Raw genomic sequence first — 55,572 nt, forward strand, 5'->3', positions numbered from 1 at the left:
ACTGCTCGACGCAGGCACCACAGGTGGTGCACGACCACAACACCTCGGGGTCGATGACGCCGTGCACGTCCTCGCCACCGATCAACGGACGCTCGCCTTCTCCCCGGTCCGTTTCGGACAGCTGGTCCCTGTCGCCACCGGCCAGCAGATAGGGCGCTTTGGCATACGTGTGGTCGCGCAGCGACATGATCAGCAGCTTGGGCGACAACGGTTTTCCGGTGTTCCACGCCGGGCACTGGCTCTGGCAGCGACCGCACTCGGTGCAGGTGGTGAAGTCGAGCAAGCCCTTCCAGGTGAAGTCTTCGACCTTGCCGACACCGAACGTGTCCGTGTCGGGGTCGGCATCCTCCATCAGCAGGACCGCGCCGTTGGACATCATCGGCTTGACCGCCCCGAGCGCGACGCCGCCGTCGTCCTCGCGCTTGAAGTAGATGTTGAAGAAGGCCGAAAGCCGGTGCCACGCAACGCCCCAGGTGAGTTTGCGGCCGATGAGATACAGGAATGCGGCACCGGCGAGCATCTTGACGAACGCGAAGATCGAGATCATCAGCGGGCTGGCCGGTAGCACTCGGGCGACCTGCATGGTGAACAGGTCGGTCGAGACGTGCCCGCCGCCGTAGGTGGCGATCTTGCCCGCTTTGACCAGGACATCACCGAGACCGTGGATGAGCACGATCGTCTCGATGAGATATGCGGCAAGGAAATTCGACCCACCGAATCGGGACAGCCGCTCGGGTCGCCGCGGGTGATTCAGCTGTCGGATGACGATCAGCGCCACGATTCCGATGATGGTGGCGAGGCTGAGGACTTCCTCCAGCAGGTGGTAGCCGAAGGTATCGCCGATGATCGGCCAGCCGAACTCGGGATCGAAGGTCTGGCCGTAGGACTCGAAGTAGAAGACCATCCCGAGCAGGAACCCGACCATCACCAGCCAGTGCGCCCAGCCGACGGTCCGGAACTTGTTCATCCGCGTGTGCGCGACGACCTCGACGACGACGGTCCTCGCTCGCGGCAGGAACGGGCGAAGCCGTGACCGGTCGGGCCTGCCCGTGCGGAAGACGCGAATCATCCGGGTGATCCCGGTGAAGAGCAACCCCCAGCAGAGCAGAGTGATGGTGATGCCGATGATCCCGAGTGTGATCGTGGCAGTGGTCATTGTGCAGCCCCCCGATAAGTCGGTGACCAGCAACAAGAGTCATGTTACTGGCCGGTAACTTCATGCCTGGTGTCAAAGTATCACCGAATCGGCGGATGCGGAAGCCCTGCTCGCGCCGGCATTGCCGAGGCGCGATGCCTCGGCCACCGCAGCTCGATGTTCCAGCCGCGATCCAGCCGACTGCAACGCACCTGCGAGGACGGTGCCTGCACACTGACCGTCGCCAAACACGACAGCCAGCGAGAGAAGGCCTCAGGTTCGTAGTGCCGGTGCGACCCACGTGGTGAGGTAGGTGCGGAGGTCGGCGCCATGGCGGGGTGGGCGTCCCGGGTCGAGGACGAAGGACTGCACGATGCGCAGCATGTGTTCGACGAGTTCGTCGAGACGGCGGTCGTCGATCCCCGCGGCTGCCCAGTCGACAGCGAAGCGTTCGAGGATCGAGCGGCCGAAGGCCAATGCGGTGTCGGAGGTGATGCCGGGGGAGGAGGCGCCGGCGCGGCCGGGGGTCAAGAGCAGGCCGAGATACTTGTCCGCGGTGAGGCTTTCGAGGGTGTAGGCGATGCCTTCGACCACGGCTTCGGCCGGGTCGGTCAGGTGGTCGAGGTGGGCGGCGAGGACATCGAGGAAGCGGCCGGTCTCGGTGAGGGCTGTCGCCGTCAGCAACGCGTCGGCGTTGGCGAAGTAGCGGTACACCGTTTGGCGGGTGACACCGAGGTCCCGGGCGATCTCGGCCATGGTGAAGTCGGCGCCGCTGCGCTCGATGGCGGTGCGGGCGGCGGCGATGATGCGCTCGACGGCTTCGGTGTCGTCGGCCGGCGTGGTGCCCGACCAGCCGTGTGTGCGCATCGCATGCCCTCCGGTCGTGGCGTTCTCGCCGACCCTAGCGGGGAAACCGTTCACCCGAAAAGTAGACCATACATATACGCCAATATGTATGGTCATTGTCATGACCGCCCAGATCGAGCCCGGTGCCGCCGGGCTGACCGAAGACCTGACCCGTCGCGCCCTGCGCCTGGTACTCGACCGCACCACCGACATGGCGCCCACCCCGCTGCGCGTGCCGCTGCACTACTACCGCGACCCGAAGATCACCGAGGTCGAGGAATCGCAGATCCTGCGCCGCACCCCGCTGATGATCGTGCCCTCGGCGCGCATCCCCGATCCCAACGACTACGTGGTGCGCACCGTGCTCGGCGACTCGCTGCTGGTGACCCGTGACCGCGACGGCACCGCGCACGTGCTGCTGAACTACTGCCGCCACCGCGGCGCGCAACCGGCCTGCGGTTCCGGCAACGCCACCCGCTTCACCTGCCCGTATCACGCGTGGACCTACCGCAATACCGGCGAACTGGCCGGCGTCCCCGGCGCAGAGGGCTTCACCGGGATGGATCGCGGCGACTACGGTCTGGTCGAACTGCCGAGCCAGGAACGCCACGGCTTCATCTGGGCGGTGCTCTCCGCCGACGGCACCATCGACATCGATGCGCACCTCGGCGAAATGGGACCTGAACTGGCGCAACTGGATTACGCCTCCTACGGCTATCACGACGAGCGCGAATTCACCTCCGAGGTCAGCTGGAAAGGCGCGCTCGAGGCCTTCGCCGAGAGCTACCACTTCCCGTTCGTCCACGGCCAGAGCGTGATCGGGCAGAACACGGTGGCCAACACCTCCACCCATGACGCCTTCGGTCGTCACCATCGGATGGGATTCCCGTTCAACTGGATCACCGCGCTCGACTCGGATCCGACCGGCTCGTGGGACCCGCTGATGAACATGGGCGTCATCTACTGGATCTATCCGAACCTGGTGCTCGCCAACAGTCCCGTCGGCGTGGAGATCCTGGATATGCTGCCCGCGGGCGCGCCGACCCGCTGCACCGTCCGGCACAGCTGGATGGCCAAGATCCCGGCCACCTCCGACGAGCAGCGCGCTGTCTACGACAGCATCTACGCGCAGGTGCACGCCGCGGTCCGCGACGAGGACTTCGCCATGCTGCCCCAGTGTGGCGAAGGTGTCCGGCACGGCCAGCACGACCATATGATCATCGGCCGCAACGAGATCGGCGTGCAGCACATGATCAAGACCTTCGCCACCGAACTCGGCGTCGCGCTGAGCTGACCGAAACCCCTTGCAGGAGAAGCGCATGTCCCATCCGCCCCGTCCTCGCCAGCTCGACTCGCCGCTGCTGCCGAAGCTGTTCAAGCTCGTCGGTCGCGCGCAGGTCGCGGTGTACCGGCGCACCGGTGGCCGCATCGGCGGCACGTGGCGCATCGGCGCCGGTTTCCGGAAACCGGTGCCGACATTGCTGCTCGAACATCGCGGGCGCACCACGAACCGGCAGTACATCGTTCCGCTGCTCTACCTGGTGCACGGCGAGGACATCGTCGTGGTCGCCTCGCAGGGTGGGCTGCCGAAACATCCACAGTGGTATCGCAATCTGTGCGTGCATCCCGACACGCACATCCAGATCGGTTCCGAGCGCCGGGCCGTTCGTGCCGTGGTGGCCGATGTCGCGCGGCGAGCGGAGTTGTGGCCCTTGCTTGTCGACCTCTACGCCGATTTCGCGACCTACCAGTCGTGGACAGAGCGCGAGATCCCGGTCGTCATCCTCGAGCCCCGCGCTGAATCCTGACCACGGACTACCAGGATTCGATCAGTGGGGCACCGTGGTCCTGGCGTTGCCATTCCAGGGTGAGGCGCTGCAGTCGTTCTCGGTTGGCGATGCCGCGGGTGCCTGCGACCTTGCCGTCCCTGACCTCCAGGACCACCACACCGAGAACCTGGTCGTCGAGCGTGGCGAGCACGGCGGGGCAGCCGTTGACCACGGCGGCGTGAATCGACGGTGAGCCGCCGGCCAGTCTCCGTTTGGCCTCGGAGGGCTTGAAGCCGGCGCGGATCGCGACGGCGATCCGTTCCGGGCTCGTGTACCGGATCAGTCTTCCGGCCAGCCCGGCGCCGTCGGAGACGCCGGTCGCGTCGTCGGTGAGCAGCGCGACCAGGCGTTCGGTCCGGCCGGAGGCGGCGGCGTCGACGAACGCCGCCACGATACGGTGCGCGGCGGCACGATCGATGTCGTTTCCGTTGCGCGCGGCGGTGATTCGGCGCCGGGCCCGATGGCCGTGTTGCTGACTCGCGGATTCGGTGATGCCGAGCACGCCGGCGATCTCGGCATGGCTGTAGGCGAAGGCTTCGCGCAGCACGTAGACGGCGCGTTCCACCGGCGTCAGCCGCTCCATCAGGGTCAGTACCGCCAGCGTCACCGACTCCCGTTGCTCGACCGTGTCGGCCGGGCCGAGCATCGGATCGCCGTCGAGCAACGGCTCGGGCATCCAGGCGCCGACCGCCCGTTCGCGGCGCACCGCCGCCGAACGGAGCCTATCGATCGCCAGGTTCGTGACGATCTTGGTCAGCCAGGCCTCGGGCACCTCGACATACTCCCGGTCGGCGGCCTGCCACCGCAGGAACGCATCCTGCACCGTGTCCTCGGCGTCGGCGGCCGAGCCGAGGAGACGATAGGCGAGTGAGGCCAGCCGATTCCGGCTGGCCTCGAAACGCGCCACGGTGGCAGTGTCCATGAGCACGAACTTAGCCTGCGACGACCTCGGTCGAACGGTCTCTGGATCCGGCCGCGCGGAATCGGTGACTGGGCCTTCCGAAGGTCGGATGGCTGATGGCCCAGCCGCTGGTCGCCACGATCGCCGACTTGACCAGGGCCGCCGGGCGCCCGCGCAGGGCGCCGGTCCTCGCGCGGGCGTCACCGTCGACCAGCTGGAAGATGGCGTCCTTGCGTCCGAGGCTGACGTGGTTGCCGACATAGGACAACGCGGTCGACTTGATCTTGCGCCCGGTCAGGTCACCGATGATCGTGGCGGTCGCCTGCATGCCGGTGAACCCCGCGGACGCGCAGGACATCGGCAGGGGATGCCCGTTCTCGCCGAGGACGAAGACGCTGTCACCGGCGACGTAGACACCCGGGTGCGACACCGATCGCATCTGCCGGTCGACCCTGATCCGGCCGCCGGCTTCCACTGCGAGTCCGGCATCGGCGGCGATCGGCGCCACGGCGAACCCCGCGGCCCACACGGTGGCGTCGGCGGCGAGCACGGTGCCGTCGGTACCGATCGCCGTCGACGGCTCGACCCGCCCGATCGGGGTGTGCTCGTGGACGGTGATGTCGAACCGGTCGAATGCCCGCAGCAGGTGCCTGCGAGCCTTCGGACCGAGCCAGCCACCCAGCTCGCCACCGGTGGCAAGGGCGACCTCGAGCCGTGGATGCGCTTCGGCGATCTCGGTGGCGGTCTCGATCGCGGTCAGATTGCCGCCGACGACCAGGACGTTGCCACCCTCGGCCAACGCGTCGAGACGCGCGCGCAAGCGCACCGCGGACGGACGCGCGGCCACGTGGAAGGCGTGGTCGGCGACGCCGGGAACGGACTGGTCGGCGCTGCTGCCGAGGGTGTAGAGGAGGGTGTCGTAGTCGATCCGGTCGGTGCCCGCGGTGTCGACGACCGTGACGGTGCGGTGCACGGGATCGATGTCGGCCACGCGTGCCACCCGCAGCCGGATCCCGGTGCCCGCGAACACCTCCGCCAGCGGTCGATGCCGCAGCTCGCGCCCGGCGGCGAGCTGATGCAACCGCAACCGTTCGACGAAATCGGCTTCGGCGTTGACGACGGTGATCTCGAAGTCGTCGGGGTGGAGTTGGCGGGCCAGGTAACCGGCGGCGGAGGCGCCGGCGTATCCGGCACCGAGGACGACGATGCGATGCTGCATGATTCGCTCCTGTCTGGTTCGCGTGCACTCTGAACGAGACAGCCCGCGAATTACTGACAGGAGAGGGTTGTGACGTGCGCCACTCCCCATCCGTCGCTACCGGGTGCAGAGCGCTAACCTCCGAACAGCAGATACAGGCCCGTGAATGTGAAACCGACCATGGTCAGCATCAACGCGAGCTGGCCGGTCAGCCGGTGGCGTGGCGGGAGCAGGACGAGGCAGCGGTCGTGGGCGGCGGCGACGCCGAGGATGTGACCGACGAGGACGGCGAGCACGGTGCAGGTGGCGAGCACGCTCGGATGACTCGACAGCACGTAGGCGACCTCTCGATCGGCGAGGCCGGCGATGTTCCAGCCGCGATCGAGCGGGTCGGCGAACAGCAGGACGGTCGCCTGGCCTTTTTCGATCAGAAATGTCAGGTAATGGGCGATGAGATAGCCGGCGACGAGCGGAGTGAGGCTGCAGGCCAGCTGCCGCGGCAGCAACGCGCGATCGGCGGGGGAGAGGCCGCCGGTGGCACGCGCGGCGATGGAGAACAGCCCGCCGACCACCCCGATGAAGACCAGCAGCCCGGCGGTGCGCACCAGCTCCGCGCCGACGACCGGCGCCAGATCGTCGACCAGCTCGCGCCACCGCGGGAAGGTGGAGAAACTGTCGAACGCGGTGGATCCGAGCAGCGTCGCCGCGACAGCCACGGAACCGGCCAGTGCCGAAGTGCCCGCGAGATTGTTCAGTGGCATCCGCAACACCGCTCGTCCGGCGCGGTCGCGCCCGTAGGGGCTCAGGTGCGCCAGCAGCGTGCTGTACACCTCGAGCGGATCGGCCCGTTCTGCCCAGACGGTGCCGAACAGGACGAGCCCGATCGAGGTCACGACCAGATAGCCGAGCAGCCAGGTCAGCACCGATCCCACCGATCCTGGCGCGCGCCAAGCCAATTCCAGCCAGACGAAGGAGAACAGGCCGAGCGCCGCGGGGCGGTACCCCCATTCCTCGCGGTAGCGGAGAAGTCCGCGTTCCGGCGGGCGACGCAGTAGCAGGCAACCCCATCGATGAATCGCTCTGGCGGGGGAGACGACCTTCCAGACCGGCCCGATCAGCAGGGACGCCACCATCACCCCGACCCAGACGCCGACGTACAGCACTCCGGGCACCGGATTGCGGGCCGGGTCCGAGGAACCGAACACCGCGATGGCGATCACGCAGGCGGTCACCGCCACACTCACCACGGCGATGATCGTTCGCGTCGCGCGCGCGTCGATCACCTGGCGGACCGGCGCGGGCAGTACGTATCCCGGCGAGCGGGGGTCCAATCGTGGCCTGCGCCAGGCGAAGAACAGCAGCGCGAACGAGAAGGTCAGCGCCCACGCCGCACCGACCAGCGCGTAGGTGAGCGGAATCGGCAGGTCCGCGGCACCGCCGATACCGTGGGCGAGGACACTCACTGCCGGACCAGCAGCGTCGTCACCGTCCGTCCAGCGTGATGCAGTTCGATCTCCACCTGGCCTGGCACCGTCACGGTGAAGCCGAACTCCTGTCCGGAAGTCGCGGCCACGGGAAAGGTGTGCGCGGGGTCGGAGTGGACATGCAGTTCGTCGGTGGTGTCACTGTCGACCCGCAACACGATACGTTCCCCGACCTCGGCTTCGGTGCGCGTATTGGCCGGGGAGACCGTGCCGTTCGCGATCCGGATGTCGATGGTGCGGGCCGCGGGCTCGCCGTTCGGGGTGGTCCTCGCCCCGGACCGGTCGCCGGATGCGCAGCCGACGAGCAGCGAACTCACAGCGAGGGTGAGTAGCCCGTACCGGAGCAGGCGATGGGTCACGGATGCTCCTCGGTCTGCGCGGATGGTGTTTCTGTTTCTGCGTTCTCGCGTTTCTCCGCGCGCCGGTCACGCATCGCGATGAACAGCACCAGACCGACCAGCGCGATCGCGGGCAGGAAGGCAGGAATCGCCAACAGCAGGGAGTGGTCGGCGAGAAGGTCGACGTCGTCCTGGCGAATCATGTTTGGGCCGTTGGCTTCTGGTCCTGTGTGCGGCCCGCCGCCAGATAGCGGTCGTTGATGCGGGCAGCGCCCCACGACATCGCCGCGATCAAAGCCAGGCTGCACGCCAGCACCACCAGGCCCGCCAGGCCGATCAGCCAGGACGGATGGTCGAAGGATCGCTCGCGCTGCAAGACCGTGATCTCCTCGACGAACGGCCGTGTGAAGCTCGCGGGTGCGGGCACCTCCGCGGCGCCGATACCGGGATCGAGCGGCATGAAGATCGGCAGCGCGGCCTGCATGCGCCCATCCTGCAGGCGCAGCAGCGTTTTCCAGGTGCCGTGCACGGGCACCGGCCGGGTGGAAACGAAGTGGTCGTCGGCGATGCGGCGCAGTCTGTCCACGACGAGGCCGTGGCCGGGACTGTCGTCGCCGGTGCCGCCCTGCCAGGACAGGATCTCCACCCATTCGGGATCGGAACCGATCAGATCCTCGGGGGAGAGCCGGATGTCGGCGGTGACCATCCGCCCGCCCTGTTCGGGAGCAGCATCGGTGAGCGTGACGGTCGCCGACGCGCTCTCCGGTACCCGGATGATCAGGCCGTTCGTAGTCGCCGCTGCGGCGATCACCACGGCGGCGACCACGATTCCACGCCGCACCGCGGGCCTGGGCAATGCCTCGCCGCGCAATACGGTGCCGAGCATCGCGCCGATCACACCGCCCGCCACGCCGACCGGCACTGCCATGGCGAGCAGCTCCGGCCACATCCCGGCGACCCAGGGATTGACGAACATCCGCTCGATCCACAGTGATTCGAGCCAGACACCCACCGTCGCCACACAGAATCCGGTGAGCGCGCCCCACCAGAGCGGGCGGCGAACCAGCGGCACGAGGGCGAGCAGTTCGACCACGATCGCGGCACCGAGATACAGCGGAAACACGTTGCGCGGCGCCTCGAATCCGGTCCCGACGAGGACCGCGACGACATACCGCACACAGAAGGCGAAGGCAACGAGCAGCAGCGTGCTGAGTGGGCCGAGCGTCAACCGCGCCGAGATCAGGGCGATCGTCGCGGCGAAGACGATCAGCATCGGTTGCAGCACCAGCCGGAACTGCTCGACGCCGAAGTCGAACTCGACCTGGAACACCGACAGGCCGATCACCAGACCGCCGAAAGCGAACGCCTGAACCGCCCACAAGACCCGCCCGTCGATGCGTTCGGGATCGGGCCGGTTGTATCGGCCTTCGAGTTCGAGCAGCAGCACGCCGATCAACGACAGGCCCGCACCGCCGATGAGCATCAGGTGGGTCGGCCCCCAGAGGGTGACATCCTGGCCGAACAACCGATGCCAGATGTCGTCGAGCGGGAAACCGATCAGCGCGTACAAACCGGCACCCGCGATCAAGATGCCGCCGACGGGCGCGTACCAGTCGCGGGTGATGCGCACCGCGGCACTGCCCGGCTTCTCGTCGAGCGGCAGCACGATCGCCAGCATGCCGGCCATGAAGAGGAAGAACAGGCCGACCAGGATGAAGTAGTGCGCCGGGTTGGCCAGCGGTCCGGCGTCGCGACCTTTGCCGACGTGCAGGCTCACATCCCAGATGAAGCCGAGGAACGCGGTCAGGATGGTCGCGAGGAACATCACGATCGGCAGCGCCACCCAGCCGGGGCGGTTCATGACGCGACCGCTGAAGTCGGCCAGGCGCCGCAGCCAGGTGATGCGCCGTGTCCGGTGCAGGTAGGCCACCACCAGCAGCACCGCGCCGACCACCGCGGCCGCGCCGGTCATCACCGCGACTTGATCGAGGGCAGCGCCACCGCCTTCGGTGCCCTGCGCGATCAGGATTGTCGACGGATCGGTCATCGCTGTGGCCACGGCAGTCCTCCGATGGGTGGAAGCGCCCGGTCTGCGGGGTAACGAACAGTATCCCGAATTCCGCGTGGCGCCGGTACCCCGCGCGCACAGGACGCGATTCGAACCCAGTGCTCAGCCCGGCTGACTACCCGGCCTGACGGAGCTGCTCCCGGTACCGCTCGCCCCAGGTCTCCATCAGCAGGATGATCGGGACGAGACCGCGGCCGAAGTCGGTCAGCTCGTACTCGACTCGGGGCGGGACCTCCGGATACACGGTGCGGGTGAGGACGCCGTCGCGCTCGAGTTCGCGCAGCTGCGCGGTCAGCATTCGCTGGGTCACGTGCGGCATGGCGCGGCGCATCTCGTTGAACCGCGCCGTTCCCTCACTCAGATGAAAGACGATCATGCCCTTCCATTTGCCGCCGATCACATCAAGGGTGACCTCGACCGGGCAGTCGAAATCGAGATCCTGCTTACGCTTCGCCATGCCACATCCTCGTCTCACCGGCAAAGGTATGAAAAAGGGTACCGGGTAACAGAAATGTGCGTTCTTACGCAGATATTCCCCGTCGGGCAGGCTCGGTTCCGCAAGTTCCCCGCCCTGACAGGAGTATCAGAGATGGTCCAGCTGCTGCAGCTCGATGCCAGCCCGCGCCGGTCGCGCTCACACACCCGCACACTGGTCCAGGAGTTCGTCGAACGCTGGAGCGAGGGCGGACCCGGCAACACGGTGATCCGCCGCGACCTCGGCCACGAACCGCCTCCGCACCTCACCGAGGACTGGATCGCCGCCGCCTTCACCACGCCAGGGGAGCGGACCACGCAGATGCGCGAGGCCCTGGCCTACAGCGACCAGCTGGTGGACGAGCTGTTCGCCTCCGACGTGCTGGTGCTCGGCGTCCCGATGTACAACTTCGGGGTACCGGCGATGCTGAAGGCCTACATCGACCAGATCGTCCGGGTCGGGCGCACCTTCGCCTTCGACCCTGAGGCCGCGGCACCGTACACACCACTCGTCTCCGGCAAGCGCGCCTTCGTCATCGTCGGCACCGGCGACGCCGGGTATGAGATGGGTGGTCCGCTGGCGAGCGCGAATCACGTAGAGCCGTACCTGCGCACGGCTCTGGGTTTCATCGGCATCGATGAGGTCGAGTTCGTCTACACGGGCAACGACGAATTCGGCGGCGAGCGCCTGCAGCGGTCCCTCGCGCTCGCCCGGAACCGGGTAGCAGATCTGATATCTGTGGGTGCAGTGGGTTTGCGAGTCACCCGGCGGTGACCAGCAGACGACGGTGCTGGACCAGCGTCATCGCGACCGCCAACGTCTGAGCGGCCGACCACGCAATCGTGGAGGGTCGAACATTTGCCGTAGGTAGTGCTCGGCGACCGCAACTGAAGACCGCACACAAAGCCGCCGCGATAAAGGCGCTGACACCATCTGGTTCATCGCCGGGGACGTCACCCGCACGAACAAGAGCGTGCGGACTGCCGTCGCCACGCTGGCGCAACCTGGCTCAGGAGGTGGGCAGCTCAGTCTGGAAGTCACCGCGTTGAATCTTTCTGCGGGCCCGTTTGAACGCGCGCTCATTCAGTCCTGGAGCCGCTCGGTCGATGGTGGCTTTGCGTTCGGCGAACTTGCGCAGAGACTTCCGAATGCTGGTGAGGTCGCCGGCCGCTACCGATGGTAGATCAAGGTTCCGAACCTGGCGTACCTCGACTCTTAAGGCCCCAAGGTCGCGCCCGCAATCTAGGTGTCGCTGAGCGAGTTCCTTGGGGTTCACCAGCGTCAGCACGGCCGAGGTAGCGCTCGCGAGACCTGCAAGCCCTGCCGCAACTGCCGGCCACGATTGCTTCAGTACGACGATCGCCGCCGCAGCACCGGCGACTACCGCGATGATCCCCAACCACCAGTGCATGCGAAGGCTTCGCTCGCTAGCCGCGAAGTGAGACTTCTCGGTGTACTCCAGGTTGTCTAGGAGGATGTCTGCTTCTTTGCCGAGTTCAGTACAGAGGTCGCTCATAACATCACCCTTCTACCACCAGGGGTATGGAAAGTCGTCGCCGAAGACCAGGCGCATTGCTCGCTGGTAGATCGATCCGTTCTTCGCGTTCTTCGCATCGCGCGCGATCTCCAGGGCCTCCACAGCCCGTTCGGCCGCTGCCAAGGTCGACCGCCGGTTTGTGTCTGAGGAACATGCCTGGATGCGGGTGCAGACTCCGATTGGGTCGTTCATGGCCCTGAAGTCGGCGGTGATCATCTTGCGTAGCAGAATCTCCATGTCGATCTCGTACAAGATCGACGACTCTCCCGCTGAGTACTCGGCAGTGCGAAGTTCCAGATACGTTGAGGAGACCGGTACTCCGACGTGGTACTTCCACGCTTTCAGCAGGCGAACGAGCGGCTTGACACGCTTCCCTAGGCGATCATTCTGGCCAGTGACATACCGGTTGTGTGCTGCAGGTGCCGAGTACACCCACGCATTGGGGGCTGGGATTTCGTACACATGGTCATTCCCGTCGCAACGGGCGAAGACGGCGGGGGCCACCTCGAAGTTGGGTCCGTACGAGTACTGGACCTTCACAGCAGGGCTGCTGATCTTCAGGGACGAAAACAGATACGATTCGGCGGCGAGTGCGTCCTGAACCTTCCGGAGCACGGTATAGGGCTCGAGTGTGCGCCAGGAAGATGGGCCGCGGGCCATCAGGTCAACGTCGCTGTACCGGGGGATCGCGGTGCCGTGCGTGAACGAGCCGCTCTCGAAGGTCGACAGCACACCCACGCGGGACAGCAGCCGGTTAAGGTCTGCTCGGCGCCGGGACACCAACTGCTGATCAGGAGGTTGTTTGACCAGGCTGTCCACGAACCGTGCAAGTGGGTCATCCACTGGCATTCTCATTTCTGTGCACTCAAGCCGTTCCTCGGATAGTCGGACCCATAGGCCCGCAGAGTCTTTCGGGCCAGTATGCGACAGGGTTACACCCTGCTTTGCGAACACGCGTCCCGGCCGGCTCAGTTCTATTGCGTGTCTGATGCGTGGTCGGTGGTCCGCCAGATGCGAGCGGTCGAACCGGCCCATGCAGACCGTTGTCGAAGACGACGCTGGCGGCCGTGGCCCGCCCAACCGGCTTCCGAAACGCGTCGTCGACCATCACACTCCGGCTATCTGCCGGGATGCCCTGATACTGGACTAATGAGCGAACCAGACTTGAGAGGCATCGAGATTCGGGATTGTCCTCTACCCCATGCTCTGTGGGCACGGAGGCATGCTTGGGTCGTCGTGGATGACCAAGAGAATGCCGTGGCGGTGTTCGCTGTGGTTCAGGTCAGTCCGGACGATCCACTGCTGGTGAAGGACTGCGCGGTGTACACCGTTCCGGCGCGGCGGCGACAGAAGCTGGCCAAGAGTCTCTTTTTTCGAGCACGTCGAGACCTTGCCGACGAGGATCCACCGGTCGCTGTGCAGTGGAGCGGTGTCGCTACGCTGGGCGGATACAAGTTGGCCAAGTCTCTTGGGTTCAGGATCAGCGACGAACTCTCCGCGACACTTGGTGCGTCGCTCGATCGGAGACTCGCCGAAAACCCTGACAACGAACGGCTTCTAGCTATCGCGGCGTTTCGCGCCGCAAACGGCGGTCGACTACCCTGCGACACGCTCGGGCAGGAGCGCGCTGATCGCGAGGGCAAATACGCGCTCCGCGATGCCGCCCTAGTCCTGAAACTGCGGGTAGCGGAGGTGGAGTAGCGTCGGCGGTCTCGGTCAGCTGATGGGCCTGAGCTCGCTGAGGGTGATTAACTGATATGCGCCCGGCGCGGTGTTGCATCGCTGACGACCACAAGAGAGGGCCGGGTCGGGAAGGCGGTGGGTCAGGGTGTGCCTGTTGAGTTCTCGACGCAGTCGGGTGATGGGGCGCGCTTTGCTCGGCGGCGGTGGTTGCGTACTCGCCTCCGGTACTCAGCGCGCCCATGAGGCGCTGCGTCAATGCGCCAGCGCTCAGCATGGATTCGCAGTTCCAGCTGGTCGAGGCACCTTTCAAGCACGTCGAGCAGCTGTCTCATCCCCCAACAAGTCTGGAACTGGCCAGTCTCGTCTTGGATCAGAACGGGCCATTGTCCGAGGGCGGCCTCGTTCAGCACTGTCCGGCGATCCTTGACCGTCGCCAGCAAGCCGTCGATCGTTGCTTCGTCTGCAGCGGTGTCCAGCCTCGCCTGGAGAACGTGCGCCACCCATTCTTTCTCCGAGACTTTGGCGCGTTGAAGATCCGACTCCACCCTCTGGGCGATGTCAGGGATCTGCTCGAAGACAACAGCCATGACATCTTGACGAGTGGGACGGGTCTGTTGTTCCTCGGCGCGGCGAATCTGCTCATCCTTCGACAGCCCAAGTTTGTAGATGGCCTTCAGGACCTCGCCGAACTGGTCGCCGATCGTTGTCGGCTGCATTCCGTGCAATGCCATCTCTGCTGCTCGCAGCCGATGCTCTGCCTGATTCTGACGGGCACGCTGGAGATCCTCGCTGGCGGTGGAACGCAGATCTTCCAAGCTGGTGAGGGTGATGCTGCGACCAACCGCCATCTGAATCGCACCGGCTTGAAAGCCGTTCTGCGACATCAACAGCCCGCGGTCGGAACCGAGATCGTCGCATATGGCAGCGAGCGCCGCGACCTTCTCTTTGCTAATTCGACTGCGCCACAGCTTGCACTCCACCACCCATAGCACTTCAACCCCAGCGACAGTCCGGCGTGCGGACACATCTACCTCATGAGTAACCCCGCGCGCCGAAGTGAGCCGATCCTCGACCTGGACTGCAAATCCCAGCTCAGTCAGCAGATCGGCGACGTCGTCCTGATACCTTCGCCAGGGCTGTTCTCTCAATGGCATGCGTATCGTTCCCCGTCTGGCGGTAGTGAGGCCGGTGACTCCGGTATGGCGCGGCGAAGCCATCATGCTTGATGCGGGTGACACCAAGCCGTGGATCGCGGCTACGCCGAGCCGGCCCACGCAGAGTTCAATGTCGAGCCGTCGCCTCAGCGTGGGAAAGTGCGTCTGCTTCACGGCCTTCGTGTGACATATGCAACATCTGGATGACGGATAAGGCTTGTCGGCACAGAGGCCCTGGTCGAACCACCATCCAGCGGCTTCCAAGCATCGCTCATATGCTCGAGTTGGGTGATGCCACCGCCGGAGCGCGTCGGACGGTCTGACCGCGTGAGAAGCGCGGTGCGGTTCTGTATGCATCGGCGCCGAGATCCGACCTTCATCGCGGCACCGGTGCAAAGCGGCACTGGAATGACCACAAGTGGGGCAGTAGTTGGGCCCGCGTCCATACCGTGGGTAGGGCCGGACTAAGTCGGAACGTACGTTTGATCATCCATGTTCGGATTTGCCTGGTGTGGCAGGGCGGTGCGTGGCGACCAGTGGCAGTGGATCGGGAGTACTCGCTGCCAGCTCATCCTGTCACCTGGGGCGGCCAGGAGGCCGCTTCCGGAGGCTCGGGCGTGGGGCATGTGCCCCCTAGGCGGGAGTCTCTGCCCCACGTTTGCCCCACGAATCTGGCGTGGGGCAAACGTGGAAGCTTCAAAAATGCGTTCTACCTGCAACTGTCGGGTGGGCGCAGAGGGGATCGAACCCCCGACCGCTGGTGTGTAAAACCAGTGCTCTACCGCTGAGCTATACGCCCGGGCACCGCCGGTGGGAACCGGCGGTGACGGTTTATGAATCTAGCGCGGTGAGCGCTTTCTCCCAAGCCGCCTGGTCACGGGCCTCTCCGGGACCGTTCATCTCGGCGAAAGTGATGTGACCGGACTTGTCGACGACGAAGGTGCCGCGGTTGGGGTAACCGGACTTCTCGTTGAAGACGTCGTAGGCCTGGGTGACGGCGCCGTGTGGCCAGAAGTCGGACAGCAGGGGGAACAGGTAGCCCTGTTCTGCTGCCCAGATCTTGTGGGTGGGCGGTGGACCGACGGAGATCGCGATGATCTCGGCGTCGTCGTTCTGGAACTTGGGCAACTCGTCACGAACCTTGCACAGCTCGCCCTGGCAGATGCCGGTGAAGGCGAGCGGATAGAACACCAGCAGCACGTTCTTCTTGCCGCGGTAGTCCGACAGGGAGACGGGCTGGTTGTTCTGGTCCTTGAGCGTGAAGTCCGGCGCGAGAGTGCCAACCTCTAGCGGCATAGGGCGAATCCTCCGTCGTGTCGGGTCTCAGCCGAGCGTTCTCGTCCGGCTGAGACCTTAGCGAACGGCGGATTCAACGCTGTTTGGACGGTGCCTTCGGCTGGACCAGGCGCGAGCCCGTCCAGCTGCCGAGGCTGATGGTGGATGTCTGGGTCAGGCCGGCCGTGGGTGCGGCTTCGGCGATCTCGCTCGGATCGACATGGCCCGATTGACCGGTCTTGGGGGTGAGGACCCAGATGAAGCCTTCGTCGGCCAGCGGGCCGATGGCATCCATCAGCTCGTCGGCCAAGTCGCCGTCACCTTCTCGCCACCACAACAGGACGGCGTCCACGACCTCGTCGGAGTCTTCGTCGACCATCTCGCCGCCGCTGACCTCCTCGATCTCGGCGCGCAAGTCGTCGTCGGTGTCCTCGTCCCAGCCCAATTCCTGAACGACCAAGCCGTGAGAAATGCCAAGCTTCTGAGCGTAGTTCTGCGCGTCCGCCGCGGCGACCACGGTGGTGTCCTCCCTAAACTGCCGACAATAAGATAGGTGCAAGCGAACATGGTTATCGGCCGCAGCGCAAGCCGATCGGATGAATTGGGACCGTATGCCGCGTGTCGGCGGGGCGAATTCAGCGGCTCGGGCAGGCGTCGTGGACCGCGGTGCGGGCCTGGTTGATCTTGCGGCTGGCGTCGTTGAGCTTGGTCACCTGCGAGCTGTAGGTCATCTTCCTTGTCTCGGCGGACAGTTCGCGGGCGGCGACAACGTAGGCGGTGAACTTCTCCGCGAGATCGGCGGGTAGCGCGCCCGCCGCGGTGGTGACGCCGGTCTCGACCGCGAGCGCGGCGTTGTCGAGCGTGGTGGCGGCGGCCTCGCGCTTGGCGGCGTAGTCGGGGGCGTTGCTGTCGTGCGCGGTGACGAACTCGTTGAAGGCGGTCACGCCTGCGCCGGTGGTGGTGGGGAACTTGGTGCAGTTGTCGCTGGTCGCCCTGGCCTGCGCGGCGGCGGCCTTGGACGACGCGGCGGCCGATGAGGACGCGGCCGCCTCGGTCTGGTACGCGGCGACCTCGGCGGGATCGGTGGTCGGCGTGCCCGGCACCTGCTCGGCGCAGCCGGCCACCACCATGCCCGCGGTCACGGCGACAGCGGCACAGCCCAGCCCGAGCCGGCGCGCGTCCAGCAGCCTCATCGTTGTCCGATCCCTCTCGCTCACGTGGTTCCCACAGCCAAACCTAGTGGATCTGCGAATGCGCCGGCACGTCGCGGTCCAGGGAAATACCGCCCAGTACCTGCCCGGGAGGGATGACCTGCGCCACCTTTTTCGGTAAGGATGGGGGTGCGCCCGAAACGTGTGTGACGGGTGGCCCGCACACCAAGCGGGCAGGCCCGGGGATAGCGACGCCAACAAGCAGTTCAGCCCCCAGTACGAGGAGCAGATTTGACCGACCTGATCCACTCTGTATCAGCGAATTCCGCGAACGATCCCGCCGCGGCGGCACCCGCCGCAGGCGCCGAGTCCGCCACCAGACCGACCGGTGAGCGGGTCCGGGTGATCCGCGAGGGAGTGGCGTCGTATCTTCCGGATATCGACCCCGAGGAGACCAGCGAATGGCTGGAATCCTTCGACGACATGCTCGACCGCGAAGGCCCCGGCCGCGCCCGCTACCTGATGTTGCGGTTGCTCGAGCGTGCGGGCGAACGCCGCGTCTCGATTCCGGCGCTCACCTCCACCGACTACGTGAACACGATTCCCACCGAGAACGAGCCGTGGTTCCCCGGTGACGAGGAAGTCGAGCGCCGCTACCGCGCCTGGATCCGGTGGAACGCCGCGATCATGGTGCACCGCGCGCAGCGCCCCGGCATCGGCGTGGGTGGCCACATCTCGACCTACGCGTCCTCGGCCGCGCTCTACGAGGTGGGCTTCAACCACTTCTTCCGCGGCAAGGACCATCCCGGCGGTGGCGATCACATCTACATCCAGGGCCACGCCTCGCCCGGCATCTACGCCCGCGCCTTCCTCGAAGGCCGCCTCAGCACCGACCGGCTCGACGGGTTCCGGCAGGAATACAGCCACGGCGGACCCGGCCACGGCCTGCCGTCGTACCCGCACCCGCGGTTGATGCCGGACTTCTGGGAGTTCCCGACGGTATCGATGGGCCTCGGCCCGATGAACGCGATCTACCAGGCCAGGTTCAACCACTACCTGCACGATCGCGGCATCAAGGACACCTCCGACCAGCACGTCTGGGCGTTCCTCGGCGACGGCGAGATGGACGAGCCGGAGTCGCGCGGCCTGATCCAGGTGGCCGCCAACGAGGCGCTCGACAACCTGACCTTCGTGATCAACTGCAACCTGCAGCGGCTCGACGGCCCGGTGCGCGGCAACGGCAAAATCATCCAGGAGCTGGAGTCGTTCTTCCGCGGCGCGGGCTGGAATGTCATCAAGGTGGTCTGGGGTCGCGAGTGGGACGCGCTGCTCGGCGCCGACCGTGACGGCGCGCTGGTGAACCTGATGAACACCACCCCCGACGGCGACTTCCAGACCTACAAGGCCAACGACGGCGCGTACGTGCGCGACCACTTCTTCGGTCGCGACCCGCGCACCAAGGCACTGGTCCAGAACATGTCCGACAGCGACATCTGGAACCTCAAGCGCGGCGGCCACGACTACCGCAAGGTCTACGCGGCCTACGCGGCGGCGATGGCGCACAAGGGCCAGCCGACGGTGATCCTGGCCAAGACGATCAAGGGCTACACCCTCGGCAAGCACTTCGAGGGCCGCAACGCCACCCACCAGATGAAGAAGCTGGCGCTGCAGGACCTCAAGGACTTCCGCGATCTGCAGCGCATCCCGATCACCGATGCCGAGCTGGAGAAGGATCCGTACCTGCCGCCGTACTACCACCCCGGCATGGACAACCCGGCCATCCAGTACATGCTGAGCAGGCGTCAGTCGCTCGGCGGTTTCGTGCCGGAACGCCGCTCGCCCGCCAAGCCGCTGACGCTGCCCGGTGACGAGGCCTACCGCTCGGTGCGCAAGGGGTCGGGCAAGCAGAAGGTCGCCACCACGATGGCGCTGGTTCGCCTGGTCAAGGAGCTGTTGCGGGACAAGGAGATCGGCAAGCGGATCGTGCCGATCATCCCCGACGAGGCCCGCACCTTCGGCATGGACTCGTGGTTCCCGACGCTCAAGATCTACAACCGCAACGGCCAGCTCTACACCTCGGTCGACGCGGAACTGATGCTCGCCTACAAGGAGAGCACCGTCGGCCAGATCATGCACGAGGGCATCAACGAGGCCGGTTCCACCGCGACCTTCACGGCGGCGGGCACGTCCTACGCCACCCATGGCGAGCCGATGATCCCGCTCTACATCTTCTATTCGATGTTCGGGTTCCAGCGCACCGGCGACAGCTTCTGGGCCGCCGCCGACCAGCTGGCCCGCGGTTTCGTCCTCGGCGCCACCGCGGGCCGCACCACGCTCACCGGCGAGGGCCTGCAGCACAACGACGGGCAGTCGCTGCTGCTGGCCTCGACGAACCCGGCCGTGGTGACCTACGACCCGGCGTTCTCCTTCGAGATCGCGCACATCATGCGCGACGGCCTGCGCCGGATGTACGGCGGGACCACTCCGGCCGTGAGCCCGCTGCCCGGCACGAATCCGCCCGAGGACGGCGCGTTCGGCGGGGAGAACATCTTCTACTACATCACCCTGTACAACGAGCCCTACCAGCAGCCCGCCGAACCCGACGACCTCGACGTCGAAGGCCTGCTGAAGGGTCTGTACCTGTATCAGCGTGGTGGTGAGGGCAGCATCCGCGCGCAGATCCTGGTCTCCGGCGTGACCGTGCCCGACGGTCTGCGCGCCCAGGAGATCCTGGCGCAGGAGTGGGGTGTGTCGGCCGACGTATGGTCGGTGACCTCGTTCGGTGAGCTGCGCAGGGAGGCCCTCGACAAGGAGATCCAGGCGCTCAAGCACCCCGACACCGATCCGGGCGTTCCCTACGTCACCCAGGCGCTCGCGCAGACGCAGGGACCGGTCGTGGCCGCGACGGACTGGATGCGCGCGGTCTCCGACCAGATCCGGCAGTGGGTGCCTGGCGACTACATCACCCTGGGCACCGACGGGTTCGGCTTCTCCGACACCCGCCCGGCCGCCCGCCGGGTGTTCAACGTCGACGCGCAGTCGATCGTGGTCGCGGTGCTCGAGGGCCTGGTCAAGGACGGCACGCTGGACAAGGCGAAGGCGGTCGAAGCGGCGGCGAAATACCGCATCGACGACGTCTCCGCCGCGCCGAAGCCGAGTGCGGACGCAGGCGAGGAACTCGCGTAGCGGACTATTGGACTGTGGAGCGCAAACCGCCGCGGCCCCGTCGGATCACCGAGGGCACCAGCGAGCACGAGGTCTATCTGCCGACGGGGGCACTGTCCCCGAATCGGCAGACCCGTGATCCGCTGCCCGACACGCTGCTCAAGCGGGTCAAGCAGTTCTCGGGCCGGCTGTCCACCGAGGCGGTGGGGTCGATGCAGGATCGGCTGCCGTTCTTCGCCGATCTGGACGCCGCGCAGCGTGCGGGTGTTCAGATGCTGGTGCAGACGGCGGTCGTGAACTTCCTGGAGTGGTTGCAGGATCCCGACTCCGATATCCGCTTCAGCCTGGACGCGTTCCAGGTCATTCCGCAGGATCTGGCGCGGCGGCTGACGCTGCGCCAGACCGTGGACATGGTGCGGGTGGCCATGGACTTCTTCGAGCAGTGGCTGCCCGCGCTGGCGCGCAACGATCGTCAGCTGGTCGCGCTCACCGAGGCGGTGCTGCGGTACGGGCGTGAGCTCGGTTTCGCGGCCGCCTCGGTGTACGCGAGCGCGGCCGAGTCGCGCGGCGCGTGGGATACCCGCCTGGAGGCCCTGGTGGTCGACGCGGTGGTCCGCGGCGACACTGGCCCCGACATGCTCTCCAGGGCCGCCACGTTGAACTGGGACGCCACTGCGCCCGCCACCGTGCTGGTCGGTACGCCGCCGGCGGACCAGGGCGTGTCGACCGTCGGCGCGGTGCACACCATCGCGAGCAGACACGGCAGGGCCGCGCTCGCGGTGGTGCAGGGTGCGCGGCTGGTGATGGTCGTCAGCGGGCACCTGGGTGACGCCGGGATCGCCTCGCCGTTCCTGGCCGACCTGCTCGCCGACGTGTTCTCCGAGGGCCCGGTGGTGATCGGCCCGACCATGCGCACCCTTGGCGCCGCGCACGCCAGCGCGATCGAGGCATTGGCAGGCATGGAGGCCGTGGTGGGCTGGCGCGCCGCGCCAAGGCCCGTTCACGCGGCGGAGTTGTTACCGGAACGGGCCCTGCTGGGCGATAGAGCTGCAATAGAGGCGTTGAACGAGTATCTTGTGCTCCCGTTGGCTGCTGCCGGATCTTCGTTATCCGACACACTCGACGCGTACCTGGATTGTGGTGGAGCAGTAGAAACGTGCGCGCGTCAGCTGTACGTCCATCCAAATACCGTTCGGTACCGTCTCAAACGAATCGGCGAGATCACCGGACGTGATCCCATGAATCCACGAGACGCTTATGTGCTCCGGATCGCGGCCACAGTGGGCCGTTTGACACGAACGCATAACGAATCGTCACCCTCCGTCACAGAAACCCCGCCCACCCCAGTGGGCTACGAGCCCCTGTAACGAGATCGGGCAATCGGTCGATCGGGACACCCCACCTCGGATTTTGTGGGACCCCTACAAAACCCGTCCGAAAGCTTCATTCGCGCCGACATCTCGTGCGGCGGGGGTCACAGTGTTTTCTTAGGGAGTGATCGCGTTGTTCACCCCTGGACAGGGGTCCCAGACACCCGGCATGCTCGCGCCCTGGCTCGCACTTCCCGGTGCGACTGATCGCCTCGAGCTGTGGTCGAAGGCCGCCGGCCTCGACCTGGTCCGTCTCGGTACCACCGCGACGGCCGAGGAGATCGTCGACACCGCGGTGACCCAGCCGCTCGTCGTGGCCGCCGCCCTGCTCGCGTTCGCCGAAATCGCCCCCGAGACGATTCCGGCGGATACCATCGTCGCCGGACACTCGGTCGGCGAATTCGCCGCAGCCGCTGTCGCCGGCGTCATCACCGCCGACGAGGCGGTCAGCCTGGCCGCCATCCGCGGCCGGGAGATGGCCAAGGCGTGTGCGCAGGAGCCGACCGGCATGTCCGCGGTGCTCGGTGGCGACGAAGCTGTTGTGCTCGCACGGCTCGCCGAACTCGATCTCGTTCCGGCCAACCGCAACGCGGTCGGCCAGATCGTGGCAGCGGGTCGCCTGGAAGCTCTGGCGGAGCTCGCCGCGAACCCGCCGGAGAAGGCACGGGTCCGCGCGTTGCCCGTCGCCGGTGCGTTCCACACCGCTTTCATGGCCCCGGCCCAGGCTGCTGTCGCCGATGCCATCGCTCAGATCTCGCCGAGCGACCCGATCCGAACCTTGCTGTCGAACTTCGACGGCAAGCCGGTCACCTCGGGCGCCGACGCGATCGACAAGCTCGCCGCTCAGGTCACCCGCCCCGTGCGCTGGGACCTGTGCACCGAGACCGTCCGCGAGGCAGCTGTCTCGGCCGTGGCCGAACTGCCGCCGGCGGGCACCCTCGTCGGAATTGCCAAGCGGGAACTGAAGGGCACGCCCAACCTGGCCCTGAAGACCCCGGATGACCTCCCCGCGTTGGTCGAACTGACCATCTCCGGCTAGCTTTCCCCACGCGGTCGCGCACGACGAGGTGCCGGCCGTTCAAGACCCCTACCAAATGAGAACAAGAAGGGAGCCACCAAAGTGGCCGCTCTGACCCAGGAACAGATCGTCGAAGAACTCGGCAAGATCATCGAAGAGGTTACGGGTATCGAACCCTCCGAGGTGACCATCGAGAAGTCCTTCGTCGACGACCTGGACATCGATTCGCTGTCCATGGTCGAGATCGCTGTGCAGACCGAGGACAAGTACGGCGTCAAGATCCCCGACGAGGACCTTGCCAGCCTGAAGACCGTGGGTGACGCTGTCTCCTACATCCAGAAGCTCGAGGCGGAGAACTCCGACGCCGCCGCGGAGCTCAAGGCCAAGTTCGACGCCGAGTAGGGCTGAACCAGTGACCACTCCTTCCACCCTGAACGGGAATTTCCCCAACGTCGTCGTCACCAGCATGGCGGCGACCACGTCGATCGCGGGTGACGTCGATGCGACGTGGAAGGGACTCCTCAACGGCGAGAGCGGAATCGACGTTCTCGACGATCCCTTCATCGAGGAATACGACCTGCCGGTGCGGATCGGCGGTCACCTGAAAGTCAGCCCCGACACGCTCCTGAGCCGGGTCGAGATCCGCCGTATGGCGTATGTCGAGCGCCTGGCGACCGTCCTCGGTCGCGAGGTGTGGAAGAACGCGGGCAGCCCGGAGGTCGACCACGACCGTCTGGGTGTCGCGATCGGCACCGGTCTCGGTGGCGGCGACGCGCTGATCGACTCGGTCGACAAGCTGAAGAACGGTGGCTATCGCAAGATCTCGCCGCTTGCTGTTCAGATGGTCATGCCGAACGGTCCGTCCGCCGTCGTCGGTCTCGAGCTGAAGGCCAGGGCGGGAGTGGTCACTCCGGTCTCGGCGTGCTCGTCGGGTTCGGAAGCCATCGCCAACGCGTGGCGGATGATCGTGATGGGTGACGCCGACATGGTCGTCACCGGCGGTGTCGAGGGCTTCATCTCCGATGTCCCGATCGCGGCCTTCTCCATGATGCGTGCCACGAGCACCCGCAACGACGATCCGAAGGGCGCCTCACGGCCGTTCGACAAGGATCGTGACGGCTTCGTCTTCGGCGAGGCCGGGGCGCTCATGACCATCGAGACCGAGGAGCACGCCAAGGCGCGCGGTGCCACCATCCACGCGCGTCTGCTGGGTGCGGGCATCACCTCCGACGGCTACCACCTGGTCGCTCCCGATCCCGCGGGCACCGGTGCGGCCAGGGCGATGACCCGTGCGATCCAGACCGCCGGTCTGACCAAGCAGGACATCACCCACATCAACGCCCACGCGACCGCGACCCCCATCGGCGATGCCGCCGAGGCCAACGCGATCAACTTGGCCGTGGGCAACCACGCTTCGGTATACGCACCGAAGTCGGCACTGGGCCACTCGATCGGCGCCGTCGGTGCCCTCGAGTCCGTGCTCACCGTGCTCGCCATCAGGGACGGCGTCGTTCCGCCGACGCTGAACCTGGACAACCAGGATCCGGCGATCGATCTCGATGTGGTGCACGGGCAGGCCCGGCACCAGGAAATCGAGTACGCGATCAACAACTCCTTCGGTTTCGGTGGGCACAACGTCGCGCTCGCCTTCGGTCGGGCATAGCCGCCGACTGCATTCACGATCGCCGGTGGGGTCGCGCCAACTGAATGGTTCGACCCCACCGGCGGTTCGCCCTACGCAGCCGCCGTAGCGGCAACTCTCTTCGAAGGCAGGAGACGACGACGCGATGACCATCATTGCTCCCGCGTTTAACGACACGACGACCGATCCGCGTGACCCGCTCGGCCGGCTTCAGCGATTCTTCGACCCCGGAACCGTGCTTCCGCTGCACCCGCGGGACAAGTCCGGCGTCCTGGCCGCGATCGGCGAGGTCGACGGTGTCCGCACCGTGGCCTACTGCTCGGACGCCACCGTCATGGGCGGCGCGATGGGGGTCGAGGGCTGCAAGCACATCGTCGACGCGATCGACACCGCCATCGACTCCGGTATCCCGGTCGTCGGCCTGTGGCACTCCGGCGGCGCTCGCCTCGCCGAGGGTGTCGAGGCGCTGCACGCGGTGGGCCTGGTCTTCGAGGCGATGGTCCGCGCGTCCGGTCTGGTCCCGCAGATCTCCGTGGTGCTCGGCTTCGCCGCCGGTGGCGCCGCCTACGGTCCCGCGCTGACCGACATCGTCATCATGGCCCCCGAGGGCCGTGTCTTCGTCACCGGTCCGGACGTCGTGCGTTCGGTGACCGGCGAGAACGTCGACATGGAGACCCTGGGCGGGCCCACCACACACTTCAAGAAGTCCGGCGTGTGCCACATCGCCGCCGACGACGAAGCCGATGCCATGCACCGCGCCCGTCGGCTGGTCTCGATTTTCGCCGAGCAGGGCGAGTTCGACCAGGCTGCGGCCGAGCACGGTGATATCGACCTGAAGGCGATGCTGCCCGCCTCGCCCAAGCGCGCCTACGACGTCAAGCCGATCATCCACGAGCTGCTCGACAACGTCGACGGCGAATCCTCCTTCGAGGAACTGCAGGGTGGTTACGCCCGCAGTATGGTCGTCGGTCTCGGTCGCCTCGGTGGCCGTACCGTCGGCGTGCTCGCCAACAACCCGCTGCGCCTCGGCGGCTGCCTGAACTCCGAAAGCGCCGAGAAGGCTTCGCGTTTCGTGCGCCTGTGCGACGCGTTCGGTATCCCGCTGATCGTGGTCACCGACGTCCCCGGCTACCTGCCCGGCGTCGGCCAGGAACTCGAGGGCGTCGTCCGCCGCGGCGCGAAGCTGCTGCACGCGTTCGCCGAAGCCCGCGTCCCGCGCGTCACCCTGGTGACCCGCAAGATCTACGGCGGCGCCTACATCGCGATGAACGCCCGCTCCCTCGGCGCCACCGCCGTCTACGCCTGGCCCGGCTCCGAAGTCGCCGTCATGGGTGCCAAGGCCGCCGTCGGAATCCTGCACAAGAAGGCACTCGCGGCAGCCCCCGAAGCCGAACGCGAAGCCCTCCACGAGCGCCTGACCGCCGAACACGAGCAGATCGCAGGCGGCGTCGAACGCGCCGTCGCCATCGGCGTCGTCGACGAGGTCATCGACCCCGCCAAGACCCGCAGCATCATCGCCGCGGCCCTGGCCTCGGCGCCTGCGCGCAAGAGCCACCACAAGAACATCCCGCTCTGATCCCAGCGCGCCAGCTGTACCTCGGCCGTCGCCCTCTTCCCGAATGGGAAGTGGCGGCGGCCGTTTCGCGCGCCTCAGTTGTATTCATCGATATCGAGCTCCGCTCCGGTCGCCACCAGGAACTCGAGCACGGCTGTCGTGAGATGCCAACCCAGTGGACGCGGCCACTTGTGGACATCGGCCGACATCGTGCCGCCGGGCGCACCATGGACGCCATCGGGATCGTCGTAGTGGCGCACGACCTGCATGCTCGCGTCGACGTCGGGGCGGTTGATCAGTGAGATCAGCCGGGGCAGTACCGGTGTCAGCCGACCGATCAGGTGCTCGATCTGTTCGTCGATGCTCTCGGTGCTGTGCCGGGCGATCTGCCAGCTGTGGGATCGAGGAAGGCGATGCTCCGCGGACTTACTTCCCTGCACTCGTGCTCGGTCCGGCTCCATGGTCAGGTGGGCGGTCATCTCGACCGCCGACTTCGTCTCGCTGTACAGCGCGAAGTAGGAATACTGTCGGATCTTGATCACCGCGAGATCCCACCACGCGCTCGGCCATTTGCCGAACGATTATCCGTGAGTAGGAATCCGGCAGGCTGGAAACTCACGTGCGGCCTGGCGCATCGGCCCGTAGCCTGACCTCCACACGGAGGGACGGGGATCGGTGGTTCGGAGAAGTCCGCAGGAGAAGAAGGCGCTCAGTTACGCGAAGGATCGTCGTAACTGCTACGGCGAGAACGACAAGAGCTCACGCAAGAACATCCCGCGCAGCAAGCGCATTCTGAATCGAGTCGACCGCCGGCGCGAGGGCATCTTCGCCGGTGCTACCGGACCGGTGGATCTGGCTGCCGCCGAGCAGTGCGAGGTGGACCTGTTGTCGACCCGATCGAAGTGGCAGACCTCGGGCTGGTGGAAGATGCCGGACGCACCGCTGCGCGATGTCGTGGCCGTCAAGCTGCGACGAAGGTTGCGGGCGAATTCGATCGAGAGCAGTCCATCCACCCAGTGAGGGTGCACTGGAGTTCTCGGGCGGGGTCGGTTACGGTGTGGCCGTGAATAATTCTCGTGGAAAGGGCGCCGTGCGCCCCTGCCGGTGAAGCCCGGCGCGTGGCTGGTTCCCGATGACGACCAGACCACGTATCTCGCTCATGCACTCGAACTCGCCGCTGTGCACGGTCCAGGACCGTTGCCGCGGGAGGGGCATCCGTATCCGGATGAGGTACCCGGTGAGCGGAAGTTTCTGAATTCGACTGTGCTGGATGGTATCCAGACACATCACTTCGCGAACGAGACCGCGTCGGCGGCCGAGATCGTGGCGGCGGTGCGGGCACTCGTCGAGGAACCCGATGATGCCGCGATAGCGGCGCTGCACGACCTGCTCGCCGAACAACGAGCGCTCGCCGTGGCCGACGATCTATGTCGGGAATTGCGCGCTGCCACAATGCCTGCCGAGCGGGTTCGGTCGGTGGCCAGGCAGTTGACCGATCTGGGGACGCGCCGTGGTGCGGTGGCGCTCGGCATGGTGATGCTCGGCGTGGTCGGTGACAGCCGGGGCCGGGAGGTCCTGCTCGTGCTGGGTTCGCTGGGCGATTTGACTTTGTATGCGGTTGTGGCGCTGGCCAATTCGCAGCCGGATCGGGATCGCGCCGTGTTCGAGATGGCCCGTCGGGTCGACGGCTGGGGACGTATCCACGCCGTGGAACGGTTGGCCGGAACAGATGATCCGGAGATCAAAGCGTGGTTGCTGCGGTACGGTTTCCGCAATGGGGTGATGAACGAATACCTCGCTCATCTTGCCGCGACCACGGGTGATCTCCGGGGCGCGCTCGCCGAATCCGTGGTCGACGACGAACTTCTCGACGGTGCGGCCGAGATTCTCGAGGCGCTGTCGGCCATCGGTGGCCCCGCCGCGGACATCCGGCAGTACCTAGATGCCCTGCCGGTCCTGGCCCGGTACGCCGACCTGCTGGCCGTGGCGGTGCCGACACTGAGCCGTATCTCGGGTGTCCAGTCGGTTGTCTACCTGCTGAGGAAACAGTCTTCGGAACTGGACTGGCCGCCGGCCGAAGTCACTCGGACGGCCGAGGCTTACGCGACATTGCTCGCCAGTCCTGACTGGGCCGAGTACGTGACGGCGAGGCTTGCCGACCCGCACGGCCCCTTCGGGTTCAACAGGGCGCTACGAGTAGCCGAAGCTGTCGGTGTCGATGCGTATTCGCACGCCGTGGCACACCTCGGCGAAGATCCGCGGAACGGGTACGTGTGGGCGTGGGTGGTGCGACGAACGCCGGACGCCGACGTCGCCCGCATCGCCGAACTCGCGCGAACGCTACTTCCACTCGACGAGATCGCTTGCGGCCCTGGGGTTGAGGCTATCCGGTGGGGCGAAGAAGGCATCAGCGACCACAATCTCGAATCCGTGCTGTCGATGCTGGGCCGCGCCACGCCGGGAACCGGGGAGCCTTTGGTGCAGGCCGCGCTGCGCGGCTACCCCGTGCGGCTGCGTCGTGCGGCAATCGGTGTCCTGACTTCCTGGTACGGAGAGACTCTGCCAGGAGAAGTCGCTGACCGGGTGGTGGCGGCAGCCGCGGTCGAACCCGATGATGATCTCCGTACCCGACTAGTCGCGCTCGCGCAGGATTCAAGCTGATTCATCACGATGGATTCGGCGCGGTGCAGGCTGGAGTCTGACGCACAGCTGAGCGCCGAGTTCGCGGAAACCCAGTGCCCGGGCGACGGCTCGGGACTGGGGGACTCGTGCTCGCCACTGGGGGAGGAGTCCAGCTGCCGACGCGTGTGCCACCGCGGCCGATGCGGTTGCTCGGGCGAGTCCCTGTCCGCGGCGGGTGACGCCGATGCCGTGAGCGGACCGTCGAGCCGGTAGCGGAACGTGGCGACGTCCCCAGTGTTGTCATTCGGTCAGTCCGAGCAGTGCGGCGGTGAGCCCGTAGTCGGGGCCGAAATCCTGCATGTTCCCGGAGCGGCAGCCGTCGGACTTCAGCTGGATCCGCTCGCAGAACACGCTGACGAGCTCGCCGGAGAGGGCGGTGCCGAGCTGGGCGTGTATTCGCACGAACCGTTGATCGTGGTTCATCGCGCCGTCGATGTTCTGCATCAGCAGCGGGACGATGTCGACGATCTCCACCATCGCGCCGGAGTTGGCGCGCAACTGGTTGGTGACGTTGGTCAGCCCCGTGAGCGAGGTCGACAGCTCGTCGGCGTGCTCACCGAACGTCGTGGAGCTGTTGGAGAGGAACGCGTTGAGCTGGTCCAGGGTGGCCTGCAGGCCGGGAGCCTGCTCGGCCAGCAGACCCGACATGGCGGTCATCCGGTCGCTGAAATCGCGGACCGACTGATCGTTGTCGGCCAGCATCGTCGTCAGCTCGTTGAGCTTGATGATGATGGTGGAGATGGCGTCCTTGTTGTCGACACCGACCTTCAACGCCGAGGACAGCGCGTCGAGGGTCTCGCGGATCTTCTGGCCGTTGCCGTTGAGTACCGGGTGGAGCACACGGCCCGAGAGCGGGCCGAGTCCTTCCTGACCGGGTTCGGGCTCGAGCGCGGCGGAGAACTGGTCGATGGTCTTGATCATCGTGTCCAGCTCGACCGGCGTTCTGGTGCGCGCTTTGGGCAGGTGCGCACCGGATTTCATGAATTCGCCGCCGGTGAAGGGCGGAGTGATCTCGATGTGGCGGTCGGTGACGATCGAGGGCGAGATGATCGCGGCGATCGCCTCTTCGGGGATCTTCACGTCGCCGTCGATGGTCATGTGGACCTCGACGTAGGTGCCCTTGGGCACGATCTTGTCGACCTTGCCCACCGCCAGGCCCAGGACCATGACGTCGTTGCCCTCGTACATGCCCGCGATGTTCTCGAAGTCCGCGGTGATCTCGGTCGGACGGTTCCAGGCGTCGCCGGACTCACCCGGCAGCAGCGAACAGCCGCCCAGGGCCAGCATCATGGCGCAGGCCATCATCGTCCGCGCGGCTGTTCGGTGTCGTGTCGGCGGTGTCGGTCCGAACTCGGTGGTCTGTCGATGTATTCGCACCACGGCTCCTGTCGTTCCGGTCACCGCGCACAGTCGTTGTGGGCGAGAGGCGACCGGTGCTCGGCGGTAGAGGTCGAAATCCGGCCCAGCACGGTGGCGGGCCCCGGATCGGGGTTATCGAAGTGTGTCGGTGCAGTCCGTGAGGACGAGCCGGGTGGGCCGCCCGTGGCCGGGGACGAGCGTGTGCGCCGGCTGTCGAGTGAGCGCGCGGGCGCTGACGAGCGTGCGTGCGGCGTCGTGGTTGAACACGGGCGGCAGCAGTTGTGGTCCGGTCCGTCGTGACAGCGGGTGACCGGTCACCAGCGCGTCACCGGAGAACAAAATACCTTCGGAAGGTAGGAGATAGGCGGTGTGCCCGTCGGTGTGGCCGGGCGTCGGCAGGGCGACGAGCCCGCCGGGCAACGTCGACAGGATCGAAGCCCGCGCCGGTGTTGCGGTCGGAACACTGGTGCCGATCCGGCCGTGGACGGCGCGCAGGGTCTGCGACACCCACCGCGCTCCGCCGGGCGCGAACAGCGTCCGCACCATCTGCCCCGGCGTGATCTGTTGCAGGTATTCACGTTTGGCGTGCCGGACTTCCTCGGCGCCGGTGTAGACAGGAACGCCGAGGAGTTCGACCAGGCGTGGGACGGCACCGATGTGGTCCAGATGCGCATGGGTGAGCAGAACGGCGGTGACGTCGGCGAGATCGTGGCCGATGTCGCGAACCGAGTCGAGAACGAGCGGGGTGTCGGCGGGGTATCCGGCGTCGATGATGGTGACACCGGCGCCGTTGCTGATCAACGCCCAGTTGACATTCGTTCCGGCGACGACATACACCGAGTCGGAAACCTGATCGATAGTCACTCGTGCGCCCTCACCCCTGGATCAGGTGCTCGATGACACCGATCCCGTCGATCTCCAGCCGCAGGACGTCGCCGGGCGCGAGCCATCGGCCCAGTTCCATCCCGCTGCCGCCGGGCAGCGTTCCGGTCGACATCAGTTCACCTGGGAACAGTTGCTCGCCACGGGACGCATGCGCGATCGCCGCGCCGAGACTGTGGCGCATTCCCTCGGTGCCGGTCCGAGCTACAGTGCGCCCGTTGATCCGCACGGATGCGGTGAGCGAGTCGAGCCGGTCGGCCACCGCCGATCCGGCGACCGCCGTCGTCGACATCGAGGTGGCGAAGTGCTTGGACTTCTGTGGCCCGAATCCCGAACGCATCTCGGCCAACTGGACATCTCGCGCGGAGAAGTCGTTGATGACGACGACAGCGCCGATCGCGGCGAGTGCTTCCTCGGCGGTCGCATCGCGCAGCGGCGCACCCAGAACGACGCCCAGTTCCAGTTCGAAGTCGAGCGCCGTGCTGTAGCCGGGGCCGCTGACCGGGATTCCGGACGGGATCATCGTCGACGCGTTGGACATGTAGTAGATGGGCTGTTCGTTCCAGAGCCGAGGCGGCCGGTAGGGCGGGAATGTGCGCCGGGTCAGGGTCTCGAACAGCAGCCCGAGGCGGTAGCCGGCAGGCACGAACCGCCGCGCCATGCCGCGCGCGGCGTCGACAGCGTGCTTCTCGTAGAGCATGAAATCGCGGAACGACACCGGACAGACGGGCAGGACACAGGCACCGTCGGGCACGCCCAACAGCTCGTACCGGGAGATCTCGTACTCCTCGGTGAAGGCCGCCGGGACGACGAACGAAGGCGCAGAGCCATCGATCGTCGTCCACCCGGCGCCGGTGTCGGCCTGCAGCGTGATCCGACGGGTCGCGCGGTCGAGAACCCGGTGGATCCGGGGGAGCGGCTGACGCACCGGATCAGCACCCCACGCTCTGACGGATGACCAAGTGCTCGCGAAGGAATCGCACCGACAATGCGCTCCACTGTTCGCCGTGGCCCATCGCGCAGTGATCGTCGTCGGCGTAGAGCACCAGCTGTGCCTCGGGCGCACCGATGGCGATGTCGATGGAGTCCTGGGTGCTCAGCAGGGTGTCGTTGGCGCCGTTGATGACCAAGAGCGGAATGTCGATGTGCCGGTACAGGTGGGCCAGCGACAGGCGACGCAATTTGCCCGCCATCTCGTGGATGCTCGCCGATCCTGTCGCGTTGCGCAGAGTCGACACCATGATCTCCGGAAGACCCAGCGCCGCAGCCGAGGTGAAACTGCGATGCGCGGGCGCGCCGTTGGCGACCGCGACCGAGATCTGCGGATCGACCGCGGCCATCCGGGTCGCCCAATAGGCCCCGAAACTGACTCCCAGCATCCCGATGCGAGCACTGTCCACCCGCGGATCCGCGGCGAGGTGCTCGACGACCGCCGAGTACACCCGCTCCGCGTCGGGAGCCAACGGCTGCCGGTAGGAATAGGTGCCGGGCATCTCCATGACGAACAGGGCCATCCCGGCTCGACGATGGGTCAGCATCGGCAGCATCAGCTCCGCGAGTGTTCCTTCGACACCATTGCTGCACAACACGATCGGCATCTCGGCGGCAGCCGGATCGAGCGGGAACATCAGGTATCCGCGGACCACGTCCCCACCCGGAACCGGAATGCGCACCGGCTCGATGGACACATCCATCGCCGGAGCCAGACAGGTGAGGACGAGTTCGGCCAGCCGATGCGACCGCTCGTAGGCTGTCAACCGGCGCGGTGTCCAACCCGGCCACGCGGCGACGAATTCGTAGACCATCGCCTTGATCAGGCCGTCCAGCGCGAGGGCGGGTTGCGCTGAATCGGGGTGCTCGGCGCAGAACTTCGCCACCGCATCCGGGTCTGCCACCGGGCCACGGTCCGCGAGCAGGGATACCGCCGGTGACAATCGCGCACCCAGCTCGTCCCGTATCCCGCTGTCGGTGGTCGCGAGCAGTTCGTCGGTGCCAGGAACGCCGAGCTGTGCGAGCGCTTCGTTCGCGTCGGCCACATGCTGCTCGGCGATGGCCTGCCAGTAGGAGGTCCACCGCGCGTCGTCGAAGGACCGGCATCCGGCCAGCTGGGCGCGGAACTCCGCGTCGGCGATCCCGCCCAGATGGGTGAACCGATCGGCGAACAACGCGGGCAGGAACGGAGCAGGGCCGACCCGTCGGGTCGCGTATTCGGTAGTTCTGGTCAGTGCGCACGCGCTGACCAGCACCTTCTTCGCCCATGCTGACAACGATGTCATCGGTGAACCCTTCCGTCCGACGGCTACCTCAGAAAAGCAGAACTTTCTGCTTCAGCGAGCCTAAGCCGCTTCGGTGATCAAAAGCAAGGGATTCTGCTTTAAGCTCGAGGTGTGACCACGACAGATGAAGACGCGCCGCAGCGGCGACCGGGGGGCCGGTCGGCGCGCGTGCGCGAGGCGGTCCACCGGGCGGTGCTGGACGCGATCATCGAGGACGGCGTCGATCGGGTCGGGATTCCCGACATCAGCCGCCGGGCCGGGGTCCGTGACAGCTCCATCTACCGACGGTGGGGTAGTCGTGAGAACCTGCTCCTCGACGTGCTGCTCGAATACAGCAGGCGAGCCCTTCCCCTGCCCGACACCGGTACGTTCCGGGGTGACCTCGTCGCGTTCGCCACCGAACTCGCGGCCTATCTCGAGACGCCGCTGGGCGGCGGTCTCTCCCGAGCGCTCGCCTACGTCACCGACACCGAGGAGATGGCCGAAGCGCGCAATGCGTTCTGGGACAGTCGATTTCTCGCGGTGCGGCCCCTGTTCGAGCGTGCTGCCGAACGCGGTGAGATTCCCCCGGACACCGACGCGCGGTTCGCTCTCGAACTGCTCATCGGGCCCCTGCATCTCCGCACTACGCTCACGCGCCAGCCTGCCGGTGCCGACTTCGTCGACCAGCTGGCCTCCCACGTGGTGCGGGCGCTACAGCCCGGCGCTGTCACCACCGAGCGGGAACCGGCATGACCACCTTCGGCCGGTGCCGACACCTGCCGCCCCGGGCGGTGATAACGCGCATAATGGCAGGGTGCGCTATGAGGAACTCGCTGACGTCCCGTGTTCGATCACGCGGCCGCTGGTGATCTTCGGGGACCGGTGGACGTTGCTGGTGCTCAAGTACTGCTTTGCCGGGGTGCGGCGGTTCAACGCGTTTCAGAGTGCGTTGGGGATTTCGCGGAGCCGGTTGCAGGATCGGCTGGATCGGTTGATCGAGCACGAGATCCTGGTGAAGCGGCCAGCCGAGGACGGCGCTTACGAGGAGTACCGGCTGACCGAGAAAGGTCACGCCATCTACCCGATCCTGATGGCGATCCGGGACTGGGGTGATGCGTACATGGCGCCGGACGGCCCACCGGTGGAGTACCGGCACAAGGGTTGCACCGGCGAAGCCCATGTGCACCTGACCTGCGACGAGTGCGAAGCCGAGATCGCCGCCCGTGACGTCGTGCCGGAACCGGGACCCGGCCTCCTCTCGACCTCGCGTTCCGCCTGAGACAAGCACCTAGACGGACGATCACCACGCTCTGGTGTGAGTATCGGCCGCGAGCCGACCTGCGTCAGAGCGTGGTGATCTCGGTTCGAATCAGCTGGTGTGCCAGGTGATCTGGTCGTCCAGGGGAGCGCGGGCGGTGCGGAAGGTGTTGATCGGGTGGTCGAGGTCGGGGTAGCCGAAGGAGACGCCGAAGACGACCTTGCGGTGGGTGGGGAGGTCGAAGTGGTCGCGGAGGAAGGGGGAGTAGGAGGCCAGGGCGGCTTGGGGGGCGGCGGCGAGGCCGAGGGCTTGGGCGCCGAGGAGGAATGATTCGAGCCAGAGGCCGCAGTCGATGGCGCCGTAGACGCCGAGGTCGGCTTCGGAGGTGACGATGGCGACGTGGGGCGCGTCGAAGAATTCGAAGTTGCGGACCATCTGGCGCAGTGTCTTCTCGTGGTCGCCCTTGGCGATGCCGACGCTGTCGTAGAGCTGGAAGCCGCACTCGCGTCGGCGGTCGCGGTAGGCACCGGCGTACTGGGCGGGGAACTCGAAATCCGGTGCGGTGCCGTTGGTCTGGATGTGGGTGAGCAGTTCCTTGCGGAATCGCTCGGTGCCTTCGCCCGCGGTGACGACGACCTGCCACGGCTGGGTGTTGCACCACGACGGGGTGCGCTGGGCGAGGCTCAGCAGTCGTTCGATGCTCGCGCGGTCGACCTCGTCGGGGCGGAATTGCCTGCAGGTCCAGCGCTCGTCGGCCAGGCGCTGGAGTGCGGCGAAATCGCTGGTGTCGTGGTCGGTCGGCGCCATCGTGCGGCTCCCTCGGTCGGTACGGAGACCTAGTCTCATTTTGAGACCACGTTAGCAGTAGGGCCGGGAACGCGGAACCCGCCCGCACCACGAATTCGGGTGCGGGCGGGCTCGGGAAGTGAATCAGGCGCGACGCCGGGAGACCAACCGGATCGCGATACCGATGCCGATCAGCGCGACCACGCCGACACCGATGCCGGCCATGGCGAACCAGGGCGTCGTCGAATCCGAACCACTCACGGCGACAGGCTTTTCGGTGCCGGGCTGCGACTGCTCACCGAGCACGTCGGGACTAGCGGTCAGGTAAATCGGCCCCGCCTCGGCGGCACCCGCGACGGTGAGGTCGAGTTCGACCGGAGTCGGCGGCATGGCCGTCGTGCCCGACGGCATCCCGATCTTGACCGCGATGTAGTACCACCCGGCCACCGACTGCTGCTGCACGGGGATCTCGTCGGCGTCTCGGTTCGCGTAGCGGATCGGGACGGTCGCGCCTTCGAGATCCGTGGCCTGCCGCCCGGTGTAAGCGTTCGTGTCCTCGTGGATCTGGCCGCCGACCGGCGAGTACACGGTCGTGGTGACGTTCGTGGCTGTGGTGTATCCCGCCCCGCCGGTTTCGGCGAACCGTACGCGATAGGCCAGCCCCTGGCCCCAGTTCAGGCGCACCTTGTAGAAGACGTATTCGCCGTTCTGGATCGTGTCGGTGTACTTGCCGCTCCCGTCGAGAGTCGTGGCGACGGTGAACGATCCGCCGCCGCTGACCGGCTCGGCCGGGCCCGCCGGTGCGGCGAACGACGTCTTCTTCGTGACCGAGCTCGGGCCGGGATCGGTGACACCCGGTTCGATCCCGACGATCAGCTCCACCGGTAGCCGCGCGGGCAGGCCGGCGGGGACCTCATCCCAATGGAGTTCGTAGTAGTAGCGGCCGCCGCCCTTGCAGGAGTCGGAGCTGCCGCCGCTCGGCTCCTCGGTGGCCCGCTCCAGGGTGTTGCTGACCGTGAATGCGACGCCGTCGCCGGTGCGCGATTCGAGCTCACGTTCCCGGATGTTGCAGTACGCGCCGTCGCGGCCGTAGACGCGCAATTCCAGCGCGCTGATTCCGCCGGTGGCGGCGCCGAGGGGCGCTCGGGGGAAGGCGACGATGCCGGTGAAGTACGCCGTCGCTCCGGCGGGCACGTCGACGGCGTAGAACCGCTTCTCGTGCTGGCCGATGGTGTCGAGGTACTGACCGGGCTTCGCGACCGGGGCGGTCTCGTAGGTGGCGGTGCCGGTGATCGGGGTGCCGGTGGCCTGGTAGTTGCGCAGGGCGGCCGAACTCACCCGGGGCAGAATCTGTTCCAGCGCGGCGCCGTCGGCGGCGTCGCTGTAGGTGCCGCCGGTGGCCTGCGCCATGCAGGTGAGCTGGGCGCGCGCCGTGTCGTCGACGGCGAAACCGATGGAGTGGACGACGAGGTCGACACCCCGCTGCTTCAGCTCCTTGGCGACCTCGCAGGGGTCGGGCGGCGCGCAGGTGTCGTCACCGTCGGAGACGAGCACGATCGAGCGCGGCCCCGACGACGGCAGCGCGTCTGCCGCCTGACGCAGCGCGGTGCCCATGGGGGTCCACCCGCGGGCCTGGATACCGTCGACGGCGCTGGTGAGCGCGGGCTTGTCGATGGTGTCGGGCTGCTGCAAGATCTGGACGTCGCGGCAGCCCGCCGCCTTGTCTGCCTCGTCGTTGCTGGTGCCGGTGCCGTAGGTGGCGAGCCCGACCTCGGCTTCGGCCGGCGCCGAGTCGACGAAGGTACGCACGGCCTTCTTCGCCGAATCCATCATGGTGGCACCCTGGTCGGGGCGCTGCATGGACCCGGACGCGTCCAGGATGAGCATGGTCGGTGCGTACTGCGCCGGGTCGGCATGCGCCGCCCCGGGTAGTGCTGCGGGCAGCAAGGTGAGCGCTGCGGCGGTCAGTGCCGCGGTCAGCGTCCTGAATCTCGACATCGTCCTCGAACTTCATCACTCGGAATGAAACCGGACAGACGATACAGACTGGTCATGGCCGGTAGTAACCCCAAAATCGGTGGCACAAGCCACCGTTTGCCGGACGAAATGATGTCTTGGCAGGTAGCAATCGGTTTTTCACTCGGATGCCGGTCCGCGTCCTCGCGCCTGCCGCACGACAACGGCCTCCCGGGGCACAATCGAGCGCATGGCTTCGCAGGCCCGGGACGCGCAGGAGCGCAAACGGCACGGCAGGCATTACACCCCACCCGCGCTGGCGCGGTTCCTGGCGCGACGGGCGCTACTGCACGCGCCACGCACCAGTGAGCTCCGGGTGCTCGATCCGGCCTGCGGTGACGGCGAGCTACTCCTCGCGGTGCAGCGGGAAGCCGCACCGGATGTCACGGTACGGCTGACCGGCTACGACCTGGACCGGCGGGCCGTCGGCGAAACGGCCGAGCGCGCCGCCGCCGCCGGCATCGAGATCGATTGCCGGGCAGGCGATTTTCTCGCCGCGTCGGGTCGCATCGCCGACGGTTCGTTCGACCTCGTCATCAGCAATCCGCCGTATGTGCGGACCCAGCAGCTCGGCGGTTCGACGGCACGGCTGCTGAGCAAGCAGTTCGGTCTGCGCGGGCGCATCGACCTCACCCATCCGTTCGTGGCGATCGCGCCCCGGCTGCTCGCCGCCGACGGCGTCCTCGGATTGCTCTGTGCCAACCGCTTTCTCACCACCAGAGCCGGTGCGAATATACGCCGGATACTCACCAGCGAGCTGCATCCGGCCGAGCTCTACGACCTCGGCGACACCAAGCTCTTCGCGGCCGCGGTGCTGCCCGCGATCACGGTCGCCACGCGCGCGCCCACGGACTGCGACTGCCGGTATGTCTCGGTCTACGAAGAACCCGGCGCCGAACCCGACTGCACCACCGGCTTGTTCGATGCGCTGGCCGGGGACAGCGCCTGCCTGGTCGGCGACGGCGGACGGGTGTTCGCCGTCGAAGTGGGTGTGCTGTCCACGGGATCGGATGACGGGATGGTCGGCAAACGACCGCGGCGAATATCGTCGACGAGCGCGTCGCACCCGGACACGACACCGACCGGGTTCGGCCGACGGTCTCGGGAGCGAGGCGACGCTCGACCAGGTGCGGACCCCTCGGAGCTCGTCAGGTCGACCGCCGCGCGAGCCGGCGACCTGTCCGGCGACACCGCCTGGCGTATGTCGCGCCCCGCCCTCGACAGCTGGCTCAGCACCATCGCGGACAGCACCTGGCGTACCTTCGGCGACACCGCCCGCATCCGCGTCGGCATCAAGACCACCGCCGACCGGGTGTTCATCTCCGACCGCTGGGACCAGATGGACCCGACACCGGAACCGGAACTGTTGCGGCAGTTGATCACCCACCACGATCTGCAACCGTGGCGGATCGGGCGGGACCGCGGCACCAGGGTCCTCTACCCCTACGACCTCCTGCAGCCGCGCCGCACACCCATCGACCTCGCCGAATTCCCCTCCGCCGCGGAGTATCTGCGCTCACACGAGCGGGTGCTGTCCGGCCGCAGGTACGTGCTCGACGGCGGCCGGAAGTGGTTCGAGATCTGGGTTCCGCAGCGCCCGCATCTGTGGGGCGCGCCGAAACTGGTGTTCCCCGACATCAGCGAACGGCCCCGGTTCGCGCTGGACCGGTCGGGCGCGGTGGTCAACGGCGACTGCTACTGGATCTCGCTCACCGATCTCGGAACCGGAGAGCAGGCGACCGATCTCGCGTATCTGCTGATGGGCGTGGCGAATTCGGCGCTGGGACTGCGGTTCTACGACGCGGTATGCGGCAATCGGCTGTATTCGGGACGGCGGCGCTGGATCACCCAGTACGTAGCCCGGTTGCCGCTGCCCGATCCGGCGTGCCCGGCGGCGGCGGCGATCGTGGCGCGAGTGCGTGGCGTGCTGGAAGACGGTGTTCCCGTGGCGGAGGCGAGCATCGACGAGGCCGTCGCCGCCGCGTTCGGGGTGCCTGGCGTCAACGTGCGAAACGGTGCGATGCAGTCAGAATTCTGACTGAGCGGCCCCGGATTGCACGTTTGCGCCGGTGCCAACGCTCAGCGAGCGACGCGGATGCCGACCATCGGTAGCAGCGTGCGGCGGGCGAAGTCGCGGCCCGCCGCCGGGTCGTCGAGGGGGATGAGGCCGTCCGGGGTGAGCGCCAGCGAGAGCGCGAGCCGCGCCATGATCTCGGCGACCAGGTCGGGTTCGAAGTCGGGGACCGTCGCGCCCGCCTGCAATTCGCGCAGCTTGTCGGCCAGATAGCCGCGCCCGACCGCGAGGATCGGGCCCGCTTCGGTGGTGAGCCTGGGCAGGATGATCTCCGGTTCGGTTGCGAGCAGCCTGCGCAGCAGCTCGTTGCCCGCGATGGTCGTCACGAACGCGACGAAGATCTCGACGAGCTGTTCGCCGGGCTCGGTGACCGCGCGCACCCGCTCGTCGATCTCGGCGACATAGCGCTGGGCCTCCCGCACGCCCACCGCTTCGACCAGGTCGTTCTTGGATTCGTAGCGCCGGTACAGGGTGGCGGGGCTGATACCTGCCCGCCGGGCGATCTCGCCCATGCTCGTGCGTTTGATGCCGAAGTCGAGAAACGCCGACAGCGCACTGTCGAGCAGCTTCTCCCCGTCGGTGACGGGCTTTTCCAGTATCCGCGCGAGGATCGACGAGACGGTAGGCATCGTCCCATTATCCTTGTGGCGACAGATCCAGCGCGACCATCTCCTGCTCGATCGCATTGGCCGCGAAGTGGACCCCGCGAGAACGTAATTCGTGAACCCGGCACTGGAGTGCCTCGATTCCGCCGGGCTGGGCGGCGATATCGGCCACGCTGAGCCGTCCCCCTGCTCGGTGCACACCGGAATGCATGTATGCCACCGTGATACCTCCTACCTCGCGTATCCGGTGCCGGCCGCCGCACTCTATGGCCGGACGCAATACGCAGGGCAAATGCTATCAGGTATCCCAACTGGTCACTTGCTCAGTGTGATGACTCACAACACCTCGGCCGTGCGATGCGCCGCCAGATTGTGCACATAGACGGCCGCGTTGAGCTTGATTCCGTCCTGCTGCGCCTCGGTCAGCTCCCGGCGCACCTTGCCAGGAACACCGGCGACCAGCGAGCCGGGCGGAATCTGCGCACCCTCGGGGATCAGGGCATTGGCCGCGATCAGGCTGCCCGCGCCGATCACCGCTCCGTTGAGGACGGTCGCGCCCATGCCGACCAGAACGTCGTCGCCGATGGTGCAGCCGTGCAGAATCGCGTTGTGTCCCACCGAGACTCCACTGCCGACGGTGAGCGGGAAACCGGGGTCGGCATGCAGGACGCAACCGTCCTGGATATTGGTGCGCGCGCCAAGAATGATCTGCTCGAGGTCGCCCCGCAGCACAGCCGAATACCAGACGCCGACCTCGGCGGCCAGGCTCACCCGCCCGATGACGGTCGCGTTCGGCGCGATCCAGGCAGTGTCGTCGATTTCCGGCGCGAACCCGGACACCTTGATGATCATGCGGTGATTATCGCGCCGCCCCGCGGAACTGGGCGCGGTGGGCCGCCGGACTGGTGCCGAGCATGCGATGGAAGTGGTGGCGCAGGCTCACCGCGCTGCCGAAACCGGTGTCGCGCGCGATCCGGTCGACGGTCTCGTCGGTCGACTCCAGCAGCAGCCGGGCATGGTCGGTGCGCTGCTGCAACAGCCACTGCTGCGGGCTGGTGCCGGTGCGTTCGCGGAAGCGCCGGGTGAAGGTGCGTCGCGACATGAGCGCCGCGCGCGACCAGATGTCGAGATCGATCTCCGTCTCGAGGCGGGTGCGCGCCCACACCATCGCCTGCTCGATCGGGTCTGCGGTGTCCTCCTCGGGGACCGCGACCGGGATGAACTGGGCCTGCGAACCGTTGCGGTGCGGCGCGGTGACCAGTGCGCGGGCCAGCTCGGTGGCGGCGCGGGCGCCGAGGTCGCCGCGGACGATGTGCAGGCAGCAGTCCAGGGCGGCGGCGACGCCCGCGGAGGTGATCACGTCGCCGAGGTCGGTCCACAGGGTGTCGGCGCGCACCCGGACTCGCGGATAGGCGCGGGCCATGGCCTCCGCGGCGGCCCAGTGCGTGGTGAGTTCGCGGCCGTCGGCCAGGCCCGTCGCCGCGATCGCCCAGGCACCGAGGCACAGGCCGACCAGCCGGGCGCCGTTCGCGTGCGCGGTGTGCACCGCGTCGTTCAGGGCGGGGGAGACGTCCAGGCCGTGCAGCCAGCCGGGGAAGACCACCAGCTCGGCCGTGGCCACCGTGTCGAGGCCGTGATGCACGGTGATGTCGAAACCCGCTGCGGTGGAAAGTGTTCCGGGTTGCTCGGCGCATACTCGCACGTCGTAGGGTGAATCGCCGTCGACGCCGGTGCCGGACCGGCCGAGCACCAGCGTCGGCACCGACAGATGGAACGGACTGATCCCGTCGAACGCGATGACCGCCACCGAGCGCATGGCCCGATCTTAGCGATGGTCGACCTGAAGGCCACTGTCGTGGAGTGTCGCCGTCGGCGAAAGTTGTCGGCATGACCGAGACGATCACCCGCCCAATGCTGCTCGACGCCTTGCACATCGGTGGTCCGACCCTGCGCTTCCGGTACGCGGGCCTGACCTGGCTCACCGACCCGACCTTCGACGAGCCGGGCGACTACCCGGGGCCGATCACGCTGCACAAGCTCAGCGGTCCCGCCGTGCCGGTCGAGGCGATCGGCACGATCGATGTCGTGCTGCTCTCACACGATCAGCACGCCGACAACCTCGACACCGCGGGGCGTGCGCTGCTGGCTCAGGTCGAGACCGTGCTCTCGACACCCGATGCCGCGGGCCGGATCGACGGTGTGCGCGGGCTGGTCCCGTGGGAGACCGTCACGGTCGGCGATGTCGAGGTGACCGCGGTGCCCGCGCTGCACGGGCCCGAGGGCTGCGAGCCGCTCAGCGGCGTGGTCACCGGTTTCGTACTGCGTGCCGAGGGGGAGCCGACCGTCTACGTCTCCGGAGACAACGCGTCCGTCCCCTTGGTCGAGCAGATCGTCGAGCGGATCGGGCGGATCGACGTCGCGGTGCTCAATATCGGCGCCGCGAATATCGGCCGGTTCGGCGACAGTGACGTGACGCTCAACGCACGCACCGCCGTTCAGGCCGCCACCGTTCTCGGTGACGCGGTCGTCGTCGCGGTGCACGCGGAGGGCTGGGGCCACTTCAGCGAGTCGCTGGACTACCTCGAGCGCACCTTCGCCTATGCCGATCGCGCTGGGCAGCTTCGCATTCCGGTGCGGGGTGAGGTGTTCGCGGTCTGAGGGCTGCTGACTGCGCTTCCGAGGCTGCGGTCGGTCAGGACTGTTAACGGTGGCTGCAGACAAAATGATTAGTTTTCGAAACGACTGGTTTCAGAACTCGGGGATTCGATCGCCCGCGCCAGGTTCACCGGGCGCGGGTTTCCACCACTACAGGAGATGAGTTGCTGAAGAAGCGAAGGAGTGGCCGGTCACGCGCGCTGGTGCGGGTGCTGCTGGCCCTGGTCGCGTTGGTGTTGGCGTTGACCGCGTGTTCGTCGAACGGGTCCGGTACGGGTGAGCCGGGGTCGAGTTCGGTGTCCCAGACCTCGGTCACCACGACGAAGCCTGCGACGAGTTCGGTGACGCCGTCTGCGAATCCGGGCGACGGCGGTGCCGCGGTACCGGGTGGCCAGGCCGCGCCGGAGTCGTCGTGGTACCACTCGCCCACGCAGGCGCCGGAGTCGTCGTGGTATCAGTCGCCGACGCAGGAGCCGCCGCCGGGATACACCTGTGTGCCGGGCCCGGATTGCGGCACGGACAGCTGCGGACACAACGAATGCGGATTGCCGCCGGGCCACACCTGCATGCCGGGTCCGGATTGCGGCACCGACAACTGTGGCCCCGGCCAGTGCGGCGAAACACCGCCGACGACCACCGTCGCGCCGCCTGCCACGACGCAACCGGTGACGACCACACCGGCGGCTACGTCCGCCGCGCCGCCCGCGACGACCACCACCGGCGCCGCTCCCGCGGCGGCATCGGTGACACCGTCACCGTGAACCTGGCTCCGACACGCGATGATCCAACCGGCTGACTCCCGTCGGCGGGAGTCCTAAGCTGGCGCAATGACGGGAACAGGCGAAACGATCGGTGTGCCGGCGGAGGTCAAACCGCAGGAGTTCCGGGTGGCGCTCACCCCGGCGGGCGCCACCGAACTGGCCGCGCACGGGCACGAGGTGCTCGTGCAGGCCGGTGCCGGAACAGGTTCGGGATTCGGCGACGAGGACTATCTCGCCGCGGGCGCCAGGATCGTGCCGGACGCCGACGCGGTCTGGGCCGAGGCCGGGCTGATCCTGAAGGTGAAAGAGCCCATCGCGCAGGAGTATTCGCGGATGCGGCGCGACCAGGTGCTGTTCACCTATCTGCACCTGGCCGCGTCGAAGGAATGCACCGACGCGATCCTGGACTCCGGGATCACCGCGATCGCGTATGAAACGGTGCGGGGCGCGGACGGTTCGCTGCCGCTGCTCGCGCCGATGAGCGAGGTCGCGGGCAAGCTCGGCACCCAGGTGGGCGCCTATCACCTGATGGCGCCGATGGGCGGCGAGGGCACGTTGCTCGGCGGGGTCCCCGGTGTGCGCCCGGCCGATGTGGTGGTGCTCGGCGGCGGCGTCGCGGGGACCAACGCGGCGAGCGTCGCGGTCGGGATGGGCGCCAGGGTGAGCGTCCTCGATACCAATCTGGCACGGTTGCGCGAGCTCGACGCCCGCTTCGCGGGCCGGGTCGGCACCCTCGCCTCGCACGCGCTCGAGATCGAAAAGGCCGTGCTCGCCGCTGATCTGGTGATCGGGTCGGTGCTGGTGCCCGGCGCCAAGGCGCCCAAGCTGGTGTCCGACGAGCTCGTCGCGGGGATGCGACCCGGTTCGGTGCTCGTCGACATCGCCGTCGACCAGGGCGGCTGCTTCGCCTCCACCCGGCCGACGACGCACGCCGATCCCACCTTCCCCGTGGCGAATTCGCTGTTCTACTGCGTCGCGAACATGCCGGGCGCCGTGCCGCACACCTCCACCGTTGCCCTCACCAACGCCACCCTGCCGTTCGCGACCGCGATCGCCGACCAGGGCTGGCGTGGTGCGTGCGCCGCCGATCCCGGACTGGCTGCCGGGCTCACGGCCGTCGACGGAAAACTGCTGTCATCCGAAGTGGCTGCGGCGCACGGGTATTCGCTCGGCGTCTGAGCTCCTACTCGCCTGCGCCCAGGTACCAGTCCGGTGCGCCCTCGGTCGGCAGGTCGTGCAGCTTGTCGGGGTTGCGGACGATATTGATCGCGACGATGCGGCCCGCATCGACGACGAACGAGAAGACGCCGGTATTGGCGCCGTCGAACACCACCAGGCCGGGCACACCGTTGACCAGGACCGCCCGGCCCCACGCCCCGGACGCCGACGGCGCGTGGTACCAACCGAGCAGCGCCTTGGCGATGAGCTCGGCGCCGTGCAGCGGCTGGCGGATGGCGGGCACCTTGCCGCCACCGTCGGCGGTGAGTACCACGTTCTCGTCGAGGATGCCGAGCAGCGAGCTCAGATCGCCCGAGCGCCAGGCCAGCGAGAACGCCGAGACGACCTTCTCCTGTTCGGCGGGCGAGGCGGGGAAGCGCGGGGTGCCGGACTCCACGTGCTTGCGGGCACGGGAGGCGAGCTGACGGACGGCGGCCGGGGTGCGGCCGACGACCTCGGCGACCTCGGGACCGGTCATGCCGAACACGTCCTGCAAGACGAAAGCCGTTCGCTCGGCCGGGGACAGCGATTCCAGCACGACCAGCAGCGCGGTGGTGACCCGTTCGTCCTGGGAGATCCGGTCGGCCGGGTCGTCCCAGGTGGTGACCTCCGGTTCCGGCAGCCATTCGCCGACATACTGTTCGCGGCGGGCACGCGCCGAACCGAGGTGATCGAGGGCGAGCCTGCCGGTGACGGTGGTCAGCCAGGCGCGCAGATTGTCGATCTCGCCCGCCTTGCCCGCCTCGTGGTGGCGTTGCAGGCGCAGCCACGCGTCCTGCACCACGTCCTCGGCGTCGGTGAGGCTGCCGAGCGTGCTGTAGGCGAGGCGGCGCAGGTAGGGGCGGTGTTCCTCGAAGCGGCGGGCCAGTTCGGCCTGGTCGAGCTGCTGGGGTGCGTCGGTCATCGTTGTTCGCCGTTCGGTCGTCTGGCCCGGTCCGGGCGAGTGTATGAGGGTGGTCGCAGAGATGACGAACCAGCGGGGACGGGTGTGACATTCCCGCTGTCGGCTACCCTCGGCCGGGTGCAGAAGGGGACATCGACCGCGGTCGGGCTGATGCTGGGATTCGCGCTCGATCGAGTGTTCGCCGATCCGCGCCGCTGGCATCCGGTAGCCGGATTCGGCTCAGCGGCAGCGGCTTTGGAACAGGTGACCTATGCCGACGATCGACGTGCCGGTGTGGTGCACGAGGTGGTCGCGGTGGGCTCGGTGGTCGGGATCGGGGTGCTGGCCGCGCGCGGCGGTGTGCTCGCGACCGCGCTGGCCACGTGGACCGCCCTCGGCGGACGCAGCCTGGCGCGCGCCGGGCAGGCGATGGCCGAGCGGCTCGACGCCGGTGACATCGACGGGGCCCGGGAGCTGTTGCCCTCGCTGTGCGGACGTGATCCGTCGGTGCTCGACGCGGACGGGCTGGCCCGCGCGGCGCTGGAATCGGTCGCCGAGAACACCGCCGACGCGACCGTCGCGCCGCTGCTGTGGGGCGCTGTCGCCGGGGTGCCGGGGCTGCTCGGGTACCGGGCTGTCAACACGCTCGACGCGATGGTCGGCTACCGCAACGAGCGGTACCTGCGGTTCGGGTGGGCCGCCGCGCGCACCGATGACCTGGCGAATGTCGTTCCCGCCCGGGTCACCGGACTGATCACAGCCGCGCTCGCGCCGCTGGTCGGTGGGACGCCCGCCGCCGCGTGGCGGGCGTGGCGGCGGGATGCGGCCAAACACCCGAGCCCGAATGCCGGTGTCGTGGAAGCGTCCATGGCCGGGGCCCTCGGTGTCCGTCTCGGTGGCCGGACCCAGTACCGGCACGGTGCCGAACTCCGGCCGACGCTGGGTGACGGACCCGCACCGACCACGGCCGATCTGCGCCGGGCGGTTCGCATGTCCGAGGCGGTGCAGGTGGGGGCGCTGGTGGTATCGGTGCTGGTCGCGGGGATGCGCGCGGTGCGGGGCTGAACTGTCTGAGCGGCGGCCGGTTCGATGGAGCGCCGCTTGATCAGCAGGATGATCACGAGGGCTGGATAGACCAGAACGGGCACAGACGCCGTGCGGACCCGAACGTGGAGGTCTGAACACGGGAGCGTTCATCGGCCGAAGATGTCCGTTCGACGCCTCGCCTGTCTGCCGGATCAGCCGGTGCTCAGCGGCCGGGCTGGACGGCTTCGAAGCCGAACACGATGGTCAGCACCCGCGGCATGTCGCCGCATACCGGTTTGACGAAGCAGGTCGTGTCGGCGTCAGCGGTTGCGGCCGTAGCGGTCGGCCAGGCGGGCTTCGGTGGTCGGCGGGGCCGGGGTGGCCTGCTCGTCGGCCGGGGTGGTCTCGGTGGTCGAGGTGCCTTCCGTGCCGGCGCGGTCGCGGCGGCGGGCGCGGAGTTCGGCGACGACGAAATAGCCGAGGCCGAGGGGGGCCATGATGCCGAAGGCCAGCCATTGGAGGCCGTAGGAGAGGTAGGGGCCCGCGTCGAGCTGGGGGAGCGGGGTGGGGGTGAAGGCGCCGGGCTGGCCCTCGGCCAGTTGGAGGTAGCCGCCCTTGTCCGTGCCGGTGGGGATATCGGTGAGCCGGGTGCCGAGGACGGTGGATTCCTGGGCGGTGTCGACCGTATACACCTGGCGGTAGCCGTCCTGGGTGCTCGGCGGCTTGTCCGCGACCACGCCTTCGGAGGCGCGCACGCGGGCTTCGAGGCGCTGGGGGCCGGTCGGGGGCGCGGCGATCGCCGGGGGACGGGTGCCGTCGACGGCGGCGACCAGGCCGCGGTCGACGAGCAGGGTGCGGCCGTCGTCCAGGCGGAAGGCGTCGAGGACGGCGTAGCCGGGGGCGCCGTCGAGATGACGCAGGCGTACCAGGACGGTCGAGTCAGGGACAAACGCGCCGCTCGCGGTGACCTTGCGCCATTCGGTGTGCGCGGTCGGGTCTCCGTCGAGAACGCTGACCACGTCCACCGGGTCGGCCTGCACCGAGTCGGCGATCAGCTGGTTGCGGTGCTCGGTGCTGGTGTTCTTGCCCAGCTGCCACGGCGCGAGGACGGTGAAGCACAGGTAGGCGAACGCCGCGACGATCACGGCGAGGATGAGCCAGCTCGGGCGCAGCAGGAACGTGAGTTTGCGCATCAGCGTTGCGCGTCGGCGGGGGTGCGGACGTCGAGTTCGGCGCGCACCCAGTCGAGCAGGCCGGGGACAGCGGCTTCGATCTGATCGCGGACCAGGTCGAAGTCGGACTGGTCGCCGTAGTACGGGTCGGGCACGTCACGGCCGTCGGCGGCGGGGTCGAAGCTGCGCAGCAGCCTGCGCTGTTCGGTGGGCACGCCGCGGTGCGCCAGCTCCCGGTCGTGCCCGGTGTCGAGGGCGACGATCAGGTCGGCGTCGCGATGTTCGGGACCGAAGGTGGCCGCGATGTGGTCGGTGGAATAGCCGGCGTGGCGCAGCGTCGTCTCGGTACGCGGATCGGCCGGATCGCCGACATGCCACGATCCGGTGCCCGCGCTGGTCACCCGTACCCGGTTCGCGAGACCGGCACGGTACAGATGCGCCTCGAACATCTTCGCCGCCATCGGCGAGCGGCAGATGTTTCCTGTGCAGATGAATGACACGTGCAGCTGTCCCACGGAGCCATTCTCGCCCGGGCCGCCGAATCGCCGCCACGTAGGGTGTTCAACTGTGTTCCAGGACTCCGTCGACCCCGCGATGCTGCGCCACCACGGCGACGTGGAAGCGCGCCCTGGGATGCTCGATTTCGCGGTGAACGTCCGCGGCGCCGCCCCACCGGCCTGGCTGCGCCGTCGCCTCGCCGCCCGTCTGGACGACCTCGGTCGCTACCCGAGCGCTGAGGACGAGGCCGCCGCCCGCGCCGCCGTCGCCGCCCGCCACGGCCGCACCCCCGACGAGGTGCTGCTGCTGGCAGGCGCCGCCGAAGGGTTCGCCATGCTGCCCCGCCTGGACCCGCGCCTGGCCGCTGTCATCCACCCGTCCTTCACCGAGCCCGAACTGGCATTGCGGGAAGCGGGCGTCCCGGTGACGCGGGTGATCTTGGAACGGCCGTACACACTCGACCCCGCGCTGGTCCCCGAGGATGCCGATCTCGTCGTCCTCGGCAATCCAACCAACCCCACCTCGATCCTGCATCCCGCCGCCACCATCCAGGCGCTACGGCGGCCGGGTCGCCTCGTCGTCGTCGACGAAGCTTTCGCCGACGCGGTGGCGCGAGACGTCCCCGCGCCCGCCCAGCCCGTGGTGCCTGGCGAGCCCGTGGTGCCCGCCCAGTCAGCGCCGCACGCTGAGCCTGCGGCGCATGCCGGGCCAGCGGCGCACGCCCAGTCGGCGGCGCACGCCCAGTCGGCGGCGCACGCCCGGCCAGCGGCGCACGCTGAGTCGGCGGCGCACGCTGAGTCGGCGGCGGCGGAGGCCGCGCTGCACTCCACACACCTGTCGCACGCAAGTCCCACGGCGCATGCCGATCCGGTGGCAGACCCCGGGCCCACGCTGCACGCCGAACCGGAATCGCTGGCCTGGCTGTCCGCACCCGACGTGATCGTGCTCCGCAGCCTCACCAAGACGTGGGCGCTGGCCGGACTGCGTTGCGGTTACGTCCTCGGCGCTCCCGAGGTGCTGGCCCGGCTCAGCCACGGTCGTCCGCACTGGCCGCTGGGTACCCTCCAGCTCGAGGCGATCATCGCCACCGCCGCGCCGTCGGCTGTCGTCGAGTCCCAGCGCGACGCCCGCCTGATCGCCGCCGAGCGCACCGCCATGATCGATCGCCTGACCGCTCTCGGGATCGACGTGCACACCCCGGCCGCCGGGCCGTTCCTCCTGGTACGCGTGCCCGACGGCGAACTGGTGCGCAAGCGCCTGGCCGACCGCGGGATCGCCGTCCGTCGCGCCGACACTTTTCCCGGTCTGAGCCCCGACCATCTGCGCGTGGCCGTGCGCGGCCCGGCCGAAGTCGACCGGTTGATCGAAGGTCTGCGGGCCGTGCTGTGGTGAGCGCGCCTGCCGAACCCCGCACGCCGGTTTCGACGTCCGCTCGGCGACGGGTGATATCGCCTCGGTGCAGGTCGGTGCAGGTCGGTGCAGGTCGGTGCAGGTCGGTGCCGACGGAGTCCGGGAATCGATCCGCCACCGGAGCCTGGCGTCTACTCGCTCCGCACCGGCTGGGGTCGGCGAGTCGGGCGCGGCCGGAAATCGGCGGACATCGTTGTGGTGCAAGGTGATCCCGTCACCCCGAGGGTGACGGGCATGTCGACGGAACGAAGGAGGCGGCGGTGACCGACCTGGCCGAACTGATCGGGGTGCTCGACGCGGCGTATCCGCCGAGGCTGGCCGAATCGTGGGATTCGGTCGGGCTCGTCTGCGGTGAGCGGGCGCAGGAGGTCACCAAGGTGGTGTTCGCGGTCGACGCCACCGCCGCCGTGGTCGACGAGGCGATCGAATGGGGCGCACAGGCATTGGTCGTGCACCACCCGCTGCTGCTGCGCGGGGTCGACACCGTCGCCGCCGACACGCCCAAAGGCGCTCTGCTGCACCGGTTGATCCGCTCCGGCTGCGCCCTGTTCTCCGCGCACACCAACGCCGACTCCGCCGACCCCGGCGTCTCCGATGCGCTGGCCGCCGCCGTCGGCCTCACGGTCACCGGTCCGCTGGACCCGAAACCGGTTGCCTCCGTGGACAAATGGGTGATCCAGGTCCCGCAGACCCACACCGCCTCGCTCATGTCGGCGTTGTTCACCGCGGGCGCGGGTGCGATCGGCGACTACCGCGAAGCCGCCTGGTACACCGCGGGCACCGGCCAGTTCCGCCCGCTGCCCGGCGCGAATCCGGCGCTCGGCGTGGTCGGCACCGTCGAGACCGTCACCGAGGACGCCGTCGAGGTGGTCGCGGCGCCGACCTCGCGCCTGGCCGTCCTGGCGGCCCTGCGCGCGGCCCACCCGTACGAGGAACCCGCCTACCACGTCACCGAACGCGCACCGCTGCCGTCCTCGCTCGGCATCGGCCGCATCGGCGAACTCCCCGAGCCCGAAACCCTGCGCGAATTCACCGCCCGCGTCGGAGTCGGCCTGCCGCGCACCGTCTGGGGCGTCCGCGCGGCCGGTGACCCCGATCGCGTCGTCAAGCGGGTGGCCGTCTGCGGCGGTGCGGGCGACTCCTACCTGAACGCGGCCATCCGCGCCGGCGTCGACGCCTACCTCACCTCCGACCTGCGCCACCACCCCGTCGACGAACACCTCCGCCGCGGCGGCCCCGCCCTCGTCGACGCCGCCCACTGGGCCACCGAGTTCCCCTGGTGTGGTCAGGCCGAGCAGATCGTCCGCACCGCCCTGCCCGGCCTGGCCACGCGGGTATCCACCCTGCGCACCGACCCGTGGACGGTCACCGGCTGACCCATGCCCACGTCGACGGCTGAGCGAACGCCGGCCCGGCGGCAGTCCTCGGGTCATGGCGTGCGCACGCCCCGCGGCGCGGTACGGTTGAACAACCCATCCGTCCACTGTGTTCAGGAGTTCGTGCGCGTTGAATGTCGAACCGTCGGTCCAGTCCAAGCTGTTGCAGCTCGCCACTGTCGATGCCGAGTTGACGCGGATCGCGCACCGCAGGGGCGCGCTGCCCGAGCAGCAGGAGGTGGCGCGCCTGGCGGCCGAGCGCAACGGCTACAAGGACGCGGCCGTCGCGGTGGAGATCGGCATCGACGATCTGGATCGCGACATCCGCAAGCTAGAGGGTGAGGTCGACGCCGTCCGCAAGCGCGAGGACCGCGACCGCGGCATGCTCACCGCGGGCACCGTCGCCGCCAAGCAGCTCTCCGAGATCCAGCACGAGCTGGGCAGCCTGGAGCGTCGCCGCTCGGTGCTCGAGGACGAGCTGCTGACCGTGATGGAGCAGCGCGAAGCCATGGCCGCCGACCACGACCACGCGGGCGCCCGCCTGAGCAAGGCCGATCAGGACCTGGCCGACGCCGAGCGCCTGCGCGACGAGGCACTGGCCGATCTCGACGTGGCGCAGCAGCGGTGCGACAAGGACCGGGACGGGCTGATCGGCCTGTTCCCCGACGAACTGCTCGCCGTCTACGACAAGCAGCGTTCGGCGCACGGCGTCGGCGCAGCCCTGTTGCAGGCCCGCCGCTGCGGCGCCTGCCGGATCGAGATCGATCGCGGCGAGATGCAGCGCATCGCCAAGGCCGCGCCCGACGCCGTGGTCCGCTGCCCCGAGTGCGGCGCGATCATGGTGCGTACCAAGGAATCGGGGCTGTGATCGGATCGGTGCGCCGATGAGCGTGCACGAGGTGATCGTCGAAGCCGACGGTGGCTCGCGCGGCAATCCGGGCCCTGCCGGCTACGGCGCGGTGGTCTTCGCCGCCGATCATGTGCGGGTGCTCGCCGAGCGCAAGGAATACGTCGGCATCGCCACCAACAATGTCGCCGAATATCGCGGTCTCATCGCCGGTCTGGAGGCGTCGGCCGAGCTCGGTGCGCGGGTGGTCGCGGTGCGGATGGACTCCAAGCTCGTCGTCGAGCAGATGGCGGGACGCTGGAAAGTGAAGCACCCGTCGATGATTCCGCTCGCCGAACAGGCGCGGGCGCTCGTCGCGGGCTTCGACCGGGTGAGCTTCACCTGGATTCCACGCGCCGAGAACTCCCACGCCGACCGGCTGGCGAACGAGGCGATGGACGACGGCGCCGTCGTCGGCACCGTCCGCGAAGCCGTCTCCGCCGGGCACGCCCCGGGCGACCAGGTGGCCGTGCCCGCTGCCGGTGCCAGGGCGGGCGAGCAGGCCGACACCGACCCGGTGGCCCTGGCGCTCGATGGCGAGACCACTGCGGCACAGCCGGTTTCGGCCAACGCCCCCGGCTGGACCGGTGCGCTCGGCAGGCCGACGAGGCTGTTGCTGCTGCGTCACGGCCAGACCGAGCTGTCGATCGAGCGCCGCTACTCCGGTCGCGGCAATCCGCCGCTCACCGATCTCGGCCGCCAGCAGGCCGAGCGGGCCGCGAAAATGCTTGCCGCCAAGGGTGATATCGCCGCCGTCGTGACCTCTCCGCTGCAGCGCGCGCGGTCCACCGCCGAAGCCGCCGCCGCGGCCCTGGATGTGCCGTTGCGCGTCCTCGACGGCTTGATCGAAACCGATTTCGGCGACTGGGAGGGTCTCACCTTCGCCGAGGCCGCCCAGCGCGATCCGCAACTGCACACGGACTGGCTCGGCGACCCGTCGATTCCCGCCCCCGGCGGCGAGAGCTTCGATCAGGTGCGCGAACGCGTGGCGAGCGTGCGCCGGGATCTGGTCGCGCTGTATCCGGGCCAGAACATCGTCGTGGTCAGCCATGTCACTCCGATCAAGACGCTGCTGCAGCTGGCGCTCGGCGTCGGCCCGTCGCTGCTGTACCGCCTGCACCTGGACCTGGCGTCGCTGTGCATCGCCGAGTTCTACCCCGACGGCGGCGCCTCTGTCCGCCTCGTCAACGACATTTCCTACCTGTGAGCTAGCCGCTTGTCGCCGGGGCGCGGTACGGTCGCCCCGGTTCGCGGTCGGCGTAACGACGACGCCCCGGCGCCCGAAAGGTACTCGGGCGTGCGGAATGCCGCGGCCATCGAGAAAGGTACTTGATGAGGTTTCTACGGATGGCGGCGTTCGCGGCGGCCATCGCGGGGGCGCTCACCGCGTCCGCAGGCGCGGGCAGCGTGTCGGCCGATCCGAGCGTGGTGCTCGGTGCGGCCTCGGGCATCGTCTTCGACAACAACTCCGGTTGCTCGCTGACCGCCATCGGCCATGACAACGCGGGCCGCCTTGTCGGCCTCACCGCCGGGCACTGCGCGCCGACGGGGGCGCGGGTCGGCGCCGAGCAGGCGCTCAACGCGGGTGTCATCGGCACCGTCGCCTTCTCCGACGACGGCGACTACCTGGATTTCGCTGTCCTGCAGCTGGATGCGTCGAAGGTACTGCCGGTCCGCACCGTCGGCCAGACCACCGTCGCCGGCATCGGCAGCCCGCCCGGACCCGGCACCACGGTGTGCTCGGACGGGCGCACCAGCGGCCGCAGCTGCGGCGTGGTGTGGGGTGAGCTCGAAGGCACCTCGATCAACCAGTACTGCTCGCAGCCGGGCGACTCCGGCGGCCCGGTCGTCGTCGGCGACCGCCTGGTCGGCATGAACCAGGGCAGGCTCACCGGCCTGGGCCCGCTCGACTTCGACGTCCCGTGCACCGGCGGCGCCAACCCGATCCACTCGCCCGCCTACTTCCAGCCCATCGGGGTCATCCTCGAGGTGCTGAACCGGGCAGGCGGCGTCGGCGCGGGCTTCCAGCCGATCTGATCCCAGCTCGACCCCCAGGGGCGCATCACCCACCCGGTGATGCGCCTCTGTCGTCGTTCCCAGCCCGAAATCGTGTTGCCCGGCGCCGGGCGGCATGCTGGAATCGCAGGCATGGGGGAAACTGACGGCACAGTCGGAATCAGACGGCTGGAACCTGACGAGTGGGCGGTGTTCCGCGAGGTGCGGTTGCGCGCGCTGCGTGACGCGCCGACGGTGTTCGGCCAGACCATCGAGCAGGCGCTGGCACGGACCGCGCAGGACTGGCGGGACGTGCTGCGAGCGCGGGCGCAGTTCGCGGCGACGGCAGGTACCGAGACGGTGGGCACAGTGGGGGTGCTCACCGACGCGGCGAGCGCCCACCTGGTCTCGATGTGGGTGGATCCGCGTGCCCGCGGCCGCGGTGTCTCGGATCTGCTGATCGACGCGGCAGTGAGCTGGGCGGTCGAGCGTGGCTGTGCGGCGGTGCGCCTCGACGTGGCCGAGGGCAATACCGCCGCCGAGAAGTTGTACCGGCGACACGGATTCGTGCCGACGGGATCGTGCGGGCCGGTCGAGCCGGGCGACCCCCGAATGGAATTCGAGATGCGCCTGCTGCTCTGAATCCGGTCGTATTGATGCGGCAGCGATGGTGCGGAGGGCGGCGGGCGACTCATGGAAGGCGGGGCGTAGCCAGCGGTCGGCAGCAGCGTATTGCGTTCCAGCAGTGGCACATCGAGCGTTTCGCACAGCCGCAGTACCGCACAGTAGGCTCGTCACAGCGAGAAGAGGAGACCACGATGACCACAGACGCTGATGCGGCCGCCGTGCGGCAGCTGCTGGCAGCCCAGTCCGCCGCCTGGGCTGCCGGTGACGGCACCGCGTTCGCCGCCACCTTCACCGAGGATGCCGATTTCGTCTCCGTGATCGGCGAGTTCATCCAGGGCCGTGCGGAATTGGCGACGGTCATGCAGGAAGGCTTCGACGGCTTCATGCACGGCACCCGGCTCTCGGATCCGGAGCGCACGACCGTGCGATTTCCGGTCGCCGACCTGGCTGTCCTCGTCACCTACGGAGTGAGTGTCCTGCGCGCGGACCCGCTGGCGCCGCGGACCCCGACGGTGCAGATCCGCACGGCCGTGCGCACCGGTGGCCGCTGGTTGTTCGCCTCGTTCCAGAACACCCGCATCGCACCGCAGTAGCGCTCAGCCCGGCACGTGAACGCCGCCCGCCGGGGAACTGAGGCCGCGTTCGTGCATGAGCAGCAGGCCGTAGGCCGCCACCGCGTGTGGGTCGATGATCTCCCCGCGCAGGATCATCGCCTCGAGCTGTGCGCGGGAGAACCAGGCCATGCGCATGTCCTGCTCCTCGGGTTCGCGCTGCGGCTCCCCGGGAGTAAGGCCGGTGGCGAGGAAGCAGTGGCCGCGCTGGCTGCTCGAGGCGGGCGCCGAGGCCATGGTGCCGAGCAACGTCATCCGGTCGGCCCGCAGCCCGGTTTCCTCACGCAACTCGTTGTGCGCCAACTCGACCGGGGTCGGGGCAGTGCCCTGCGGCGGAGTGCCCGCCGGGAACTCCCAGCACCGCGTCCCCAGCGGATACCGGTACTGCTCGACCAGATGGAAACCCTCCCCGTCGAACGGGACGACCATCGCCCAATCGGCCTTGTCGACCACGGCGTAGATCCCGACGGATCCGTCGGAGCGGCGAATGGTGTCCTCCCGCAGCCGCATCCACGGATTGGTGTAGATCGTGCGCGAGCTGAGCTGTTCCATGACATCCATGGTGCCCCACCGGTCACGGGCGCAGGACGGACACCAGGAAGTCGGTCTGATCGCGCACGACCTGTTCGAACACGTCGTCGAAGTACACGTCGAAGTGGCCGACCGGGTACTGCTTGACCACCGCGTGCTTGGTGCGCTCGGCGGCCTTG

Annotated in this window: 59 protein-coding genes and 1 tRNA gene (1 of these 60 only partly in view); 25 read left to right on the plus strand and 35 right to left on the minus strand. The window is 68.0% G+C overall.

The genetic code is table 11. From position 1 onward, the window contains the following. Together ACFWF2_RS15170 and ACFWF2_RS15175 are read right to left on the minus strand one after the other, a co-directional pair. Window positions 1-1,156 (minus strand): 4Fe-4S dicluster domain-containing protein (locus tag ACFWF2_RS15170; RefSeq protein WP_379308040.1); only part of this gene is annotated, 1,156 nt, incomplete at its 3' end. Window positions 1,157-1,408: 252 nt separating this feature from the next. Beyond that, window positions 1,409-2,002: a TetR/AcrR family transcriptional regulator gene (locus tag ACFWF2_RS15175; protein WP_379308041.1), complete on the minus strand. Its 594-nt coding sequence runs from the start codon at window positions 2,000-2,002 to the stop codon at window positions 1,409-1,411. Between the two features lie 100 nt (window positions 2,003-2,102). Between ACFWF2_RS15175 and ACFWF2_RS15180 the strand changes: the two genes are divergently transcribed. Both ACFWF2_RS15180 and ACFWF2_RS15185 read left to right on the plus strand, forming a co-directional pair. Then, window positions 2,103-3,275: an SRPBCC family protein gene (locus ACFWF2_RS15180; RefSeq protein ID WP_379308042.1), complete on the plus strand. Its 1,173-nt coding sequence runs from the start codon at window positions 2,103-2,105 to the stop codon at window positions 3,273-3,275. Window positions 3,276-3,300: 25 nt separating this feature from the next. Next, window positions 3,301-3,789 carry a nitroreductase/quinone reductase family protein gene (locus ACFWF2_RS15185; protein ID WP_379308043.1) on the plus strand — a complete coding sequence of 163 codons (489 nt, stop codon included), beginning with the start codon at window positions 3,301-3,303 and terminating at the stop codon, window positions 3,787-3,789. Between the two features lie 7 nt (window positions 3,790-3,796). Here the strand turns inward: ACFWF2_RS15185 and ACFWF2_RS15190 are convergent, their stop codons facing one another. The 7 genes from ACFWF2_RS15190 to ACFWF2_RS15220 all read right to left on the minus strand — a co-directional run bounded on the left by ACFWF2_RS15190 (window position 3,797) and on the right by ACFWF2_RS15220 (window position 10,256). Next, window positions 3,797-4,732: a sigma-70 family RNA polymerase sigma factor gene (locus ACFWF2_RS15190; protein WP_379308044.1), complete on the minus strand. Its 936-nt coding sequence runs from the start codon at window positions 4,730-4,732 to the stop codon at window positions 3,797-3,799. Between the two features lie 10 nt (window positions 4,733-4,742). Further along, complete coding sequence (locus ACFWF2_RS15195) at window positions 4,743-5,930, minus strand: NAD(P)/FAD-dependent oxidoreductase (protein ID WP_379308045.1); 1,188 nt, start codon at window positions 5,928-5,930, stop codon at window positions 4,743-4,745. A gap of 113 nt (window positions 5,931-6,043) precedes the next feature. After that, the gene (locus ACFWF2_RS15200; RefSeq protein WP_379308046.1) at window positions 6,044-7,372 is read right to left on the minus strand and encodes a hypothetical protein; all 1,329 of its coding nucleotides are present in this window, start codon (window positions 7,370-7,372) and stop codon (window positions 6,044-6,046) included. After that, entirely contained in the window at window positions 7,369-7,752 is a 384-nt protein-coding gene (locus tag ACFWF2_RS15205; protein ID WP_379308047.1) for a hypothetical protein, read from the minus strand. Before ACFWF2_RS15205 ends, ACFWF2_RS15200 begins: the two co-directional genes overlap by 4 nt. Then, window positions 7,749-7,934 (minus strand): hypothetical protein, encoded by a 186-nt coding sequence (locus tag ACFWF2_RS15210; protein ID WP_379308048.1) that lies wholly within the window; start codon window positions 7,932-7,934, stop codon window positions 7,749-7,751. The genes ACFWF2_RS15205 and ACFWF2_RS15210 overlap by 4 nt, the downstream gene beginning before the upstream one ends. After that, window positions 7,931-9,778, minus strand: coding sequence for a hypothetical protein (locus tag ACFWF2_RS15215; RefSeq protein ID WP_379308090.1), 1,848 nt, complete (start codon window positions 9,776-9,778; stop codon window positions 7,931-7,933). Before ACFWF2_RS15215 ends, ACFWF2_RS15210 begins: the two co-directional genes overlap by 4 nt. 136 nt (window positions 9,779-9,914) lie before the next feature. Continuing rightward, window positions 9,915-10,256: a winged helix-turn-helix transcriptional regulator gene (locus ACFWF2_RS15220; RefSeq protein WP_379038891.1), complete on the minus strand. Its 342-nt coding sequence runs from the start codon at window positions 10,254-10,256 to the stop codon at window positions 9,915-9,917. A gap of 132 nt (window positions 10,257-10,388) precedes the next feature. On the opposite strand from ACFWF2_RS15220, the gene ACFWF2_RS15225 reads away from it, so the two are divergent. After that, window positions 10,389-11,048 carry an FMN-dependent NADH-azoreductase gene (locus tag ACFWF2_RS15225; protein WP_379308049.1) on the plus strand — a complete coding sequence of 220 codons (660 nt, stop codon included), beginning with the start codon at window positions 10,389-10,391 and terminating at the stop codon, window positions 11,046-11,048. Window positions 11,049-11,283: 235 nt separating this feature from the next. On the opposite strand, the gene ACFWF2_RS15230 is transcribed toward ACFWF2_RS15225, so the two are convergent. Together ACFWF2_RS15230 and ACFWF2_RS15235 are read right to left on the minus strand one after the other, a co-directional pair. Next, entirely contained in the window at window positions 11,284-11,790 is a 507-nt protein-coding gene (locus tag ACFWF2_RS15230) for an SLATT domain-containing protein (protein WP_379308050.1), read from the minus strand. Window positions 11,791-11,802: 12 nt separating this feature from the next. Continuing rightward, window positions 11,803-12,654, minus strand: coding sequence for a hypothetical protein (locus ACFWF2_RS15235; RefSeq protein ID WP_379308051.1), 852 nt, complete (start codon window positions 12,652-12,654; stop codon window positions 11,803-11,805). Window positions 12,655-12,960: 306 nt separating this feature from the next. Between ACFWF2_RS15235 and ACFWF2_RS15240 the strand changes: the two genes are divergently transcribed. Beyond that, entirely contained in the window at window positions 12,961-13,512 is a 552-nt protein-coding gene (locus ACFWF2_RS15240; protein WP_379308052.1) for a hypothetical protein, read from the plus strand. A gap of 122 nt (window positions 13,513-13,634) precedes the next feature. Here the strand turns inward: ACFWF2_RS15240 and ACFWF2_RS15245 are convergent, their stop codons facing one another. From ACFWF2_RS15245 to ACFWF2_RS15265, 5 genes are all read right to left on the minus strand, one after another. After that, a complete protein-coding gene (locus tag ACFWF2_RS15245) occupies window positions 13,635-14,822 on the minus strand; it encodes a restriction endonuclease (protein ID WP_379308053.1) in 1,188 nt (395 codons plus the stop codon). Between the two features lie 553 nt (window positions 14,823-15,375). After that, window positions 15,376-15,447, minus strand: a tRNA-Val gene (locus ACFWF2_RS15250). 32 nt (window positions 15,448-15,479) lie between these two features. Continuing rightward, window positions 15,480-15,944 carry a peroxiredoxin gene (locus tag ACFWF2_RS15255; protein WP_379308054.1) on the minus strand — a complete coding sequence of 155 codons (465 nt, stop codon included), beginning with the start codon at window positions 15,942-15,944 and terminating at the stop codon, window positions 15,480-15,482. A 73-nt stretch (window positions 15,945-16,017) separates the two neighbouring features. Next, the gene (locus ACFWF2_RS15260) at window positions 16,018-16,440 is read right to left on the minus strand and encodes a DUF3052 domain-containing protein (RefSeq protein WP_189033190.1); all 423 of its coding nucleotides are present in this window, start codon (window positions 16,438-16,440) and stop codon (window positions 16,018-16,020) included. A 118-nt stretch (window positions 16,441-16,558) separates the two neighbouring features. Beyond that, window positions 16,559-17,116 carry a hypothetical protein gene (locus ACFWF2_RS15265; protein WP_379308055.1) on the minus strand — a complete coding sequence of 186 codons (558 nt, stop codon included), beginning with the start codon at window positions 17,114-17,116 and terminating at the stop codon, window positions 16,559-16,561. A gap of 360 nt (window positions 17,117-17,476) precedes the next feature. Between ACFWF2_RS15265 and aceE the strand changes: the two genes are divergently transcribed. The 6 genes from aceE to ACFWF2_RS15295 all read left to right on the plus strand — a co-directional run bounded on the left by aceE (window position 17,477) and on the right by ACFWF2_RS15295 (window position 25,845). Continuing rightward, window positions 17,477-20,260: a pyruvate dehydrogenase (acetyl-transferring), homodimeric type gene (aceE, locus tag ACFWF2_RS15270; RefSeq protein ID WP_379308091.1), complete on the plus strand. Its 2,784-nt coding sequence runs from the start codon at window positions 17,477-17,479 to the stop codon at window positions 20,258-20,260. 44 nt (window positions 20,261-20,304) lie between these two features. Next, a complete protein-coding gene (locus tag ACFWF2_RS15275) occupies window positions 20,305-21,606 on the plus strand; it encodes a PucR family transcriptional regulator (protein ID WP_379308092.1) in 1,302 nt (433 codons plus the stop codon). A 127-nt stretch (window positions 21,607-21,733) separates the two neighbouring features. Continuing rightward, a complete protein-coding gene (locus ACFWF2_RS15280; protein ID WP_379308056.1) occupies window positions 21,734-22,648 on the plus strand; it encodes an ACP S-malonyltransferase in 915 nt (304 codons plus the stop codon). Window positions 22,649-22,729: 81 nt separating this feature from the next. Continuing rightward, window positions 22,730-23,029 carry a meromycolate extension acyl carrier protein AcpM gene (gene acpM, locus ACFWF2_RS15285; RefSeq protein ID WP_019046010.1) on the plus strand — a complete coding sequence of 100 codons (300 nt, stop codon included), beginning with the start codon at window positions 22,730-22,732 and terminating at the stop codon, window positions 23,027-23,029. Window positions 23,030-23,039: 10 nt separating this feature from the next. Next, window positions 23,040-24,290 carry a KasA/KasB family beta-ketoacyl-ACP synthase gene (locus ACFWF2_RS15290; RefSeq protein ID WP_379308057.1) on the plus strand — a complete coding sequence of 417 codons (1,251 nt, stop codon included), beginning with the start codon at window positions 23,040-23,042 and terminating at the stop codon, window positions 24,288-24,290. Window positions 24,291-24,414: 124 nt separating this feature from the next. Then, window positions 24,415-25,845 carry an acyl-CoA carboxylase subunit beta gene (locus tag ACFWF2_RS15295; RefSeq protein ID WP_379308058.1) on the plus strand — a complete coding sequence of 477 codons (1,431 nt, stop codon included), beginning with the start codon at window positions 24,415-24,417 and terminating at the stop codon, window positions 25,843-25,845. Between the two features lie 74 nt (window positions 25,846-25,919). Here ACFWF2_RS15295 and ACFWF2_RS15300 read toward each other — a convergent pair whose 3' ends face one another. Then, on the minus strand, window positions 25,920-26,366 hold the full coding sequence (locus tag ACFWF2_RS15300; RefSeq protein ID WP_379308059.1) for a DUF4279 domain-containing protein: 447 nt from the start codon (window positions 26,364-26,366) through the stop codon (window positions 25,920-25,922). A 133-nt stretch (window positions 26,367-26,499) separates the two neighbouring features. On the opposite strand from ACFWF2_RS15300, the gene ACFWF2_RS15305 reads away from it, so the two are divergent. Both ACFWF2_RS15305 and ACFWF2_RS15310 read left to right on the plus strand, forming a co-directional pair. Then, window positions 26,500-26,844, plus strand: a complete 345-nt coding sequence (locus ACFWF2_RS15305; RefSeq protein ID WP_379308060.1) for a hypothetical protein — start codon at window positions 26,500-26,502, stop codon at window positions 26,842-26,844. A 312-nt stretch (window positions 26,845-27,156) separates the two neighbouring features. After that, the gene (locus tag ACFWF2_RS15310; protein WP_379308061.1) at window positions 27,157-28,485 is read left to right on the plus strand and encodes a hypothetical protein; all 1,329 of its coding nucleotides are present in this window, start codon (window positions 27,157-27,159) and stop codon (window positions 28,483-28,485) included. Here ACFWF2_RS15310 and ACFWF2_RS15315 read toward each other — a convergent pair. From ACFWF2_RS15315 to ACFWF2_RS15335, 5 genes are all read right to left on the minus strand, one after another. Further along, the gene (locus tag ACFWF2_RS15315) at window positions 28,477-28,692 is read right to left on the minus strand and encodes a GNAT family N-acetyltransferase (RefSeq protein WP_379308093.1); all 216 of its coding nucleotides are present in this window, start codon (window positions 28,690-28,692) and stop codon (window positions 28,477-28,479) included. The two genes, ACFWF2_RS15310 and ACFWF2_RS15315, sit on opposite strands and share 9 nt — an antisense overlap. Window positions 28,693-28,746: 54 nt before the next feature. Then, window positions 28,747-29,811, minus strand: coding sequence for an MlaD family protein (locus ACFWF2_RS15320; protein ID WP_379308094.1), 1,065 nt, complete (start codon window positions 29,809-29,811; stop codon window positions 28,747-28,749). Window positions 29,812-29,997: 186 nt separating this feature from the next. After that, window positions 29,998-30,729, minus strand: coding sequence for an MBL fold metallo-hydrolase (locus ACFWF2_RS15325; protein WP_379308062.1), 732 nt, complete (start codon window positions 30,727-30,729; stop codon window positions 29,998-30,000). Between the two features lie 10 nt (window positions 30,730-30,739). Then, window positions 30,740-31,675 carry a fumarylacetoacetate hydrolase family protein gene (locus ACFWF2_RS15330; protein WP_379308063.1) on the minus strand — a complete coding sequence of 312 codons (936 nt, stop codon included), beginning with the start codon at window positions 31,673-31,675 and terminating at the stop codon, window positions 30,740-30,742. Between the two features lie 4 nt (window positions 31,676-31,679). Beyond that, window positions 31,680-33,023 (minus strand): alpha/beta hydrolase family protein, encoded by a 1,344-nt coding sequence (locus ACFWF2_RS15335; protein ID WP_379308064.1) that lies wholly within the window; start codon window positions 33,021-33,023, stop codon window positions 31,680-31,682. A gap of 111 nt (window positions 33,024-33,134) precedes the next feature. Here ACFWF2_RS15335 and ACFWF2_RS15340 point away from each other — a divergent pair, with 111 nt between their 5' ends. Next, window positions 33,135-33,758 carry a TetR/AcrR family transcriptional regulator gene (locus ACFWF2_RS15340; protein ID WP_379308065.1) on the plus strand — a complete coding sequence of 208 codons (624 nt, stop codon included), beginning with the start codon at window positions 33,135-33,137 and terminating at the stop codon, window positions 33,756-33,758. 13 nt (window positions 33,759-33,771) lie between these two features. After that, window positions 33,772-34,284, plus strand: a complete 513-nt coding sequence (locus ACFWF2_RS15345; RefSeq protein ID WP_379308066.1) for a winged helix-turn-helix transcriptional regulator — start codon at window positions 33,772-33,774, stop codon at window positions 34,282-34,284. A 90-nt stretch (window positions 34,285-34,374) separates the two neighbouring features. Here ACFWF2_RS15345 and ACFWF2_RS15350 read toward each other — a convergent pair whose 3' ends face one another. Then, window positions 34,375-35,070 (minus strand): nitroreductase family protein, encoded by a 696-nt coding sequence (locus ACFWF2_RS15350; protein ID WP_379308067.1) that lies wholly within the window; start codon window positions 35,068-35,070, stop codon window positions 34,375-34,377. 123 nt (window positions 35,071-35,193) lie between these two features. Then, window positions 35,194-37,047: a VWA domain-containing protein gene (locus ACFWF2_RS15355; protein ID WP_379308068.1), complete on the minus strand. Its 1,854-nt coding sequence runs from the start codon at window positions 37,045-37,047 to the stop codon at window positions 35,194-35,196. A gap of 208 nt (window positions 37,048-37,255) precedes the next feature. Here ACFWF2_RS15355 and ACFWF2_RS15360 point away from each other — a divergent pair, with 208 nt between their 5' ends. Continuing rightward, window positions 37,256-39,103, plus strand: coding sequence for an Eco57I restriction-modification methylase domain-containing protein (locus tag ACFWF2_RS15360; protein ID WP_379308069.1), 1,848 nt, complete (start codon window positions 37,256-37,258; stop codon window positions 39,101-39,103). Window positions 39,104-39,144: 41 nt separating this feature from the next. Here ACFWF2_RS15360 and ACFWF2_RS15365 read toward each other — a convergent pair whose 3' ends face one another. The 4 genes from ACFWF2_RS15365 to ACFWF2_RS15380 all read right to left on the minus strand — a co-directional run bounded on the left by ACFWF2_RS15365 (window position 39,145) and on the right by ACFWF2_RS15380 (window position 41,560). Next, window positions 39,145-39,768: a TetR/AcrR family transcriptional regulator gene (locus tag ACFWF2_RS15365; protein WP_379308070.1), complete on the minus strand. Its 624-nt coding sequence runs from the start codon at window positions 39,766-39,768 to the stop codon at window positions 39,145-39,147. A 7-nt stretch (window positions 39,769-39,775) separates the two neighbouring features. Next, on the minus strand, window positions 39,776-39,955 hold the full coding sequence (locus tag ACFWF2_RS15370; RefSeq protein WP_379308095.1) for a hypothetical protein: 180 nt from the start codon (window positions 39,953-39,955) through the stop codon (window positions 39,776-39,778). Window positions 39,956-40,080: 125 nt separating this feature from the next. Then, window positions 40,081-40,596: a gamma carbonic anhydrase family protein gene (locus ACFWF2_RS15375; protein ID WP_379308071.1), complete on the minus strand. Its 516-nt coding sequence runs from the start codon at window positions 40,594-40,596 to the stop codon at window positions 40,081-40,083. 7 nt (window positions 40,597-40,603) lie between these two features. Beyond that, window positions 40,604-41,560, minus strand: a complete 957-nt coding sequence (locus ACFWF2_RS15380) for a GlxA family transcriptional regulator (protein ID WP_379308072.1) — start codon at window positions 41,558-41,560, stop codon at window positions 40,604-40,606. Between the two features lie 71 nt (window positions 41,561-41,631). On the opposite strand from ACFWF2_RS15380, the gene ACFWF2_RS15385 reads away from it, so the two are divergent. Beyond that, the gene (locus ACFWF2_RS15385) at window positions 41,632-42,402 is read left to right on the plus strand and encodes an MBL fold metallo-hydrolase (protein WP_379308073.1); all 771 of its coding nucleotides are present in this window, start codon (window positions 41,632-41,634) and stop codon (window positions 42,400-42,402) included. A gap of 124 nt (window positions 42,403-42,526) precedes the next feature. Here the strand turns inward: ACFWF2_RS15385 and ACFWF2_RS15390 are convergent, their stop codons facing one another. Beyond that, the gene (locus tag ACFWF2_RS15390; protein WP_379308074.1) at window positions 42,527-42,829 is read right to left on the minus strand and encodes a hypothetical protein; all 303 of its coding nucleotides are present in this window, start codon (window positions 42,827-42,829) and stop codon (window positions 42,527-42,529) included. A 24-nt stretch (window positions 42,830-42,853) separates the two neighbouring features. Next, window positions 42,854-43,117: a hypothetical protein gene (locus tag ACFWF2_RS15395; protein WP_379308075.1), complete on the minus strand. Its 264-nt coding sequence runs from the start codon at window positions 43,115-43,117 to the stop codon at window positions 42,854-42,856. A gap of 109 nt (window positions 43,118-43,226) precedes the next feature. Between ACFWF2_RS15395 and ald the strand changes: the two genes are divergently transcribed. Next, complete coding sequence (gene ald / locus ACFWF2_RS15400) at window positions 43,227-44,339, plus strand: alanine dehydrogenase (RefSeq protein ID WP_379308076.1); 1,113 nt, start codon at window positions 43,227-43,229, stop codon at window positions 44,337-44,339. Window positions 44,340-44,343: 4 nt separating this feature from the next. Here ald and sigJ read toward each other — a convergent pair whose 3' ends face one another. Next, the gene (gene sigJ / locus ACFWF2_RS15405) at window positions 44,344-45,282 is read right to left on the minus strand and encodes an RNA polymerase sigma factor SigJ (RefSeq protein ID WP_379308077.1); all 939 of its coding nucleotides are present in this window, start codon (window positions 45,280-45,282) and stop codon (window positions 44,344-44,346) included. 117 nt (window positions 45,283-45,399) lie between these two features. On the opposite strand from sigJ, the gene ACFWF2_RS15410 reads away from it, so the two are divergent. Beyond that, window positions 45,400-46,326, plus strand: coding sequence for a cobalamin biosynthesis protein (locus ACFWF2_RS15410; protein WP_379308078.1), 927 nt, complete (start codon window positions 45,400-45,402; stop codon window positions 46,324-46,326). A 281-nt stretch (window positions 46,327-46,607) separates the two neighbouring features. On the opposite strand, the gene ACFWF2_RS15415 is transcribed toward ACFWF2_RS15410, so the two are convergent. After that, entirely contained in the window at window positions 46,608-47,480 is an 873-nt protein-coding gene (locus tag ACFWF2_RS15415; protein ID WP_379308079.1) for an SURF1 family protein, read from the minus strand. Continuing rightward, window positions 47,480-47,974: a low molecular weight protein-tyrosine-phosphatase gene (locus ACFWF2_RS15420; protein WP_379308080.1), complete on the minus strand. Its 495-nt coding sequence runs from the start codon at window positions 47,972-47,974 to the stop codon at window positions 47,480-47,482. The genes ACFWF2_RS15415 and ACFWF2_RS15420 overlap by 1 nt, the downstream gene beginning before the upstream one ends. 52 nt (window positions 47,975-48,026) lie before the next feature. On the opposite strand from ACFWF2_RS15420, the gene ACFWF2_RS15425 reads away from it, so the two are divergent. From ACFWF2_RS15425 to ACFWF2_RS15455, 7 genes are all read left to right on the plus strand, one after another. Beyond that, entirely contained in the window at window positions 48,027-49,349 is a 1,323-nt protein-coding gene (locus ACFWF2_RS15425) for a pyridoxal phosphate-dependent aminotransferase (RefSeq protein WP_379308081.1), read from the plus strand. A gap of 278 nt (window positions 49,350-49,627) precedes the next feature. Then, a complete protein-coding gene (locus tag ACFWF2_RS15430) occupies window positions 49,628-50,743 on the plus strand; it encodes a Nif3-like dinuclear metal center hexameric protein (RefSeq protein WP_379308082.1) in 1,116 nt (371 codons plus the stop codon). A gap of 130 nt (window positions 50,744-50,873) precedes the next feature. Then, a complete protein-coding gene (locus tag ACFWF2_RS15435) occupies window positions 50,874-51,611 on the plus strand; it encodes a zinc ribbon domain-containing protein (protein WP_379308083.1) in 738 nt (245 codons plus the stop codon). A gap of 16 nt (window positions 51,612-51,627) precedes the next feature. After that, a complete protein-coding gene (locus ACFWF2_RS15440) occupies window positions 51,628-52,836 on the plus strand; it encodes a bifunctional RNase H/acid phosphatase (RefSeq protein WP_379308084.1) in 1,209 nt (402 codons plus the stop codon). A gap of 125 nt (window positions 52,837-52,961) precedes the next feature. Further along, window positions 52,962-53,666, plus strand: a complete 705-nt coding sequence (locus tag ACFWF2_RS15445) for a S1 family peptidase (RefSeq protein WP_379308085.1) — start codon at window positions 52,962-52,964, stop codon at window positions 53,664-53,666. A gap of 111 nt (window positions 53,667-53,777) precedes the next feature. After that, window positions 53,778-54,266, plus strand: coding sequence for a GNAT family N-acetyltransferase (locus ACFWF2_RS15450; protein ID WP_379308086.1), 489 nt, complete (start codon window positions 53,778-53,780; stop codon window positions 54,264-54,266). A gap of 176 nt (window positions 54,267-54,442) precedes the next feature. After that, window positions 54,443-54,844, plus strand: coding sequence for an SgcJ/EcaC family oxidoreductase (locus tag ACFWF2_RS15455; RefSeq protein WP_379308087.1), 402 nt, complete (start codon window positions 54,443-54,445; stop codon window positions 54,842-54,844). A 3-nt stretch (window positions 54,845-54,847) separates the two neighbouring features. Here ACFWF2_RS15455 and ACFWF2_RS15460 read toward each other — a convergent pair whose 3' ends face one another. Together ACFWF2_RS15460 and ACFWF2_RS15465 are read right to left on the minus strand one after the other, a co-directional pair. Continuing rightward, window positions 54,848-55,423 (minus strand): NUDIX domain-containing protein, encoded by a 576-nt coding sequence (locus tag ACFWF2_RS15460; protein WP_379308088.1) that lies wholly within the window; start codon window positions 55,421-55,423, stop codon window positions 54,848-54,850. A gap of 13 nt (window positions 55,424-55,436) precedes the next feature. Beyond that, window positions 55,437-55,572 carry the 3' portion of an alpha/beta hydrolase gene (locus ACFWF2_RS15465; RefSeq protein WP_379308089.1) on the minus strand. 752 nt of this gene lie beyond the right edge of the window, so the window shows 136 of its 888 coding nt (coding positions 753-888); its start codon lies off the right edge, out of view; its stop codon occupies window positions 55,437-55,439.

It is taken from the genome of Nocardia sp. NPDC060259 (genome assembly GCF_042728775.1).
Taxonomy (GTDB): domain Bacteria; phylum Actinomycetota; class Actinomycetes; order Mycobacteriales; family Mycobacteriaceae; genus Nocardia.

What these genes read in the sequence shown, in the direction of transcription:
- ACFWF2_RS15365 (WP_379308070.1), bottom strand. Translation starts at nt 39,768, where the DNA reads ATGCCTACCGTCTCGTCGATCCTCGCGCGGATACTGGAAAAGCCCGTC.
- ACFWF2_RS15240 (WP_379308052.1), top strand. Translation starts at nt 12,961, where the DNA reads ATGAGCGAACCAGACTTGAGAGGCATCGAGATTCGGGATTGTCCTCTA.
- ACFWF2_RS15175 (WP_379308041.1), bottom strand. Translation starts at nt 2,002, where the DNA reads ATGCGCACACACGGCTGGTCGGGCACCACGCCGGCCGACGACACCGAA.
- ACFWF2_RS15335 (WP_379308064.1), bottom strand. Translation starts at nt 33,023, where the DNA reads ATGACATCGTTGTCAGCATGGGCGAAGAAGGTGCTGGTCAGCGCGTGC.
- ACFWF2_RS15320 (WP_379308094.1), bottom strand. Translation starts at nt 29,811, where the DNA reads ATGATGGCCTGCGCCATGATGCTGGCCCTGGGCGGCTGTTCGCTGCTG.
- ACFWF2_RS15195 (WP_379308045.1), bottom strand. Translation starts at nt 5,930, where the DNA reads ATGCAGCATCGCATCGTCGTCCTCGGTGCCGGATACGCCGGCGCCTCC.
- ACFWF2_RS15355 (WP_379308068.1), bottom strand. Translation starts at nt 37,047, where the DNA reads ATGTCGAGATTCAGGACGCTGACCGCGGCACTGACCGCCGCAGCGCTC.
- ACFWF2_RS15440 (WP_379308084.1), top strand. Translation starts at nt 51,628, where the DNA reads ATGAGCGTGCACGAGGTGATCGTCGAAGCCGACGGTGGCTCGCGCGGC.
- ACFWF2_RS15415 (WP_379308079.1), bottom strand. Translation starts at nt 47,480, where the DNA reads ATGCGCAAACTCACGTTCCTGCTGCGCCCGAGCTGGCTCATCCTCGCC.
- ACFWF2_RS15295 (WP_379308058.1), top strand. Translation starts at nt 24,415, where the DNA reads ATGACCATCATTGCTCCCGCGTTTAACGACACGACGACCGATCCGCGT.
- ACFWF2_RS15455 (WP_379308087.1), top strand. Translation starts at nt 54,443, where the DNA reads ATGACCACAGACGCTGATGCGGCCGCCGTGCGGCAGCTGCTGGCAGCC.
- ACFWF2_RS15350 (WP_379308067.1), bottom strand. Translation starts at nt 35,070, where the DNA reads ATGGCGCCGACCGACCACGACACCAGCGATTTCGCCGCACTCCAGCGC.
- ACFWF2_RS15385 (WP_379308073.1), top strand. Translation starts at nt 41,632, where the DNA reads ATGACCGAGACGATCACCCGCCCAATGCTGCTCGACGCCTTGCACATC.
- ACFWF2_RS15210 (WP_379308048.1), bottom strand. Translation starts at nt 7,934, where the DNA reads ATGATTCGCCAGGACGACGTCGACCTTCTCGCCGACCACTCCCTGCTG.
- ACFWF2_RS15360 (WP_379308069.1), top strand. Translation starts at nt 37,256, where the DNA reads ATGGCTTCGCAGGCCCGGGACGCGCAGGAGCGCAAACGGCACGGCAGG.
- ACFWF2_RS15375 (WP_379308071.1), bottom strand. Translation starts at nt 40,596, where the DNA reads ATGATCATCAAGGTGTCCGGGTTCGCGCCGGAAATCGACGACACTGCC.
- ACFWF2_RS15220 (WP_379038891.1), bottom strand. Translation starts at nt 10,256, where the DNA reads ATGGCGAAGCGTAAGCAGGATCTCGATTTCGACTGCCCGGTCGAGGTC.
- ACFWF2_RS15190 (WP_379308044.1), bottom strand. Translation starts at nt 4,732, where the DNA reads ATGGACACTGCCACCGTGGCGCGTTTCGAGGCCAGCCGGAATCGGCTG.
- ACFWF2_RS15445 (WP_379308085.1), top strand. Translation starts at nt 52,962, where the DNA reads ATGAGGTTTCTACGGATGGCGGCGTTCGCGGCGGCCATCGCGGGGGCG.
- ACFWF2_RS15230 (WP_379308050.1), bottom strand. Translation starts at nt 11,790, where the DNA reads ATGAGCGACCTCTGTACTGAACTCGGCAAAGAAGCAGACATCCTCCTA.
- ACFWF2_RS15450 (WP_379308086.1), top strand. Translation starts at nt 53,778, where the DNA reads ATGGGGGAAACTGACGGCACAGTCGGAATCAGACGGCTGGAACCTGAC.
- ACFWF2_RS15255 (WP_379308054.1), bottom strand. Translation starts at nt 15,944, where the DNA reads ATGCCGCTAGAGGTTGGCACTCTCGCGCCGGACTTCACGCTCAAGGAC.
- ald (WP_379308076.1), top strand. Translation starts at nt 43,227, where the DNA reads ATGACGGGAACAGGCGAAACGATCGGTGTGCCGGCGGAGGTCAAACCG.
- ACFWF2_RS15380 (WP_379308072.1), bottom strand. Translation starts at nt 41,560, where the DNA reads ATGCGCTCGGTGGCGGTCATCGCGTTCGACGGGATCAGTCCGTTCCAT.
- ACFWF2_RS15460 (WP_379308088.1), bottom strand. Translation starts at nt 55,423, where the DNA reads ATGGATGTCATGGAACAGCTCAGCTCGCGCACGATCTACACCAATCCG.
- ACFWF2_RS15185 (WP_379308043.1), top strand. Translation starts at nt 3,301, where the DNA reads ATGTCCCATCCGCCCCGTCCTCGCCAGCTCGACTCGCCGCTGCTGCCG.
- ACFWF2_RS15265 (WP_379308055.1), bottom strand. Translation starts at nt 17,116, where the DNA reads ATGAGGCTGCTGGACGCGCGCCGGCTCGGGCTGGGCTGTGCCGCTGTC.
- ACFWF2_RS15225 (WP_379308049.1), top strand. Translation starts at nt 10,389, where the DNA reads ATGGTCCAGCTGCTGCAGCTCGATGCCAGCCCGCGCCGGTCGCGCTCA.
- sigJ (WP_379308077.1), bottom strand. Translation starts at nt 45,282, where the DNA reads ATGACCGACGCACCCCAGCAGCTCGACCAGGCCGAACTGGCCCGCCGC.
- ACFWF2_RS15370 (WP_379308095.1), bottom strand. Translation starts at nt 39,955, where the DNA reads ATGCATTCCGGTGTGCACCGAGCAGGGGGACGGCTCAGCGTGGCCGAT.
- ACFWF2_RS15180 (WP_379308042.1), top strand. Translation starts at nt 2,103, where the DNA reads ATGACCGCCCAGATCGAGCCCGGTGCCGCCGGGCTGACCGAAGACCTG.
- ACFWF2_RS15215 (WP_379308090.1), bottom strand. Translation starts at nt 9,778, where the DNA reads ATGACCGATCCGTCGACAATCCTGATCGCGCAGGGCACCGAAGGCGGT.